At 59.3% G+C, this 57,671-nt stretch carries 52 protein-coding genes (2 of these 52 only partly in view); 19 read left to right on the top strand and 33 right to left on the bottom strand.

Annotated features, from left to right (window positions below; all coding sequences use genetic code 11):
* The 4 genes from ACUNV4_RS08930 to ACUNV4_RS08915 all read right to left on the bottom strand — a co-directional run.
* Positions 1-722 carry the 5' portion of an NAD-dependent epimerase/dehydratase family protein gene (locus ACUNV4_RS08930; RefSeq protein ID WP_430878166.1) on the bottom strand. Its footprint begins 193 nt before the window's first position, so only the first 722 of its 915 coding nucleotides appear in the window; it begins with the start codon at positions 720-722; the stop codon falls past the left edge of the window.
* A 54-nt stretch (positions 723-776) separates the two neighbouring features.
* The gene (locus ACUNV4_RS08925) at positions 777-2,360 is read right to left on the bottom strand and encodes a UxaA family hydrolase (protein ID WP_430878165.1); all 1,584 of its coding nucleotides are present in this window, start codon (positions 2,358-2,360) and stop codon (positions 777-779) included.
* Between the two features lie 91 nt (positions 2,361-2,451).
* On the bottom strand, positions 2,452-3,330 hold the full coding sequence (locus tag ACUNV4_RS08920) for an NAD(P)-dependent oxidoreductase (protein ID WP_430878164.1): 879 nt from the start codon (positions 3,328-3,330) through the stop codon (positions 2,452-2,454).
* Between the two features lie 257 nt (positions 3,331-3,587).
* The gene (locus ACUNV4_RS08915) at positions 3,588-4,325 is read right to left on the bottom strand and encodes an SDR family oxidoreductase (protein WP_430878163.1); all 738 of its coding nucleotides are present in this window, start codon (positions 4,323-4,325) and stop codon (positions 3,588-3,590) included.
* Positions 4,326-4,428: 103 nt separating this feature from the next.
* On the opposite strand from ACUNV4_RS08915, the gene ACUNV4_RS08910 reads away from it, so the two are divergent.
* Positions 4,429-5,211: a DUF3750 domain-containing protein gene (locus tag ACUNV4_RS08910; protein WP_430878162.1), complete on the top strand. Its 783-nt coding sequence runs from the start codon at positions 4,429-4,431 to the stop codon at positions 5,209-5,211.
* A 7-nt stretch (positions 5,212-5,218) separates the two neighbouring features.
* Here ACUNV4_RS08910 and ACUNV4_RS08905 read toward each other — a convergent pair whose 3' ends face one another.
* The gene (locus ACUNV4_RS08905; protein ID WP_430878161.1) at positions 5,219-5,578 is read right to left on the bottom strand and encodes a hypothetical protein; all 360 of its coding nucleotides are present in this window, start codon (positions 5,576-5,578) and stop codon (positions 5,219-5,221) included.
* A gap of 228 nt (positions 5,579-5,806) precedes the next feature.
* Here ACUNV4_RS08905 and ACUNV4_RS08900 point away from each other — a divergent pair, with 228 nt between their 5' ends.
* The gene (locus ACUNV4_RS08900) at positions 5,807-7,966 is read left to right on the top strand and encodes an endo-1,4-beta-xylanase (protein ID WP_430878160.1); all 2,160 of its coding nucleotides are present in this window, start codon (positions 5,807-5,809) and stop codon (positions 7,964-7,966) included.
* 161 nt (positions 7,967-8,127) lie between these two features.
* On the opposite strand, the gene ACUNV4_RS08895 is transcribed toward ACUNV4_RS08900, so the two are convergent.
* Positions 8,128-8,667 (bottom strand): disulfide bond formation protein B, encoded by a 540-nt coding sequence (locus tag ACUNV4_RS08895; protein WP_430878159.1) that lies wholly within the window; start codon positions 8,665-8,667, stop codon positions 8,128-8,130.
* 225 nt (positions 8,668-8,892) lie between these two features.
* Between ACUNV4_RS08895 and ACUNV4_RS08890 the strand changes: the two genes are divergently transcribed.
* Positions 8,893-9,213, top strand: coding sequence for a hypothetical protein (locus tag ACUNV4_RS08890; protein ID WP_430878158.1), 321 nt, complete (start codon positions 8,893-8,895; stop codon positions 9,211-9,213).
* 164 nt (positions 9,214-9,377) lie between these two features.
* Here ACUNV4_RS08890 and ACUNV4_RS08885 read toward each other — a convergent pair whose 3' ends face one another.
* Both ACUNV4_RS08885 and ACUNV4_RS08880 read right to left on the bottom strand, forming a co-directional pair.
* Positions 9,378-9,728 (bottom strand): hypothetical protein, encoded by a 351-nt coding sequence (locus ACUNV4_RS08885; protein WP_430878157.1) that lies wholly within the window; start codon positions 9,726-9,728, stop codon positions 9,378-9,380.
* A gap of 82 nt (positions 9,729-9,810) precedes the next feature.
* Positions 9,811-10,038, bottom strand: a complete 228-nt coding sequence (locus ACUNV4_RS08880) for a hypothetical protein (RefSeq protein WP_430878156.1) — start codon at positions 10,036-10,038, stop codon at positions 9,811-9,813.
* Between the two features lie 437 nt (positions 10,039-10,475).
* Here ACUNV4_RS08880 and ACUNV4_RS08875 point away from each other — a divergent pair, with 437 nt between their 5' ends.
* A complete protein-coding gene (locus tag ACUNV4_RS08875) occupies positions 10,476-12,515 on the top strand; it encodes a putative bifunctional diguanylate cyclase/phosphodiesterase (RefSeq protein WP_430878155.1) in 2,040 nt (679 codons plus the stop codon).
* A 145-nt stretch (positions 12,516-12,660) separates the two neighbouring features.
* A complete protein-coding gene (locus tag ACUNV4_RS08870) occupies positions 12,661-14,355 on the top strand; it encodes a hybrid sensor histidine kinase/response regulator (RefSeq protein ID WP_430878154.1) in 1,695 nt (564 codons plus the stop codon).
* A 16-nt stretch (positions 14,356-14,371) separates the two neighbouring features.
* On the opposite strand, the gene ACUNV4_RS08865 is transcribed toward ACUNV4_RS08870, so the two are convergent.
* The 4 genes from ACUNV4_RS08865 to ACUNV4_RS08850 form a co-directional block, all read right to left on the bottom strand.
* Positions 14,372-15,478, bottom strand: coding sequence for an AI-2E family transporter (locus tag ACUNV4_RS08865; protein ID WP_430878153.1), 1,107 nt, complete (start codon positions 15,476-15,478; stop codon positions 14,372-14,374).
* A 304-nt stretch (positions 15,479-15,782) separates the two neighbouring features.
* Positions 15,783-17,045, bottom strand: coding sequence for a glycolate oxidase subunit GlcF (gene glcF, locus ACUNV4_RS08860; RefSeq protein ID WP_430878152.1), 1,263 nt, complete (start codon positions 17,043-17,045; stop codon positions 15,783-15,785).
* 3 nt (positions 17,046-17,048) lie between these two features.
* Positions 17,049-18,167, bottom strand: coding sequence for a glycolate oxidase subunit GlcE (gene glcE / locus ACUNV4_RS08855; protein ID WP_430878151.1), 1,119 nt, complete (start codon positions 18,165-18,167; stop codon positions 17,049-17,051).
* Between the two features lie 15 nt (positions 18,168-18,182).
* On the bottom strand, positions 18,183-19,748 hold the full coding sequence (locus tag ACUNV4_RS08850; protein ID WP_430878150.1) for an FAD-linked oxidase C-terminal domain-containing protein: 1,566 nt from the start codon (positions 19,746-19,748) through the stop codon (positions 18,183-18,185).
* Positions 19,749-20,216: 468 nt separating this feature from the next.
* Here ACUNV4_RS08850 and pyk point away from each other — a divergent pair, with 468 nt between their 5' ends.
* Both pyk and ACUNV4_RS08840 read left to right on the top strand, forming a co-directional pair.
* Positions 20,217-21,668, top strand: coding sequence for a pyruvate kinase (gene pyk / locus ACUNV4_RS08845; RefSeq protein WP_430878149.1), 1,452 nt, complete (start codon positions 20,217-20,219; stop codon positions 21,666-21,668).
* A 162-nt stretch (positions 21,669-21,830) separates the two neighbouring features.
* Complete coding sequence (locus tag ACUNV4_RS08840) at positions 21,831-23,210, top strand: FecR family protein (RefSeq protein WP_430878148.1); 1,380 nt, start codon at positions 21,831-21,833, stop codon at positions 23,208-23,210.
* A 60-nt stretch (positions 23,211-23,270) separates the two neighbouring features.
* On the opposite strand, the gene ACUNV4_RS08835 is transcribed toward ACUNV4_RS08840, so the two are convergent.
* Genes ACUNV4_RS08835 through zwf form a run of 3 tightly spaced genes read right to left on the bottom strand, consistent with a single transcriptional unit; the run spans position 23,271 to position 26,339 of the window.
* Complete coding sequence (locus ACUNV4_RS08835) at positions 23,271-24,101, bottom strand: MurR/RpiR family transcriptional regulator (protein ID WP_430878147.1); 831 nt, start codon at positions 24,099-24,101, stop codon at positions 23,271-23,273.
* 17 nt (positions 24,102-24,118) lie between these two features.
* Positions 24,119-24,862, bottom strand: coding sequence for a 6-phosphogluconolactonase (gene pgl, locus ACUNV4_RS08830; RefSeq protein ID WP_430878146.1), 744 nt, complete (start codon positions 24,860-24,862; stop codon positions 24,119-24,121).
* 1 nt (position 24,863) lies between these two features.
* Complete coding sequence (zwf, locus tag ACUNV4_RS08825) at positions 24,864-26,339, bottom strand: glucose-6-phosphate dehydrogenase (RefSeq protein WP_430878145.1); 1,476 nt, start codon at positions 26,337-26,339, stop codon at positions 24,864-24,866.
* 146 nt (positions 26,340-26,485) lie between these two features.
* Between zwf and edd the strand changes: the two genes are divergently transcribed.
* Both edd and eda read left to right on the top strand, forming a co-directional pair.
* Positions 26,486-28,312 carry a phosphogluconate dehydratase gene (gene edd, locus ACUNV4_RS08820; protein ID WP_430878144.1) on the top strand — a complete coding sequence of 609 codons (1,827 nt, stop codon included), beginning with the start codon at positions 26,486-26,488 and terminating at the stop codon, positions 28,310-28,312.
* 57 nt (positions 28,313-28,369) lie between these two features.
* Positions 28,370-28,990: a bifunctional 4-hydroxy-2-oxoglutarate aldolase/2-dehydro-3-deoxy-phosphogluconate aldolase gene (eda, locus tag ACUNV4_RS08815; protein WP_430878143.1), complete on the top strand. Its 621-nt coding sequence runs from the start codon at positions 28,370-28,372 to the stop codon at positions 28,988-28,990.
* Between the two features lie 157 nt (positions 28,991-29,147).
* On the opposite strand, the gene ACUNV4_RS08810 is transcribed toward eda, so the two are convergent.
* From ACUNV4_RS08810 to ACUNV4_RS08760, 11 genes are all read right to left on the bottom strand, one after another.
* On the bottom strand, positions 29,148-29,513 hold the full coding sequence (locus tag ACUNV4_RS08810) for a DUF4345 family protein (RefSeq protein ID WP_430878142.1): 366 nt from the start codon (positions 29,511-29,513) through the stop codon (positions 29,148-29,150).
* A gap of 553 nt (positions 29,514-30,066) precedes the next feature.
* Positions 30,067-31,758, bottom strand: a complete 1,692-nt coding sequence (locus tag ACUNV4_RS08805; RefSeq protein ID WP_430878141.1) for a Na(+)/H(+) antiporter subunit D — start codon at positions 31,756-31,758, stop codon at positions 30,067-30,069.
* Positions 31,755-32,225, bottom strand: coding sequence for a hypothetical protein (locus tag ACUNV4_RS08800; protein ID WP_430878140.1), 471 nt, complete (start codon positions 32,223-32,225; stop codon positions 31,755-31,757). The genes ACUNV4_RS08805 and ACUNV4_RS08800 overlap by 4 nt, the downstream gene beginning before the upstream one ends.
* A complete protein-coding gene (locus tag ACUNV4_RS08795) occupies positions 32,216-33,679 on the bottom strand; it encodes a proton-conducting transporter transmembrane domain-containing protein (RefSeq protein WP_430878139.1) in 1,464 nt (487 codons plus the stop codon). The genes ACUNV4_RS08800 and ACUNV4_RS08795 overlap by 10 nt, the downstream gene beginning before the upstream one ends.
* Positions 33,676-35,163 carry a monovalent cation/H+ antiporter subunit D family protein gene (locus ACUNV4_RS08790; RefSeq protein WP_430878138.1) on the bottom strand — a complete coding sequence of 496 codons (1,488 nt, stop codon included), beginning with the start codon at positions 35,161-35,163 and terminating at the stop codon, positions 33,676-33,678. Before ACUNV4_RS08790 ends, ACUNV4_RS08795 begins: the two co-directional genes overlap by 4 nt.
* On the bottom strand, positions 35,163-35,531 hold the full coding sequence (locus ACUNV4_RS08785; protein WP_430878137.1) for a cation:proton antiporter subunit C: 369 nt from the start codon (positions 35,529-35,531) through the stop codon (positions 35,163-35,165). Before ACUNV4_RS08785 ends, ACUNV4_RS08790 begins: the two co-directional genes overlap by 1 nt.
* A complete protein-coding gene (locus ACUNV4_RS08780) occupies positions 35,528-35,956 on the bottom strand; it encodes a Na(+)/H(+) antiporter subunit B (protein WP_430878136.1) in 429 nt (142 codons plus the stop codon). The genes ACUNV4_RS08785 and ACUNV4_RS08780 overlap by 4 nt, the downstream gene beginning before the upstream one ends.
* Positions 35,957-35,991: 35 nt before the next feature.
* Positions 35,992-36,603, bottom strand: coding sequence for a DUF4040 domain-containing protein (locus tag ACUNV4_RS08775; protein ID WP_430878135.1), 612 nt, complete (start codon positions 36,601-36,603; stop codon positions 35,992-35,994).
* Entirely contained in the window at positions 36,603-37,088 is a 486-nt protein-coding gene (gene mnhG / locus ACUNV4_RS08770; protein WP_430878134.1) for a monovalent cation/H(+) antiporter subunit G, read from the bottom strand. The genes ACUNV4_RS08775 and mnhG overlap by 1 nt, the downstream gene beginning before the upstream one ends.
* Complete coding sequence (locus ACUNV4_RS08765; RefSeq protein WP_430878133.1) at positions 37,088-37,369, bottom strand: monovalent cation/H+ antiporter complex subunit F; 282 nt, start codon at positions 37,367-37,369, stop codon at positions 37,088-37,090. Before ACUNV4_RS08765 ends, mnhG begins: the two co-directional genes overlap by 1 nt.
* A gap of 1 nt (position 37,370) precedes the next feature.
* On the bottom strand, positions 37,371-37,871 hold the full coding sequence (locus tag ACUNV4_RS08760) for a Na+/H+ antiporter subunit E (protein ID WP_430878132.1): 501 nt from the start codon (positions 37,869-37,871) through the stop codon (positions 37,371-37,373).
* Between the two features lie 400 nt (positions 37,872-38,271).
* On the opposite strand from ACUNV4_RS08760, the gene ACUNV4_RS08755 reads away from it, so the two are divergent.
* From ACUNV4_RS08755 to ACUNV4_RS08740, 4 genes are all read left to right on the top strand, one after another.
* A complete protein-coding gene (locus tag ACUNV4_RS08755; protein ID WP_430878131.1) occupies positions 38,272-39,726 on the top strand; it encodes a sialate O-acetylesterase in 1,455 nt (484 codons plus the stop codon).
* A gap of 125 nt (positions 39,727-39,851) precedes the next feature.
* Entirely contained in the window at positions 39,852-41,252 is a 1,401-nt protein-coding gene (locus ACUNV4_RS08750; protein WP_430878130.1) for a sialate O-acetylesterase, read from the top strand.
* Between the two features lie 121 nt (positions 41,253-41,373).
* On the top strand, positions 41,374-42,390 hold the full coding sequence (locus ACUNV4_RS08745) for an acyltransferase family protein (RefSeq protein ID WP_430878129.1): 1,017 nt from the start codon (positions 41,374-41,376) through the stop codon (positions 42,388-42,390).
* Positions 42,391-42,456: 66 nt separating this feature from the next.
* Positions 42,457-42,759 carry a hypothetical protein gene (locus ACUNV4_RS08740; protein WP_430878128.1) on the top strand — a complete coding sequence of 101 codons (303 nt, stop codon included), beginning with the start codon at positions 42,457-42,459 and terminating at the stop codon, positions 42,757-42,759.
* Positions 42,760-42,777: 18 nt separating this feature from the next.
* Here the strand turns inward: ACUNV4_RS08740 and recQ are convergent, their stop codons facing one another.
* The 4 genes from recQ to ACUNV4_RS08720 all read right to left on the bottom strand — a co-directional run bounded on the left by recQ (position 42,778) and on the right by ACUNV4_RS08720 (position 47,072).
* Positions 42,778-44,607 (bottom strand): DNA helicase RecQ, encoded by a 1,830-nt coding sequence (gene recQ / locus ACUNV4_RS08735; protein ID WP_430878127.1) that lies wholly within the window; start codon positions 44,605-44,607, stop codon positions 42,778-42,780.
* A 45-nt stretch (positions 44,608-44,652) separates the two neighbouring features.
* Positions 44,653-45,417 (bottom strand): SDR family NAD(P)-dependent oxidoreductase, encoded by a 765-nt coding sequence (locus ACUNV4_RS08730; protein WP_430878126.1) that lies wholly within the window; start codon positions 45,415-45,417, stop codon positions 44,653-44,655.
* Between the two features lie 2 nt (positions 45,418-45,419).
* On the bottom strand, positions 45,420-46,187 hold the full coding sequence (locus ACUNV4_RS08725; RefSeq protein WP_430878125.1) for a DUF3581 family protein: 768 nt from the start codon (positions 46,185-46,187) through the stop codon (positions 45,420-45,422).
* 225 nt (positions 46,188-46,412) lie between these two features.
* Entirely contained in the window at positions 46,413-47,072 is a 660-nt protein-coding gene (locus ACUNV4_RS08720) for a gamma-glutamylcyclotransferase family protein (protein ID WP_430878124.1), read from the bottom strand.
* A gap of 72 nt (positions 47,073-47,144) precedes the next feature.
* On the opposite strand from ACUNV4_RS08720, the gene ACUNV4_RS08715 reads away from it, so the two are divergent.
* The 4 genes from ACUNV4_RS08715 to ACUNV4_RS08700 all read left to right on the top strand — a co-directional run bounded on the left by ACUNV4_RS08715 (position 47,145) and on the right by ACUNV4_RS08700 (position 52,938).
* Positions 47,145-47,888, top strand: coding sequence for a hypothetical protein (locus ACUNV4_RS08715; protein ID WP_430878123.1), 744 nt, complete (start codon positions 47,145-47,147; stop codon positions 47,886-47,888).
* Complete coding sequence (locus ACUNV4_RS08710; RefSeq protein WP_430878122.1) at positions 47,885-49,096, top strand: copper amine oxidase; 1,212 nt, start codon at positions 47,885-47,887, stop codon at positions 49,094-49,096. Before ACUNV4_RS08715 ends, ACUNV4_RS08710 begins: the two co-directional genes overlap by 4 nt.
* A gap of 140 nt (positions 49,097-49,236) precedes the next feature.
* Positions 49,237-50,868: a copper amine oxidase gene (locus tag ACUNV4_RS08705; protein WP_430878121.1), complete on the top strand. Its 1,632-nt coding sequence runs from the start codon at positions 49,237-49,239 to the stop codon at positions 50,866-50,868.
* 171 nt (positions 50,869-51,039) lie between these two features.
* Positions 51,040-52,938 (top strand): hypothetical protein, encoded by a 1,899-nt coding sequence (locus ACUNV4_RS08700; protein WP_430878120.1) that lies wholly within the window; start codon positions 51,040-51,042, stop codon positions 52,936-52,938.
* A gap of 76 nt (positions 52,939-53,014) precedes the next feature.
* Here ACUNV4_RS08700 and greB read toward each other — a convergent pair whose 3' ends face one another.
* The gene (greB, locus tag ACUNV4_RS08695; RefSeq protein WP_430878119.1) at positions 53,015-53,518 is read right to left on the bottom strand and encodes a transcription elongation factor GreB; all 504 of its coding nucleotides are present in this window, start codon (positions 53,516-53,518) and stop codon (positions 53,015-53,017) included.
* Between the two features lie 286 nt (positions 53,519-53,804).
* On the opposite strand from greB, the gene ACUNV4_RS08690 reads away from it, so the two are divergent.
* Complete coding sequence (locus ACUNV4_RS08690; RefSeq protein ID WP_430878118.1) at positions 53,805-54,650, top strand: alpha/beta fold hydrolase; 846 nt, start codon at positions 53,805-53,807, stop codon at positions 54,648-54,650.
* A 212-nt stretch (positions 54,651-54,862) separates the two neighbouring features.
* Here the strand turns inward: ACUNV4_RS08690 and ACUNV4_RS08685 are convergent, their stop codons facing one another.
* On the bottom strand, positions 54,863-55,870 hold the full coding sequence (locus ACUNV4_RS08685) for an ABC transporter permease (RefSeq protein WP_430878117.1): 1,008 nt from the start codon (positions 55,868-55,870) through the stop codon (positions 54,863-54,865).
* A gap of 40 nt (positions 55,871-55,910) precedes the next feature.
* Positions 55,911-56,906: a substrate-binding domain-containing protein gene (locus ACUNV4_RS08680; RefSeq protein WP_430878116.1), complete on the bottom strand. Its 996-nt coding sequence runs from the start codon at positions 56,904-56,906 to the stop codon at positions 55,911-55,913.
* Positions 56,907-57,376: 470 nt separating this feature from the next.
* On the opposite strand from ACUNV4_RS08680, the gene ACUNV4_RS08675 reads away from it, so the two are divergent.
* Positions 57,377-57,671: the 5' portion of a hypothetical protein gene (locus ACUNV4_RS08675; protein ID WP_430878115.1), read on the top strand. Its footprint extends 119 nt past the window's final position; the window shows 295 of its 414 coding nt (coding positions 1-295); the start codon lies at positions 57,377-57,379; its stop codon lies beyond the right edge, outside the window.

Below are 57,671 nucleotides of genomic sequence, written 5' to 3'. Positions count from 1 at the left end.
GGCTTGCCAACCAGTTCATGCGCATGTCGAATGACATCCTGAGGAGCAGCCGGCAGCTCATCCGTGATGTTGAGCACGCCATCGTAACGGTGTTGAGCTGCCAGCAGCGTCGCCCTGGCCAGATCCTCGACATGGATACGATTGAAATACTGTCCGGGCTTGATCAACATGTGAGCACGACCGACAATGGCATCGGCCACCGCATTTCTGCCCGGACCGTAAATGCCCGAAAGACGCAGAATGCTCACAGGTACCTGCCACTCTCTGGCCATTGCCTGCCAGGCCAGCTCGGCTTCCCGTCGTGCCAGGGAACGTGTCTGCGTTGAATTGCAGGCAGTGGTCTCATCCACCCACTCTCCGCCATGATCCCCGTATACACCAATGGTGGACAGATACCCTATCCACTGCAAGGACGAAAATGGCGTGCCGGCAGGCGATGCACGACCGGCCGGAGTCAGGGGACCCAGCAGTTTCAGCATCGGATCATTCAACGGCAGCTCTCGTTGCGGTGCCACGCTGACCACCAGATGCGTCACTCGGGACAGCTCGGCCAGGATCTGATCATTGATCGCATCATTCAGCACACAGCCGGGTATGTTCAGGCTGGCCAGTTCCGCCACACCCTCCCGGGTTCGCCGAGTGCCGCAGACGGTACCGAACCTGGCCGCTTCGACAGCTATCTGGCGACCGCTGTAACCGGCGCCGAGGATCAGGGTATGCATCAGGAATCAGAACCGGTTCAGCCAGGGCAAGCTCGGGACAGGACGGCCAGTGGATTACATCGTCGCACCGATCTGCCAGGGAACGAACTCATGATCACCCAGACCATGGGATTCGCTGAGTGTCTGTGCACCTGAAGCCACCTCCAGCAGACGTCGATAGATGCGTTCTCCGACATCGGCTACCGAATCGCCATCGCTGACGATGGTACCGGCATTGATATCCATGTCATCCGACAGCTGTTGGTACATGTCGGTATTGGTGGCAATCTTCAGGCAAGGTGACGGCTTGCTGCCGAAGGTCGAACCCCGCCCCGTGGTAAAGGCAACCAGGTTGCAACCCGAGGCAATCTGGCCGGTGACCGAGGCCGGATCGTAGCCCGGGGAATCCATGAACACGAACCCATGGGTATCCACTCTCTGGCCATAGCGATAGACGCCATTGAGCATGGTGGTGCCGCCCTTGGCGACCGCCCCCAGGGATTTTTCCAGGATGGTGGTCAGCCCACCCAGCTTGTTGCCCGGCGAAGGGTTGTTGTCCAGCGAACCATTGTTGCGGTCCACATAGTCCTGCCACCAGGCGATGCGACGCAGCAGCTCCTGCGCCACCTCGTCGCTGGCCGCGCGCTGCGTCAGCAGATGTTCGGCACCATAGATTTCAGGCGTTTCGGCGAGCACGGCCGTGCCCCCCTGGCGGGCCAGCAGGTCAGCCGCATGTCCCAGCGCCGGATTGGCGGTGATGCCGGACCAGGCATCCGAACCACCACATTGCAGCGCCAGGGTCAGCTTCGAGACCGGACAGGATTGGCGCTCGATGGCATTGACCTCGTCCAGCATGCTCTCGACGATCTCCACCCCACGGGCTACCGTCTTGACATGCCCGCCGGTGGTCTGGATGTTCATGATTCGCAACAAGGGCCCCTTGGCCAGCTTGTGCGACTCGATGGTACCGGCTATCTGACTGGTCTCGCAGCCCAGCCCTACCAGCAGCACGCCACCGACATTGGGATGCTGTGCATAACCGGCCAGCACGCGCTGCAGGTTCTGAAAGCCTTCGCCCGCCGAATCCATGCCACAACCCGTACCGTGGGTAAAACCGACTACTCCGTCGACATTGGGATACTTGTCCAGCCGGCCATGACCGAAGGCGTCGGCAATGCGGTTGGCCGCCGTCGCCGAACAGTTGACACTGCTGATGACAGCAATGAAGTTGCGTGTGCCGACCCGACCATCAGCGCGAGGATACCCCATGAAGGTATCCGTGCACTGCACTTCTGCCGGCTGCAGACTGGTATCGCGCTCGTGACTGGCATCGGCACTGGTAAAGGACAGATTGTGTGTATGCACATGATCGCCAGCGCGGATATCCTCGGCCGCAATACCGATCAACTGCGCATATTTCTGCACCCGTTCTCCCCTGGCCACATCCGTCAGGGCGATCTTGTGGCCCTTCATGATGCGTGTGGCAACGGTCAGTTCCTGCGGCGCCTGCCCTGCCTGTGTTGCCGGCACCGATAGCTGCTCACCTTCCTTGAGTGTGCGCAAGGCCACCGCAACATTGTCCACAGGTGCCAGACGCAAGAAGGGTTGACTGGCGGATTCCTTGCCATCAAGCCATACAACAGGAGTAGATTCGACCATTTTTCAGCAGCGCACGATAATTGACGACGAAGAGCCGGGCCATGACATCATACTGCCGCGACCCGGAAAACCATAGTGAAACCCGGTGCGCCTACTTCTGTACGAGGCGCATCAGTGCAGGTACGAATTCATCCCCGTGGCCTGCTTCCACCAGTGATTTCAGGCGAGCGGTGGCGGCCGCCGGCAAGCTGGCATCCACACCCACCTCATCGGCCATGGACTGGAAATAGCCCATGTCCTTGAAGCCGTTCTTCAGCGCGAATTCCAGCTTGGTCTCATCGCCTTCGACGGCCGAGGCCATCATCCAGTCGAAGAAATCACTGCGGTTGGGACCGGCTCCCATGACCTGATGCAGCACCTTCAGATCCACATTTCCGGCCCGGGCCGTGGCAACGGCTTCGGCAGCCAGGCAGGCAACAGCCATGGAGTAGCCATTGTTGATCAGCTTGATGCGGTGACCGGCGCTGAGCTCGCCGACATGAAACAGGTTCTCGGACATGGTCTCGAGCAGCGGCTTTGCCCGGTTGAAATCCGCCTCGCTGCCACCGGCCATCATGTTCAGAGTTCCGGCTTCGGCCGCTGCGGCCGAACGCCCCAGAGGCACATCCATCATGGTGCAGCCGGCCTCTGCCAGGCGGGCACCCAACATCAGGGTGGAGTCGGGCCGTGAAGTACCACAGTCGATCAGCATGAACGGGTTGTCCCCCGCAGACAGCAGACCCTCGTCACCCAGCACGATGTTCTCGACCGCATCGGATGTTGTGACGCACAGGATGATGACGTCACAGTGCGCCCGCATCTCGGCCGGGCTGGCGACCTCACGCGCACCCAGTCCGACCAGTCGCTCGACCGGTTCGCGGCGCGTGTGGCCCATGACCGTCAGCGGGTAGCCGGCGGCGATGATATTGGCAGCCATGCCGACGCCCATGGCGCCAAGGCCGATGAAGCCTACTCGTTCCAGATTGCTCATGGTAATACTCTTCCCGAATGCAGAAGTCAGTTGAATCTTGTGGATGACACATGCTGCAGACCGGCAGCACAAGCCCGGTCATCAGCATGGGCAAGGCAGCAGGCCTTGCGCGATTTTAACGTTCAAATTACAGGGTTCAGACAAAAATTGCCAGTCTCGGAAAACCGTCGGCCCGAATCGGTCGACAGGCTTCTGCCGTGATGAACGGCAAGCGAGTGTCGAGTCGCACGTTGGACAACTGCCTGAGCCGAGCGCATTCAGATGGACATGCCGCCATCGACACACAACGTGGTGCCGGACACGAACACGGCGTCATCACTGGCCAGGTACAATGCCGCAGCGGCGATTTCCTCGGCCTTGCCCAGCCTCCCCATGGGCTGTCGTGCAATGAACTGCTTGCGCGCTTCAACCGGATCCTCGAACGCCGATATGCGATCGTCCAGAGACGGTGACTGCACGGTACCCGGCGCCACGGCGTTGCAGCGAATGCCCTGTTTCACGAAATCGGCAGCGATCATCTTGGTCAGTCCGGTCACTGCGGCCTTGGAGGCTCCGTACGCAAAGCGATTGACCAGCCCCTTGTGTGCGGCAATGGATGACACGTTGACAATGGAGCCACCACCGGCCGCGATCATGCCCGGGATCACTGCCTGACTGACGCGAAACATGGATTTGACGTTCAGATCGAAAGCCAGATCCCAGTCTTCATCGGTACAATCGAGGATCGAACCGTTATGCACGGTACCAGCACAGTTGAACAACACATCGAACGCCGCTTCTTCGGCAATCATGGCTTCGATGGCAGACCGGCTCATTACGTCAAGAACGCGAGTCTGAATACCCGGTACCCTGGCAAGCTCGGACAGCTTCTCGCCATTGATATCCGTCGCCACCACGGTGGCACCTGCTTCGGCGAAGGCACGTGCAGTGGCTTCCCCGATTCCCTGTGCAGCGGCGGTCACCAGTGCACGTTTCCCTTCCAGTCGTTTTTTCATGATGCGGAGCGTACCGGAACCTGCACCCGATTGCCAAGTATGATTGACGAACTCATGCGCTCGAATCGACTCCAAAGGGCTGCCGACAGACAACTTTTCCATCATGAAAACCAGACTGCGTAGCACCTTGTTGATCATCCTCCTGCTGTTTTTCCTGCCAGTCGGGGTAATGCTGGCTTCCCACTATTCCGGGGAGCGCGATCACGTCAGAGGCATGAGCCGGCACCAGAGTACCGAGCAGGCTCCCAGTGCCGATTCGGACGAGGCGGTGATCCAGATCTATGCCGCGCGTGCCGCGCGCTGGCGTGGTGCCTTCGGCGTTCACACCTGGATTGCCACCAAACGCACCGGTGAAGATCGATATACCCGCCTGGAAGTCATCGGTTACCGGGTCTACTGGGGCGGTGAGGCAGTGAGGGTGCGCACGGGGGTGCCCGACGCCATGTGGTTCGGCAACCACCCCCTGCTGCTGCGCGATCTACGAGGCGGACAGGAGGTCGACCTCCTGATAGACAGATTGCATCAGGCGGCTGCGGATTATCCCTACAACCACGAGTATCGCGTCTGGCCTGGCCCCAACAGCAATACCTTTACCGCCTTTGTCGCTCGCGCCGTACCCGAACTGCGACTCGAGCTGCCCAGCAATGCCATTGGCAAGGACTTCCTGCCAGACGGCCGGATCGTCGACATGACGCCCAGCGGTACCGGCGTGCAACTGTCACTGGGCGGCTATGCCGGCTTGCTGGCCGGCATCGAAGAGGGTGTGGAAGTCAATATTCTGGGGCTGACCGCTGGCGTCGATCTACTGCCACCGGCGATCAAGCTGCCCGGTGTCGGGCGGCTCGGCTTTCCCGAACTGAGGCGTCTGCAACTACCGGATACCTGAGCACAATTCAGCGACGCTGCCGTTCGGTCTCCAGCTCCGCCACCTGTTTCTGCAGGCTCAGAAAATCCCGGTGAATGCTCATAAGCTGCTGACGTACATCGTTCAGATAGTGCTCCAGCCATTCCTGCACCACCGATTGCACCAGCGTCTTCTGTTCTGCTGTCAGACCATCGATGCGACTCAGATCCAGCACAGGATGACTTGGCATGGGTGGGCTGGCATAGCGACGCAGGGACTCTCCCGCCAGACTCGCCCAGATCCGGGCCACTTCCACGTCCGGATGGGATGCGATGGCCTCATTCACCAGTTGCTCGAGCAATCTGGCGTGTGTGCCGGCTGCCATGGGCAGATGATGCAGACTTCCCATATCAAATCCTGACGAAGATGGTCTTTATTGACAAAACAGTCGCATCATCATCAACTAAAATCCGGTCAGTAACTGTAGGAAGATCACATTCTGACCACAAGCCTGCCAGAGAGGGCACGCCTGTAACCACTTCTGCTGCAGCGGTAACAATCGGAAGTTGCAGGGCACTTTACGCTACGCCCCATCAACGATCCCATTGTCCCGACAACCAACGGACTTGCACACACCATGTTCAATCATCGAACGACCAGCCTCCTGACAACGGGTAACCGTCGTCTGAGAATCGGCCTGCTGAGCATCACGCTGGCTCTGCTCGCTGCCTGCAGCTCATCTGGCACCGATAACGCCGGCCCGGCAGACGATTCTCCACCGTCACAGGGAGGAGGCCAGGACACGGGACAGGACACCGGGGCCACCGACAATGACACGGCGGGACAGGATAACGACGATAGTGGCAATGGGGGTGACAACCCGGATGATGGCGGCAACGGTGGCACCACTGGCACGGAAACCGGTTCGGATACCGGCGCCGATAACGGCAATGACAACAACATCGGCAATGGCACCACGGATTCCGGCGACGGTAACCCGGTATCCTCGGACATCACGGCAGGTCGCGTACTGGGACCACTGCCCAACCCGCCTCTGACGGCCGCCCCGGGCGCCGACAGTGAACCGGTCCGCGCCACCGGCCCAATCACGAACGTCAGCGAATTCTTCGTGGTGCGTAATCCGACGCGTGACCTGGATGATGATTTCGGCGTTCTGACCGATGCCGATTTTGCAGCAGGTCCTCTGCCTGCCGTGCACCATATTCCCGATCATGTGGATATCAGCACGAATGCCCTTCCCTATTTCGACAACCTGACCGATGTCGAGGTCTTCGCCGGTGACGAGCTGACCGTGGTGTTCCGCCCGCTGGATGACGATGGCGGCATCCCCGGACTGTTCCCCAATGCCATACCGGCGGGCGCGCGATATGTCGACAACTTCAATGGCACCCGCTCCCTGATATGGCGCCCACTGCAGCCGCAGGTGGGCATTCAGGAATTCACCATCACCGCCACCGATCCGGTCGAACCTTACTACCGTACCGAGCGCACGATCCGCATCAAGGTGAAGATGCCATCGGACCCCTCCGGCATCATCAACCTGCCGCCGGTCGTCAATGAAATCTGGCCACGTACCGTCAGGGTCAACGACTTCGTCACCCTCTATATCAAGGTCAGCGACCCCAATGGCACCATTCCTTCGCTGGAAATCGCCAACCCGCCCGCCGGTGCCACCATCGTGCCGCATTACAGTGACGAGGACATTTCCATCCTGCGTTTCACGCCACGCAATGCCGAGACCATCGAACTGCAACTGACAGCCCGCGATGCCGAAGATTCCAGTCTCAGCACCTCGCGCACGGTGACGCTGGAAGTACTCGAAGACAGTGACTTCATCCGGCCCGGAACGCGCCTGCGAGAGCTGGCCGCGAGTCGCGATCTGCTGATCGGTTATGCGGCACTGCAAGGCTTCTATGAACAACCCGACGGAGCCTTGTACGCTGACATCGCCGCAGAGGAATTCAATTTCGTCACCACCGAGAACTCCCTGAAGTGGGACCTGGTCAACCCGCTCCCCGGCAAGTACCGCTGGGCACAGGCGGACAACCTGGTGCAACACGCCAAGACACGACGACAGACGGTCCATGGACATACCCTGGTGTGGCACCGGCAGCTGCCCGGCTGGATCCAGCGCTCCCCACTGTCAGAGCGGGAAGGCCACATGCGCGAGTTCATCGACCGCGTGATCACGCGCTATGGCAGTGACATTCCCGTCTGGGATGTCGTGAACGAGGCTCTGGAGGAGGACGGCAGTTTTCGTCAATCCACCTGGTATGAGGCGATGGGAGCCGACTTCATCGATATCGCCTTTCGCCAGGCGCGACTCTCGGCACCCGAGGCCACGCTGCTGTACAACGAGTACGACGTCAGCTTTGCCGGTCCGAAATCCGATGGCCTGATTGCCCTGATGACTGCCCTGACAGATGCCGGCACGCCGGTGGACGGTGTGGGATTCCAGATGCATCTGGACGCCGATTTCGACCGCTACGATGAAGTGGCTGCCACCTTCAACACGATTGCCGCCCTTGATCTGGATATCTACATCACGGAACTGGATGTCTCGATACGCAGTGGCATGACCGAGGAACAACAGGCACAGGTGTACGAAGAGGTTCTGTCACTGTGCCTCGACCAGCCACGCTGCAAGGCCTATCAGGCCTGGGGCTTCACCGACATGTACTCCTGGCGGCGAGAATTCAGTCCCCTGCTGCTGGACAAGCGCTACCAGCCCAAACCTGCGTATTTCGCGATACAGGAGCGCCTGGGCCTCAATTGACCCTGGTGAATGATCTGCCGCAATGACTGCGGCAGATCACCGACCGCATGATGTCAGGCTTGTAGTTCATGCCGGATGCTTCAGGCCATCCGGCATCAGGACAAGACGGTGCGAAGCGTCGAGATTCACACTCCTTGCCAAAACGCGTATCTGACTGGCCGTTACTGACTGGCTGCCTGTTCGGACACGGCAACCCGATTCAGTCTGCTGGTGACGAACAGAACCAGTGCGATCACCAGCAAACCAACGAACCAGGCCAGTGACCACTCTCCCATGCTGAACCCCATGAACCGCCAATGGACTTCGGCACAGTTGCCATCCCCCTTGAACAACAGGGACAGGGTCTGCAACCAGGGCTCGTTCTCCATCCAGTAGGAGAGTCCGGGACCACACTCGGGCACCTTTTCCGGTGGCAGATGCTGCAGCCACACCTGGCGACCAGCCGTGATGATACCGCCCACGGCGCACATGGCCATCAACGCCGCCAGCACTCGCTGCACACCGCGACGAGGGACCGTCAAGAGTCCGATCAGGGCCAGCAAACCGATCAGGATATAAAATAGTCTCTGCGTGATGCACAGCGGGCAAGGGTCCAGATACAGAACCCGTTCAGCATAAATGGCGTAGCTCATCAGGCCGATGACCGAGAACAGACAACCCAACCACATGAGGCGGCGGGCATATACACTAGACAGATTCATGGAAGTGGAAGGTTACGCAAGGTGATTGTGGCGTAAGAGTAGCAAACAGGACGCCACGACGTGCATCGGCATGACACCTGCTCGAACACATGCCCGCGCAGGCAGAGGCTCGCGAATGCTTCAGCGTCGATCGAACCTGCCGCCTGCTCTTGATCAGCTTTCCGCCTTTCGGTTCCCGACTTGCGGTTACACTGCACCTCCACGACAACGAAAAGGACAACGCGCGTGAATTACTGGCAAGAATTCCTGCAGTTCGAATATGCTCACGAAATTCTGATGGCAGTCGGCGGACTGCTGGTCTTTGTGGGCGTTCTGCAGATCGTACGCAGCAGCCTGAAGATGCTGTTCTGGGTCGTCATTGCCGGAATCGGAGGCATCACCGCCAGTTATGGGATGCAACAGGGCTCGATCACGATTCCAGGCATGGAAAAATTGCGTGGCGCCAATCTGGACACGATTGCCTCTAATATCGACACTGACGTACTGGAATTTCTCTGTCAGAAAATCGACACCACGCAGCAATGCCCGGAAACCACCCTGCCCTGAGCATCGATCCATGACGCATGGGGTGTGCTGGGCAACTGCCTTGCGCCGAGCATCGACCACTGTCATTCAGGGAATGCGCAGGTCGCCGCCCTGCCCTGAGTGCTCATGAACGATGCTGCTGATCACAATGAGACATCCGGTCGTGGACTCATGCCTCATCGAGGCTAATGCAACAGGAAGTAGTCCACGAAATACCGACCGCCCTTCAAGGCGATGGTGGTCATGGCCACGATCTGCTCATCGGTTCGTGTGTAGTGTTGCACCCACACCAGGGTGAATGACTTGTGCTTGCGGAAGATCGTCGTCAATTCGCGATTCCCGGGCAGGCCCCAGTCGGATTCACGCTGATCACAGTCGCTCAGAAAGACCTCGGGGGTTATCCGACTCTTCAGATCGACCGAGAAATTCGTACTGTGGAGTTGGTAATCACGTCTGGATACGCCAAGCATGATGTCTTCCATCATGGGCTCGGCGATCTTGACTATCTCGGCATCATTCAGTTCAAGGCAGCTCATGCGCCGGAATATTACACGTGATCACGTCACTTGGCACCAGCCAGGCGACGTGTCATGCAGCTGCGTCAATGATGCAGCGCGATCAGCTCTCTTCCAGCGCCTGCTGCTTGCCTTGACGATAACCCCGATACCATTCGGTTTCGAGCGCCTCATCGGCAAAATAGGAATGATGGCAATTGGAAGGAGTCGTCCCCTTGATACCAGCATCCAGACCGGCCTTGCGGGCCAGGTCGGGAGTGACCTGATGCAGGGGCTTGAACGCTTCAGAGATGACTGTGTTCAAACCGACAAAATCGAACGTACGCTTCATTGGGAGGGCTCCAGACAAGATATGACACCGGGTACCGCCCGGATTTGCAACAGACGTTAGCACTTCACCGCCAAGGCCTATTCCTACTGGTTCTCAGAAGTTCGCAAACAACCTCCCAGACCCATCAGGCAAACCGAAAAGTCAGAACATTGGCGCGTTTTGACCGGTACTGGCTCGCAAGCTGCCCACGCCTCCTGTCGGGAACTCATGCTGCAGTCCGGCCGACATCGGCCGCTACCTGCACTGACTATTTATCACATACCCCGACGATCGACGAAGCGCATGTAACCTGTGAGGTCCCGATGGTGAGAACCCATGCACATTTTCAAGGTTTTACCAGCCAGAAAAGGTTAGCTCGAGCTCGGGCGGATCGACAATGAGCACATTTCGTGAAGTTCACAGCGCAACTGCGAAACTGCCACCGATGCGTTGCCATCTTGACTGACTTCGACTACACCACCCATCCCGGAATTCAGGCACTGAAGCATGTCAGGAATCCCCTGTGCATCTTCGACGTCGACCATTTCAAGGTCCTGTGGGCGAATCAGGCAGGTCTCGCCTTCTGGCATGCCGACTCCATCGAGCACCTGCGAGAGCGGGAAATAGAGCAGCATGTCACCGAGCCGATCGTCAAACGGCTTCAGCAACTACAGACCGACTGCTTTGAACAGGACATCAGCCTGACCGAGCTGTGGACCATCTTTCCGGGAGGTGCCAGCCGAACGGTCGAGCATTCGTTCTCTCCGTTTCCGATCGGTGACGAGACCCGTGCGCTGCTGATCGAGGTCGTCAACGAAATATTCGATGCCAGTTCGGACACCTTGCGCAGCACGGCCGCTCTGCTGCACACCTCGGCAATGATCAGTCTCTACGATGCCGATCATTCGCTGATCTACTGCAACCCTGCTGCCCGTGAGTCACTGCACAGCCGCTGCACGACACTGCCGCAGCGTTTCATCAACGATGCTGACATCTACATCATCGAAGAGGCTCTGGAGCTCGCCGAATGCTATACCACGGAACTGGAAGTCAATACCACGACCGGCCCCCGCTGGCACGAGATGACGCTGCAGAAGAGCGTCGATCCCGTGTCCGGACAACCTTCGATCCTGGTAAGCGCCGTGGATGCCACGGAGCGTCGCCAGGCACAGCAGACCGCCTACAAGCTGGCCTACACCGATTCGCTTACCGGTCTACCCAATCGGGCCGCACTGACCATCTATCTCGATGAGCTGCTGTCCATTGCCGACGAGGAACAGAACGAATTCAGCCTGTTCTTTCTCGATCTGGACCGGTTCAAGATCATCAACGACTCTCTGGGCCACTCCATCGGCGATCAACTGCTGATCGAGGTTGCCCACCGTCTCAAGCAGGCCGTCGGTGGCAACAGCATGGCCAGTCGACTGGGAGGTGACGAATTCGTTCTGATCATGAACCGCGTTACCGATACCGCAGAACTCAAGAACGCCGCAGAGAAGATCCTGAAGGCCATGGCCGAACCGGTCATGCTGGGCAATCAGAAACTGCGTATCCTGCCCAGCATCGGCATTTGCCGCTTTCCTTTCGATGGCGAGACCATCGCCAGCCTGATGGAAAACGCCGACGCCGCCATGTACATGGCCAAGGCGCGTCAATGCGGCTACTGCTTTTTCGACAAGCAGATGACCATCACACTCAGTGCGACCATCAAGGACAAGCTGGGGCTGGAGAATGATCTTGTCTATGCGATTCGCAATCATGAATTCGAGTTGTATTATCAACCGAAGATCTCGTGCCGCACAGGCCATGTCTCCGGCGTGGAGGCGCTGATTCGCTGGAATCATCCGACCCGTGGCCTGGTGCCACCGGACAGCTTCATCACCATTGCCGAAGAAACCGGCCAGATACTGGAACTGGGCAATTGGGTACTTGATCAATCCATGCGGCAGCAGAAGCTGTGGCAGGAAGCCGGACTGCTGGTGCCTGTTTCCATCAATATCTCCGCGCATCAGTTCAACACGGATGACCTGATGATGAACGTGTCCGAATGTCTGGTGCGCAACAGTTGCGATCCGGCCATGATCGAGCTCGAGATCACCGAATCGATGCTGCTGGGAGATGCCGACAGGATCCATCAGACTCTGCAGCAGCTCAGCGCCATGGGTATCCAGCTGACGCTGGACGACTTCGGCACCGGCTACTCCAATCTGGCCTATCTGCAGAAGTACCCTCTGGACATCCTGAAGATCGATCGTGCCTTTCTGGTTGATCAGAAGCGTTCCATGCTCATGGAAACGATCCTGAACATGGGCAAGGTCCTGGGATTGAAGGTGGTTGCCGAAGGCGTCGAGGTTCGTTCACAGGTTGATTGGCTGATCAATCATGGCTGTGATCAGATGCAAGGCTTCTACTTCAGTGAACCCTTGCCGGTACATCAGGTGACGCACTATCTGGAAAAACATTGCGGTGGCGCTGCCCCGGCCATCAAGGCTGCCTGAACAGATTCGGCGGTTGTCGAGTCAGCCCGTCCCGCCTTGCACGGTATCGGTGCATTTCGCAAGCGAAATTGCTGGTAAGCTGTCACTGCTTTAGAACCGGGCAGGTACGCTGCCGGTAGCTGCCAGGGCCAACCAGATACACACGATGAAGGCAGGACCGCATCCTCAGGAAGATGACAGACTTGCCGCGTTGCATGGCCTGCAGATTCTGGATACCTCCAGCGAGGAGGAATTCGATGAACTGGTTGAAATGGCGTCCAGCATCTGCAATACCCCCATCTCGCTGATCAGCCTCGTTGATGCCGACCGCCAGTGGTTCAAGGCCCGTACCGGCTTGCAGGCCGCACAGACCAGCCTGCATGAGTCGGTCTGTGCCCATGCCATCCTCGACGACCAGCCACTGATCATCAGCGACACCTTGCTGGATTCGCGTACCCGCGACAACCCGCTGGTACACAATGAGATCAACATGCGCTTCTACGCAGGCGTACCCTTGAAGACCGAAGAAGATCTGCCCATCGGCACCTTGTGCGTTCTCGATACCGTCCCCCGCAACCTGAGTGCGGAACAGCTGCGTGCATTGCAGGTGCTGGGGCGCCAGGTCATGACCCGTATGACCCTGCGTACGGCCTTGCAACGCGAAACCGAACTCAAGCTGCAACTCGAACAACAGCGCGACAAGCTGCTGTGCATGAACACCAAGCTCAGGAACGCCGATGAAAGCAAGAACCTGTTCCTGGCGATGCTTTCGCATGAACTGCGCAATCCGCTCAGCGCCTTGAGCAACGGTCTGAGCCTGCTCGATGATTCGGAGACCGCTACACAGACACGGCAAACCGTGCAGATGATGCACAGGCAGTGCTCGCAACTGACCCGCTTGCTGGATGACCTGCTGGATGTGTCGCGCATCAGTCGTGGCAAGATCTCCCTGCAACAGCACACCATCGCACTGGCGCCGGTGTTACAGGATGCCTGCGGTAGTATGGCCGGGGATGCTGCCGCCAAACAGATCGGGCTGGAGCTGAACAGCATTCCCACCGATGTCCATGTCCATGCCGACGCCGTCAGGCTGCAGCAAGTCATTGTCAATCTGCTGCACAACGCCATTCGCTATACCCCTTCCGGAGGCCGGATTCGCGTCGATACCGAGGTGAACGCTTCCGAAGTGCTGATTCGCGTCCACGATACCGGCCAGGGCATCTGCAAGGAAGACCTGGAAAAGGTCTTTGATTTGTTCGTGCAGCTGGAGAACACCGGCCTGCCCGCCAATCACGGACTGGGATTGGGTCTGGCGCTGGTCAGTGAACTGGTCAGTCTGCACGGAGGCCAGGTCAGCGTCGAGAGCGATGGCCCCGGCTGTGGCAGTACCTTCTGTGTGGCGCTGCCACTGGCCAGCGGCCCCGTGGAGCAGGATCCGACCCGCTCAGCAGACACTGTCGCCACGAATGCCGCAGCACTGGACGTGCTGGTCACCGACGACAATCTGGACAGCATCAGTGCTTTGGGCCGCCTGCTGGAACGACGCCAACATCAGGTGAGACTGGCAGGATCCGGTACCGAGGCCTTGCAGGCTGCACGGGAAAAAACACCGGATGTAGTGCTGCTGGACATCGGCCTGCCGGACATCTCCGGTCACGAGGTGGCACGTCAGCTCAGAAGCCTGTATCCCGCCCGGGATATCCTGTTGATTGCCACCACCGGCTACGGCCAACCCGAAGATCAGGAACGCAGTCATCAGGCAGGATTCGACCACCATCTGACCAAACCGATAGAGCTGAACGAGCTGAACCGGCTCATGAACGCGTTTCGCAACCGCCGCTCGGCCGGAGACACCGACTGAGGCAGTTGGGGATAGATCAGGACTCCGGTTCGGACGCCTCCGCAGCAGGCGGGACTCGCCCCGACAGGAATTCACCGAGAACCTGCCAGGATTCGATATGGTCACACAGGATCTTGACCACAAGCAGAATGGGCACGGCCATCAGTGCCCCGCCGATTCCCCACAACCAGCCCCAGACCACGACTGCGGTGAATACCGCCACGATATTGAGCTGCAAACGGTGGCCGACGATGGCCGGCGTGATGAAATTGCCCTCTATCGTGGTGCAGGCGTAATAGATCGCCGGTGGCAGCAGCGCCGCGGGCACGGTCTCATAGGTTCCCAGCGAGACGATGGCAAGCAAGCCCACACCCAGCAGAGCACCGGCAAACGGCAGGAAGTTCAGCACCGCTGCCACCACACCCCACAGCACCGGATTGGGCACACCAGCCAGTGACAGCAAGGACATGATCACGATACCCAGCGCACCGTTGATCAGAGTCACCGTCAGCAGGTAGCGCGACACACTGCTCTCCACCTGGTAGGCCACCGTCAGTGCGCGTTTCTTGTCCTGCAACCTCGGCATCACGGCGATCAGCTTTTCCTGGAACAGAGTGCCGGAGGCGAGCATGAACAGCGACAGCACGAAGGCCAGCATGATCGTGGTCAGGCCATTGGCCACCGTGGAGGCTGCCGATGAAATGAGACCCGGCTGCTCCAGCACTACCTTGGTCGGCTCATCACTGCCGGATGCCATCTTCTCGACCTGCTCGCCCGCCTTGCTGATTGCATCCACCGACTGCTTGTAGGGGCTGATCTTCTGCTCCAGTGTCTGTCCGATATTCGGGATGGAGTCGAACAGTTCGGTCATCGGGGTGGACATCATGTAGCCGAAGGAGGTGATGAAACCGCCGACGCTGATGACCAGTAACACCGCCGATACCGGCGCCGGCACATGATGACGAGACAGCGCTCTGACGACCGGCGACAGGGTCAGGGCAATCAGCAGACCCAGTGCCAGAGGCATCAGCAGATCCTTGGCAAAGTAGCAGATGGTCCCCAGCACCAGAATCAGATGCACCGTCAGGATGCGGCGAATCGAAATCAGGACCCTGTCACGCTTCTGCCACTCGCTATCACTCATCGCGCCACCCCGGTCAACGGCTGAGACTTCCACGACAGATGGCTTAGCCCATCGAGCAGCCGAAAGTCATCTGTTGAGCAAAACCACACAGGGACGAACCGGCTGACAGCCGGTCTGCCCTGGTCGACCAGCGAGACACTCCGATGTTCAACGACGTCGAATGCCACAGAGCCAGCCCACCTGTGGCAGCTGGCAGATACGTGCGGGTCGGAGTGACGCATGGCAGAGCGTTTTCGTCGGAGTATCCCGGAATGTTAGCGCCGTTGAGGTTCAAACGGCATGTCCGGCACTTGCCAGCCCGTTCTTACACGGTTTGCCTGTCTTGCTGCACCGCTTGCGATACCAGTCTGTCCACCAGCTCGACCCAGTGCAGCACCTGCCGGCCACTACCACCTTGCAGGTGCAGCTGACAGCCGATATTGGCGGTGGCGATGATATCGGGCTCCTCGGCCAGCAGATGGCCGAGCTTGTTGTCGCGAAGCTGCTGGCTCAGTTCCGGCTGGAAGATCGAATAGGTACCGGCCGACCCACAGCAGGTATGCGACTCATCGACCGCTGTCAGAACAAAGCCGAAACGACCCAGCAACGTTTCGGTCACCAGCGGCAGCTTCTGACCGTGTTGCAGCGTACAGGGCGAATGAAAGGCGATCTTGCCCATGGCCGCAGCCTGACTCCGGAAGCGCTGCAGATCTTCCTGCTGCAGCACCTCGATGAGAACTTCAACGATATCCTTGCTCAGCTGGCTGATCTGCCGGGCCTTGTCGGCATACCGATCGTCATCGGCCAGTACGTGTGCGTAATCCTTGAGCATGACGCCACAGCCACTGGCTGTCGAGATGATGGCCTCGCAACCGGCCTCGATGGAAGGCCACCAGGCGTCGATGTTCTGCCGCATCAGTGCCTTGGCCTTTTCCTGCTCATTGAGGTGGAAGTGTACGGCGCCACAGCAACCGGCCTGTGTGGCAGATTGCAGAGTGATTCCGAAGGCATCCAGTACGCGAGCGGCACTGGCATTGGTGGCAGGTGTCATGGACGGCTGAACGCAGCCTTCGAGGACCAGCATGCGACGCTCATGAGTCGCTCCCGGCCAGCTGCCCGGTTCTTGCGCAGGCGGCACCCGGGCAGCCAGTGTTGCCGGCAACAACGGTCGCAGGGTCTGCCCTATCCGAACCATGGGAGCCATGCGTTTCGAATACGGCAGCACGCTCAGAATGGCCTGTCGCTTCCAGTAATCAAGACCGCGGCGAGGCACCTGCTCCTCGACCAGATCCCGTCCCAGATCGACCAGATGACCGTATTCGACACCTGATGGGCAGGTTGTTTCACAGTTGCGGCAGGTCAGACAACGATCCAGATGCGTGCGTGTACTGGCTGTGGGCGTGTGGCCTTCCACCACTTGCTTGATCAGATAGATACGACCCCGTGGGCTGTCCTGCTCGTCGCCCAGCAGATTGTAGGTGGGACAGGTTGCCAGGCAGAATCCGCAATGCACACATTTTCGCAGGAGCTCTTCAGCGGCAGTGGCGCGTGGATCATTGACCAGCCCGAGGGCGATGGTTGTCTGCATGGTTCAAGCCTCCGTGGCCGTCTGGGAGCCGGAAAGTGAATCGAGCTCCGGATGAAAGCGACCACGATTGAACAGGCGCTGAGCATCGAAACTGTCTCTGACCCGGGCCTGCAACCGCCGCATGACACCTTCCAGTGGCTGCAAGGCTGGTTCTTCGACGGGCCCGGATGCATAACGAACGGCATGTCCACCGCAAGCCCTGGCTGCCCGGTGGATATCATCGGCGGTCGCTGCCGACTGCAGCCAGCGCTGCGCGCCTGCCCAGTCATGCAGCCAGTCACCCGGCACTGCCAGCGCATCGGCGTGATCCGCCACGGATACTCGCCACAGGCGCCTGTCACCCAGACTGTCCCCGAAGAAATCATGCTCATGATCTCTCACCTGTTGCCAGATAGTGGATTCTGCGGCAGCCAGTGTCTCTCCCCCCAGCATGCGTGCAGCGGCAGAGACCGCCGCCTCACTGCCACTGAGTCGCAGATAGCGCCGGTCATCGATCAACATCGCACCCGACAAGGGCAGCGGCCGACGCAACAGCGCTGCAAAGGCTTGCGTGTCGTTCGAAGTGGCCTCTTGCACCAGCGTCAGCTCTGCCTCCGGTCGGGGCAGCACCTTCATGGAGATATCCAGCAACACGCCCAGAGTGCCGTAGGCACCGATCTGCAGTCGGGAGACATCATAACCGGCAACGTTCTTCATCACCTCTCCGCCGAATGACAAGTCCTGCCCCTGGCCATTGATCACGCGCGTACCCAGCACATGATCACGCGCCGAACCGGCGAAGGGCCTGGCAGGTCCGGACAGACCGCAGGCCAGCACACCGCCGATGGTGCTTCCCGGCAACACCGGCGGCTCGAAAGGCAGCATCTGTCCGGCCTCGGCCAGTATCCGGTTCAGTTCGATCAGTGGCGTACCAGCCCTGACACTGACCACCAGCTCCGTCGGCTCGTAATTGATGATGCCCCTGTGCGTGAGCATGGACAGCGCGTCGGCACGCTGATCCAGTGGACGATGATTGCCCAGCATGTGCTTGCTGTTGCCGCCTACGATGTTCAGTGGTGTCGCGGCTGCAGCTGCCTGTCGTACGCGCTCCAGCAGAGCCGCGCTGTCGTCGTTGTCAATCACGGATGGACCGTCCTGTCAGAATCGTTCGAGTTCGGGAAACGGCAGTTCGCCGTGATGAATATGCATGGCACCGAATTCGGCGCAGCGTTGCAGTGTGGGTACCGCCTTGCCGGGATTGAGCAGGCCCTGTGGATCAAAGGCGGCCTTGACCGCATGAAACTGGGTGATCGTATCGGCATCGAACTGAACACACATCTCGTTGATCTTCTCCAGGCCAACGCCATGCTCACCGGTCACGGTCCCACCCACCTCGACACACAGTTGCAGTATCTGACTACCCAGTTGCTCGGTACGGTGCAACTCACCGGGCTTGCCGGCGTCGAACATGATCAGCGGGTGCAGATTGCCATCGCCGGCATGAAACACATTGGCAATGGGCAGTCCGTATTCGGCCGACAGCTCGTCCATGCGTTGCAGGACATGGGACAACTGTCTTCGCGGGATGGTGCCGTCAATACAGTAGTAGTCCGGAGCCAGTCGACCGACAGCGGGAAAGGCCGACTTGCGCCCTTTCCACAGAAGCAAGCGTTCCGCCTCACTGGCCGCGATGTGCAGACTGCTCACCGATGATTCCCTGAAGACCTCGGACACCCGTTCGATCTGCGAGACCACCTCCTCGGCCGTGCCATCGAGTTCGCACAGCAGCAAGGCCGCCGCATCGGTCGGATAACCACACTTGGCAAATGCTTCAGCGGCAATGATGGCCGGTTTGTCCATCAGCTCCAGACCGGCAGGAATGATGCCGGCGGCAATGACCCGGCCTACGGCGTCACCGGCTGCCTCCACACTGTCGAAGGCAGCCATGACAAGCCTGGCCTCCGGAGGGACGGGAAGCAGTTTGACCGTGACTTCCACGACCACCGCCAGCATGCCCTCCGAACCGGTCATCAGCGCCAGCAGATCGTAACCGGCACTGTCCAGACTGCCACCACCGAGAGTCAGCAGCTCACCGTCTATCGTGACAATGGTCACCGACAGCACGTTGTGAACGGTCAGACCGTATTTGAGGCAATGCACACCACCGGAATTCTCGGCAATATTGCCACCGATGGTACAGGCGATCTGCGATGAAGGGTCCGGGGCGTAATACAGGCCATGGGGTCGAGCCGCATCGGAAATGGCCAGATTGCGCACCCCCGGCTGGACTCGCGCGTAGCCCAGCTCACGGTTCAGTTCGAGAATGCGATTGAACCGGGCCAGCCCCAGCAATATCCCGTCTTCGTGCGGCAAGGCACCACCTGACAGACCGGTACCCGCGCCGCGTGCCACCACCGGTACCGCATTGGCACTGGCCCAGCAAAGCACCGCCTGAACCTGCTCGATGGTGTCGGGCAGCACGACCAGCAAGGGCGTGGCCTTCAGGGCGGTCAGACCATCGGACTCATAGGGACGCAACTGTTCCTCGCTGGACAGAATCGACTCCGCTGGCAGCAGTTGCGCCAGTTCCCGTGCAAAACGCTGGCGGCGTGAGTGGCGGTCGCGGCGTTGCGCGTCGGTGGCTGCCGGCGACGCCGCCCCTGTTCCGCCAGGGGGTTGCGGCGGCACGGGGGCGGCAGACTGATCAGCAGGTTCAGCAGACATCTTGATACTCCGACACGTGACTGGGTGACTGGAATCGGGAGATTCCACGGCAATCACACACAATATCAAACTGGCAAGCTTTCCTGCACTTGATCGCACACGACTTGTGCTTGCCGGGTACCCGGTATCGATCGGTCATCAGACGATGGTTCGCCCGTCTCGACGACACCATCATCCTTGCTAACCTCATCCGTTTTACCTTGACACGGTAGTAGTACAGACTCACAGCACCGGACACGTGACCGCAAGAGGCGATACCGAATGCCCCGGCAAGGTAGTTTGACTACACGATGACAAGACAGTTACCCATCGCCAGGGCGCGATTCAACGTTCCCGGACACAAGTATCTGATCCCCGGGTGCGGTAAACTTGTCGCATCGGGTAGCCGCCAGCCTGACAGCCGGCGGTAATACATCATTTGTAGATTAACTACAACTCTATCAACCAACCATACAGTGGCAGGAATCGATGAGACGCAGACGCGACGCTAAAATCATAGGCACACTGGGCCCCTCGAGTAACGATCGCGAGACGATCCTGAAATTGTTCGACGCCGGAATCGACGTCTTTCGCCTGAACTTCAGCCATGGCAGCCACGAGGATCACGCCAAGACCCATGGCATCATTCGCAGTGTGGAAGAGGAACGCGGTCGCCCCATCGGCATTCTGGCCGACCTGCAAGGACCCAAATTGCGAGTTGGCAAGTTTGCCAACGGCAAGGAGATGCTGGTACCGGGTGAGCAGTTCGTTCTCGATCAGGACCCGACACCCGGTGATGGCAAGCGTGCACCGCTGCTGCACCCGGAGATCTTCGCCGCCCTGAGTGTCGGCTCCAACCTGCTGGTCAACGACGGCAAGATTCGCCTGAAGGTGCTGGAGTTCACCGAACAGCGTGCGGTTACCGAAGTGCTGGTCGGGGGCGAAATCAGCAGCAACAAGGGGGTCAATGTACCTGACCTGGTTCTGCCCATCTCCCCACTGACTGCCAAGGACCGACGTGATCTGGACTACGCCCTGGAACTGGGAGTGGACTGGGTGGCCATGTCCTTCGTGCAACGCGGAGAGGACATGGCCGAACTGCGCTCCCTGGTCGGCAACAAGGCCGCCATCATGGCCAAGCTGGAGAAGCCCAGCGCCATCGATGACCTGAACAACATCGTGCATCTCAGTGATGCCGTGATGGTTGCCCGCGGCGACCTGGGTGTCGAGATGCCCCAGGAAATCGTGCCAGTGGTACAGAAAAAGATCCTGCGATGCGCCCGTCAGGAAGGCAAGCCGGTCGTGGTCGCCACGCAGATGCTCGAATCCATGATCAATTCACCGGTACCGACCCGCGCGGAAAGCTCCGACGTTGCCACGGCGGTCTACGATGGTGCCGATGCCGTCATGCTCTCGGCGGAAACGGCAGCCGGCAGCTTCCCGATCGAGGCGGCCACGGCCATGAACCGCATCATCATCGAGGTCGAGCGTGATCCCTACTATCGCAAATCGATCAACGCCGCCATGCCGACACCAGGTGATACGGTTGCCGATGCCATCAGCTCCTCGCTGCACCATGTTGCCACCGTCATTCCACTGGCGGCGACCTTCACCTATACCGAATCGGGCTTCTCCAGTTTCCGGGCTGCGCGCGAACGCCCCGAGGCGCCGGTCATCGGCTGCACCCCCAATGTCGAAACTGCACGCCGTCTGGCACTGGTCTGGGGGGTTCATGCGGTTATCTATCAGGTAATGAACAGCATCGAGGACATGGTCTCGCACGCCATCAACATCACGCTTGCGGAAGGGTTCGGCGAGATGGGTGAGATCATTGCCATCACGGCCGGCATGCCCTTCGGCCGAACCGGTACCACCAACATGATGCGATTGACACGCCTCAAGGAGCTGCCGAATACCGATCAGCTTCCATCTCGTGACTGAGCACACATTCCCGGTCGGGGCCGGGAATGAAACCTGCAGGTAACACTCCCATCTGCCATGCGTCAAACAATGTGCCAGCTCCGCTGTGAGCTGGCGCACCGTATCCGAGTCGGCTATGCTCCAGACTCGGCCAATACCAGAAACCCCGAGCGTACTCCCGGTTTGAACAACAGACTTACACAGGCCAGCGCGGCGATCATTCTGATGGCCTGCATGAGCTTCGGTAGCCCACTACTGGCCCAGTCCGGCTCGGCCGACGCATCATCGGCCCCCGTCACAGCGACGATCATCGCGCGTGAAGTCACCGTGGTCGACGGTGACACCCTCGCCGCCATTTCAGCCCGCGAGCTGGGCAAGGCCGGCTATGCCGCACAACTGGCCGAGTTCAACCAACTGGTCGTCGATGCACCACTGACTCCCGGCGACATCATACGCATCCCCATCCTGGTGGCCGGCGAGGCTGAATCCGCGCAGGTGGTTTTCGTCAAGGGAACGGTCATCATCACCCGACCCGGTGCCGCGGCGGCCAGCACAGCCGACACCGGTGACGATGCGGCCGACGCCACCGTGTTCGATCTCGAACGGGACTTCGATGTCTATCCCGGTGACACGATTCTCACCAGCTCCGACGGCTATGTCAGCATCGAATTCTCCTCAGGCTCCGTCATCAATCTGCAACCGGACACGGAAGCCACCCTGTCGTTGCTTGCCTGCCTGCCGGAGAACGACGATTGCATCATCGAGATAACGACCTACAAGGGAAAGATCACGTCGGATGTCAACAAGCGTGACGAGCAGGATGTCGATTTCCGGATCAGCACGCCGTACGCCTCAGCCGCCGTCCGTGGAACGATGTTCGATGTCGAGGCCAGCGAGGTTCTGCGTGTGGGCGTCACCGAAGGCAGTGTCGATCTCAACGCACAGCAACAGAGTGTCGACCTGGAAAGCGGTTTCGGTTCCGTGGTCGAAGAGGGCCAGCCACCGGCAGCACCGGTACCACTGCTGCCCGCACCGGTCTTCAAGCGCGTGCCGACACGCATGGCGCCCGGTGATAACGTCGCCTGGTGGCCATTCACGGATGCCGATGCCTACATTGCCCGCCTGGCCAACGACGAAGCCGGCGTGGAAACCCTGGCCAGTTACGACACCCTCATCGACCAGCTGGAAGTGACGGGGGTGGAGGCAGGTGATTATTATCTGCTGCTGCGCGCAGTCGACGGCAACGGTCTTCGCGGCTTCACTTCCAACACGCGCCTGACCATCGCCGACATCGACAACAGCATCGCTCCTGTCAATACGCTCATCACACGTCAGGGACAGGAATTCCTGGTGGAAGTGCAGAACCCGGCCACCAATGCCATCGGCTACGAAATCCAGATTGCCAGCACGCTGGACTTCGATGACCCCTTGAGCGTGGATGTCAACGCTACCGGAACCGCCGTCTTCCGGGTCGATGATGACCAGGTCTTTTCGCGGGCCAGGGCGCTGCTCGACCCGTACACCGTCTCGGCATTCGGTGATATCAGCGGCAGCGACGACTAGACAACGACGCCACACCACGATCGCCGGGCTGCCCGAACCGGCCAGCCCGGCAAAGAGGTGTCAGACAAACTTGAAATCGATGGCTCGACGGGCTCGGGACAATTGTTCCAGCATGTGTTCACCACCGCGCACGGCCACACCCACGGCCAGGACATCCAGCACCACCATCTGCCCCAGGCGCGACTTGACCGGCGAGAAGATATCGCTGTCTTCATTGACATCGACCGTCAGGGCCACATCGGCACGCTGGGCAAGTGGCGAACGGGTCGCCGTGACCGCAATCACCCGGGCTTGCGCTTCGCGCGCAATATCGACCGTTTTCAGAATGTCACTGCTGCGACCGGAGTGCGAGATGGCAATGACCAGAGCATCCTTGTCCAGCAGAGCCGCCGCTGCGGCCTGAATATGCGGATCGGAATAGGCGATGGCCGGCTTGCCAAGGCGAAAGAACTTGAGCTGGGCATCTTCTGCCACCACTGCCGAACCACCCGAACCGTAGAGCTCCACACGCTTGCAGTTCTCGTACATCTCGATGGCTTCATCCAGCGCCGTCTCGTTGATCTGATTGCGAATCTGGACCAGTGAGGCGATGGCGCCATCGAGCAGCTTGTTGGCCAGCTCCTTGCTCGAATCGCTGGTAGTGACATCCTGATAGAAGAAGGTTCCGCGACGAGCCAGATCCTGCGCCAGCTTGATCTTGAACTGCTGAAAGCCGACGCAATCAAGTGCCCGACAGAAGCGGATGACCGTGGGCTCACTGACCGATGCACGAGTGGCAATGGCCTGGATGGAGGATTGCACACTCTCCTCCGGATCGGCAATCACGACATCTGCCACCTTCTGCTCGGATTTACGCAAGGTATCCCGGGCAGCCTTGATACGCGCCAGCATTCAGTATTGCTCCAAGCCTATGGACTCCAGAAGACCGAGGCTCTGGCAGGTTGCTCGGTCAGCAGACCCAGTACCGGTGCATGCCCTGCCTGCCAGTCCCCGCCTTCACAGGAATCGAGCGCTGCGGCCAGTACATCGCACTTGGCATCACCAGTGATATGCAGAAAACGATTCTCGGCATGCAACAGGCAGGCCCGCGTCAGCGAGATACGGGCCTGTGATACCGAGGGCGGATGCAGGAAAGCCACGACATCCTCATTATCCAGTGCCATTGCCGGCAGCAATTCCTCGGCAGCCGCATCCGGAAACAGGGACGCCGTATGACCGTCTCCCCCCATGCCCAGCATGACGACCGTGAATGGCTGATGCATGGCCGAGATATCGGCTGCGACAACCGGCAAGGCATCACTTTCCGACAAACCCTCACGGTACAGCGGCACAAAGCGGGCCGTCGCGGCCTTGTCCTGCAGCAGCGTTTCCCGCACCAGTGATTCATTGCTGTCCGGATGACCCGGTGGCACCCAGCGCTCATCCGCCAGCGTGACACTCACCCGGGACCAATCCAGATCGACGCCGGACAGATAGCGCAACACCGGTGCCGGCGTACTGCCGCCCGACACGACCAGAGAGGCCTCTCCGTGTTGCTCCAGAGCACTCCGCAGGCACTGCGCCACGGTATTGCCCAGACGCTCTGCCAGCTGTTGTGCATCGGCCGCTTCCTGCCACTGCAGGCCAGCGCCTTCCACTCGTTGTCGTGCCATTTCAATCCTCATGCCAGCGCAACCCGTCCTTGCTGATCAGAGCATTGGCAGCCCCGGGTCCCCAGGTGCCTGCCGTATAGCTCTTCGGTGAATACTGATACTGTTCCCAGGCCTCCTGGATCGGATCTATCCAGGCCCAGGCGGCTGCCACCTCGTCGCGTCGCATGAACAAGGTAGGGTTGCCTCTTATGATATCCAGAAGCAGGCGCTCATAGGCAATCATCTTGCGCTTCTGGAAGACATCATTGAAATCCAGATTCAGATGAACCGGCTGCAACTCGATGTCATCCCCCCAGGCCTTGACGTAGATACGCATGCGAATGCTCTCTTCCGGCTGCAGACGGATGATCAGCTGATTGGGAATGCTGAAACCATCGGCAGTGGGGAATATCGAATGCGGAATCTTCTTGAAATTGATGACGATCTCGGTGGTCTTGCTCTCCAGACGCTTGCCCGTGCGCAGAAAGAACGGGACCCCTGCCCAGCGCCAGGAGGCGATCTCTGCCCGCAGTGCCACGAAGGTCTCGGTCGTGCTGTCGTCGGGAATATCGGCATTGTCCAGATAGCCGGGCACGGGGCCATCCTTGTAGGCTCCAGCCTTGTATTGCCCGCGCACCGAGTTCTCGATGGCGTCGATACCGGTCAGGGGTTTCAACGCCCGCAACACCTTGATCTTCTCATCACGAACCGCATCCGGATCCATGCTGACAGGGGGCTCCATGGCCAGGATGACCAGCAGCTGCAACAGGTGATTCTGTACCATGTCGCGCAGCGCACCGGTCTGGTCATAGAAGGCTCCGCGACTGTCGACTCCCAGGGATTCGGCAATGGTGATCTGCACATCGCTGATGTGTTCGGCGCGCCACAGGGGTTCGAAAAACGCATTACCGAATCGCAAGGCCAGCAGATTCTGTACGGTCTCCTTGCCCAGGTAATGATCGATTCGATAGATCTGTTCTTCACTGAAGACATCCGACAGTCGATCATTGATCTCCTCGGCCGACTTCTCGTCACGCCCCAACGGCTTTTCCAGCGCCACACGACTGTTGGCGGTGATCAGCCCGGCTTCGTGAACCCCATTGGTGATCTGAGTGAACAGACTGGGGGCAACCGACAGATAAAAGACGCGGACGTGATCCTCGCGACCTTTCAGTGCATCCACCAGAGGCTGGTAGGCTGCGACATCGTTGACATCGACGGCATAGTACTGGATTCGCTCCAGAAAGGCCTGCCAGGCCTCTTCCTCGAAATCCTGCTCACTGATGTGCTCGCGCACTTCCACATCGAGCTTGGCCCGAAACTCTGCGGTATCCATCGCTGTACGACCGCTGGCGATGATGCGACCATCATCAGGCAGCTGCTTCTCGCAGTGTCTGAAATAAAGTGCCGGAATAAGCTTGCGGATGGAGAGATCGCCGGTGCCGCCAAACAATATGAAGTCGAATGGCTGCAGGGATTCATTGCTGATTAGATTCATTTTGTAATTTTACTACCAAATGATAGTTAACTGTTTAACTAGGAGTGTTACAAGATATTTCGAATTCTAACCACATTTTGTCATAGCAACATAACTTTCGTGTGACATAATCGTGTAGTTAACCTACAAGCTGGATGGAGAGATCTATGCCCTCGCTCAATACCGCCGTCGACGACGTCACTCAACGCATCATCGAACGCAGCCGGGAGACCCGTGCCGCCTATCTGGCCCGCATCAATGCGCTGGCGGACGCGCCGCCCAACCGCGGCATGATGGGCTGCACCAATCTGGCGCATGCCTTTGCCGCTGCCCCCGAGCGGGACAAGATCGTGCTGCATGCCGAACGGGCCCCCAACCTGGCCATCGTCACCTCCTACAACGACATGCTCTCGGCGCACCAGCCGTATGAGAATGCCCCGGAGAAGATCCGCGAGGCCGCCCGCGCCGTGGGTGCGACCGCCCAGGTAGCCGGCGGCACACCCGCCATGTGCGATGGCGTGACCCAGGGCCAGCTGGGCATGGAGCTGTCGCTCTTCAGTCGCGACGTCATCGCCATGTCGACAGCCATCGCCCTGTCCCACAATGTCTTCGACGCCGGCGTGTTCCTCGGCGTGTGTGACAAGATCGTACCGGGACTGCTGATGGGTGCCCTGTCCTTCGGTCATCTGCCAGCCGTGTTCATCCCCGCCGGCCCGATGACCACCGGCATCCCCAACAAGGAGAAGGCCCGTACCCGACAATTGTTTGCCGAAGGCAAGGCCACCCGTGAAGACCTGCTGGCCTCGGAAAGCGCCTCGTATCACGGCCCCGGCACCTGCACCTTCTACGGTACGGCCAACAGCAACCAGATGATGATGGAAATCATGGGTCTGCACTTGCCGGGTGCCGCTTTCATCAACCCCGGCACCGAACTGCGTTCGGCGCTGACCACGGCTGCAGCCCAACGCGCACTGGCTCTGACGGCACGCGGTAACGAGTTCACGCCGCTGGGTCGCATGATCGACGAGAAGGCCATCGTCAATGCCATCATCGGCCTGCTGGCCACCGGCGGATCAACCAATCACACCCTGCATCTGGTCGCCATCGCCCGTACGGCCGGCATCAGCATCAACTGGGATGATTTCGACACTCTCAGCCATGCCATTCCGCTGCTGACTCATGTCTATCCCAGTGGCCAGGCCGACGTCAATCAGTTCCATGCCGCCGGCGGCATGGCGCTCGTCATCCGGGAGCTGCTCGATGCCGGCCTGCTGCATGATGACGTTCAGACAGTAGCCGGTGCCAGCGGCCTCTACCAGTACACTCAGGAACCCTGGCTCGACAACGGCACACTGGCCTGGCGCGATGGCCTGAAGCAATCGGTCGACGACTCCATCATCAGCACCGCCAAGGCGCCCTTCCAGGCCGACGGGGGTCTGCGACTGATGTCCGGCAATCTGGGTCGCGCCGTCATAAAGACCTCTGCCGTCAAGCAGGAACACCGCATCATCGAAGCACCCGCCGTCGTCTTTCATTCGCAGGACGCCCTTCGGGTAGCCTTCGACAACGGTGAGCTGGAACACGACTTCATCGCCGTCATCGCCTATCAGGGACCACGCGCCAACGGCATGCCCGAACTGCACAAGCTCACCCCCATCCTGGGTGTGTTGCTGGACCGCGGATTCAAGGTGGGTCTGGTCACCGACGGACGCATGTCCGGCGCTTCAGGCAAGGTCCCGGCAGCCATTCACGTCTCCCCCGAGTGCGTGCTGGATGGCCCGCTGGCGAAAGTCAGAACCGGCGACATCATCCGCATGGATGCCGAATCCGGCACATTGCAGGCCCTGGTGGATGAAGCCGAGTGGGATGCACGCGAAGTCAGCGTCCCCGATCTCAGCCGCAAGACCGTCAACATGGGACGCGAATTATTCTCCGCTTTCCGGCATCATGTCTGTAGTGCCGAGCTTGGCGCCGTCAGCCTGTTCGAGGAGTGATCGAGCCGTGCCACAGACCTACCAACGCAACCTTCGCTACAGGAGCCCCACAGCATCATGAAAGTTCGTGAACTCATGCAAGTCGCACCGGTCATTCCGGTTCTCGTCATCGATGACGTCGCCAAGGCCCGCCCTCTGGCAGAAGCACTGGTGGCCGGTGGCCTGCGCGTACTGGAAGTGACCTTGCGCACCCCCGTCGCCCTGGAAGCCATGAAGGCAATGGCTGATGTACCCGGTGCCATTGTCGGAGTGGGCACGGCGCTGGACGGTGATGACCTGAAGCGGGCACAGGATCACGGCGCTACATTCGCCGTGAGCCCGGGTTTCACCATCGAGCTGGGCAAGGCGGCGAACGCCATCAACATGCCGCTGCTGCCGGGCATCATGACACCGGCCGATATCATGCGGGCTCGTGACGGCGGTTTTACCGAGCTGAAATTCTTCCCGGCGTCTCAAGCCGGTGGGCCCCAACTGCTCAAGGCCTTCAGCGGCCCCTTCGGCGAGATCTCCTTCTGCCCCACGGGCGGCGTGACGGCGGATACTGCCAAGGACTATCTGGCATTGCCCAGCGTTCTGTGCGTGGGCGGTTCCTGGGTTGCTCCGGCAGCCATGGTCGAGGCTGGTGACTGGGAAGGGATTACCAAGCTGTCCAGCGCCTGCGAATCACTGCGTTCATGATCGCCGTACAACGCTAGTCGACAGCTCGAACCCTCTGCCTGCTCAGCCTCATCTTCGTTCGAGGCTGAGCAGGCATCAGGGAGAGTTCCTGCACATCATCGATGTCCTGACACGTCATCTGAACCAGACGGCCTTCGACATCACCGCACACCTTGGATCACGATCGGACACGCAGGTACCACCATACCAACGGCACCAGCATGACAAGCTCGATGCCCACGTTGATCCATTGTTTCAACACCGAGCCGTCCAGCATGATTCCGATCAGCCTGGCGACCAGCAAGCCGAAGAGCAGTGCAGAGGCAGTAGCCGCGATGGTGGCCATCCACGGCTGCAAATCGTGATGAAACAGCAGCAGGGTGCCGAACCCGATGATCAGGCCCCACCATATTCGTCTCTCGGTGGCGGCGAATGTATTCTCCGGGACTGCCTGCTTGCTGACCAGCTCAGGGTTCCAGACCAGCACAATGCCGACGATGAGCAGCAGAATGCCGATCACTCTGAGAACAAGGCTGTAATCCATGGTTGAGCTCCGCCGTCTGACATGACCAGGTATGGCCGCTTGCCGGTGTTTGTGGGGACTGTCTTGCAGTGAGAGCATGATAATCCCGCCAAGACCGCGGAGAAAGACTGAATAGTCTTGAATACTTGCCTGATTGTATCGGCCTTTCAGATACGCCCTTCAGCCACGCCCTTCAGCCACGCCCTTCAGCCACGCACTTCAGCCACGCACTTCAGATACGCCCTTCAGCCACGCACTTCAGATACGCCCTTCAGCCACGCACTTCAGATACGCCCTTCAGCCACGCCCTTCAGATACGCACTTCAGATACGCACTTCAGATACGCACTTCGGATACGCACTTCGGATACGCTCTTCAGATGCGCTCTTCAAGCACGCCCTTCAAGCACGCCCTTCAAGCACGCCCTTCAGACAAGCACTTCAACCCGTTATTTCTCCAGCCCCGAACCGGGTGGCCCTGAAACGGGCCACCCCATGAAACAGGGTTCGAGCTGCTCATCAATCGCCGAATCCACATGATGTGCTGACGCAGCGCTGACCGCCCCTCGCCGCCGCTACAGCAGATTCAGCACCAGCACGGCACACATCAGCACGATCACCACGAACATCATGCTTGCCACGCTCCAGCCTCGCGCCAGAGGTGCGCCAGGGCGTGTCAGTCGCTCGATGACACCATAGCCATTGCCCAGCAAACCTAGCGCACCCTGACGGGCACTGGCATTGAGATCCGCCACCCGACGTGCCACCAGCGGTAGACGTGCCGGTATCCACTTGCGGTAGATGACATCCACATCAAGCATGGTCGAAGCTACCGTTCGCGGGTAGAGTCCGATCTTCTTCAGCACCACGAACGCCAGCGCCGCGAAGAGCAAGAGCTGAAACTGCACCAGCACGTGATCAAAGGTGTAGGGATGATAGTCGACGCTGAACGGCAGCAGGCTGTACAGAAGACCCGGAAACACACCGATGATCACGCAAAGAGACGCGGCAATGATCATTGCCAGGCGCATGTGCACAGGCGCCTCTGCCGGTCTCTTGCCACTGTCGCGCGAGAAAAACAAGGTGAAGGGAACCTTGATACTGGTATGCACCACGGTACCCACGGACGCTGCCAGCAGGGCCAGCCACACCAGATAGTTGCCGTTGTAACCGGATGCATCCAGAATCAGCGACTTCGATACAAAGCCACTGAACAGTGGCACCGCCGAGATCGACGCCGCTCCGACCAGGCAACACAGCATGGTCACGGGCATGGTCCGGTACAGGCCACCGAGTCGGGATGCTCTGGAGGTGCCGGTCCGGTAGACGACCGCACCAACACTCATGAACAACAGTCCCTGATACAGCACACTGCAGAAGGCATGTGCGGCCGAACCGCTGATGGACATTTCCGAACCGATACCGACACCCACCACCATGAAGCCCAGCTGGCTGTTCAGACTGTAGGCCAGTACGCGTTGCAGGTCGTCCTCGACCACCGCCAGAATGATCGGAAACAGCGCCATTACGGCGCCGATGTAGATCAGCACCTCGGTACCGGCATATCCACGCGCCAGCGCATAGACGGCCATCTTGGTGGTGAACGCAGACAGTATCACGGTACCTGTGATGGTCGCTGCCGGATAGGCATCGGCCAGCCAGTTGTGCAACAAGGGGAATGCGCACTTGATACCGAAGGAGAGAAAGATCAGGAAGGTACCGGTGCTGACCAGACCGAGGTGTTCGAATGCAATGGAGCCGGTATCGTGATAATGCACCAGCAGGCCTGCCAGCAGTAGCACTCCGGAGAGCACCTGGATGAGCAGATAACGCATGCCTGTCGCGGTTGCTGCCGGCGTACGGCGCGCCCAGATCAGAAAGACCGATGCGACCGCGGTGCCTTCCCACCACAGGAAGAGACTGATCAGATCACCGGCGAACACACCGCCTATGGCGGCGCCGGCATAGGCCAGGGTTGCCACCTGCTGCACCGTGTCCCGCACATGCCAGGCATAGAGCCCTGACAGTAGCGCCGCAATCGAGAAGATGATGCCGAAGATGGTCGAGAGTTTGTCAACGCGCATGAAGGTGAGATCGAAACCCACCACCGACCATACGACATGCTCACCGGCAGGATACGCCAGCATGACCATCAGAGCAAAAACCGGAATGCCGAGCAGCAACAATGCACGCCAGCGCGACGGCAGAAACGGACAGATCAGTGCTGCTATCAGATAGAGAAACGGTGGAGCCATCAGATTCATCATGAGGAGGCTCCCTCGCGTTCGCTACCGCTGTTCCTGCGACCCAGCATCTGTCTGCCCAGGCTGCTCAGGGTATCGTTCGGGCGCTGTACATGGTTCAGTTGCTCGGTGGCGGACTCGGGGTATTCTTCGGCGTCCACACAATCAGGCGCGTAATAGTCGGCGCCACGCTCGGTGAACAGTCGCAGAAAGCGTGAGGCAATGACGAACAGACTGAAGAAAACAAAGCCGATGATGGCGTAGAACCCCCACAGGCCCTCCCCCGGCACCTTGGTATAGCGGGGCCAGACAATATCGATCAGGAACAGCACCACGCAGACATAGCTCAGAATGCGGATGAAGCGATCAACACTCGCCGGATTGTCCGTCCACTGAAAATAGCGGGCCAGCGGTGCCATGGACTCAGGCCCCGTACTGTCTGCACCGGCACCCATTCCCGAATCTGCTTGCTTGTCTGAATTCATCGCCATTGGATCAGTCCGATCAGTTCGGTCAGCGGACGCGGAAAAAGAAACAGCAGGACGCAGCCGGTGGCCGTGAGCGCAATCGCCCACAGACAGGCATACGGCGCTTCCTGCCAGGTTGCCGTTTCACCGGGTTTCAGGTCCGGATCCGGCTTGAGAAAGGCTCGAAGTGGTATGGGCAGCAGGTAGGCAATGTTCAGCAGGGTACTGAGCATCAGCACCGACACCCACAGGATCGTGCCACTGTCCAGCGAGCCACCGGCAATCAGCAACTTGCTCCAGGAACCGCCCGTCGGCGGCAGGCCGATGATACTGATCGCGCCGATGAAGAACGCGCCCATGGTCACGGGCATGCGCCGGCCGATGCCATTCATCTTCGAGATTTCCGACTTGTGCAGCGCCACCATGATGGCCCCGGCGCAGAAGAACAGGGTGATCTTGCCGAAGGCGTGCATGACGATATGCAGCACCCCACCGCTGACCGACATGACCGTGGCCAGCAGGGCTGCCAGCAGGATGTAGGACAGCTGGCTGATCGTCGAATAGGCCAGCCGCGCCTTCAGATTGTCCTTGGTGAACGCCACGATGGAGGCGGCCAGAACCGTGAAGGCAGCAACGGGCAACAACCATTGCGCAGCCCCTGCCACGGTCACGGTGTCGATACCGAATGTGTAGGTGACGATCTTCAGTACGCTGAACACACCGGTCTTGACCACCGCCACCGCATGCAGTAGCGCACTGACCGGCGTCGGTGCCACCATCGCCGCAGGCAGCCAGCGATGAAACGGCATGATACCGGCCTTGGCGATACCAAACAGGAACAGCGCCAACAACACAGCCATGGCCCCTTTGCCGATTCCGGCATCGGCCAGCACCCCACCGGGCACGAAATCCAGTGTGCCGGCAGCTGCTGCCACCCAGATGATGGCAGGCAGCAGAAAACCGATGGAGGTGCCCATCAGCATGCCCAGGTAGATACGCCCTGCCTTGCGCGCACCATCACCACCGGCATGGGTAACCAGCGGATAGGTGGAGATGGTGATGACCTCGTAGGCCACGAACAGGGTCAGCAGATTGTCCGCGTAAGCCGCGCCCATGACCGCTGCCAGCGCGATGGCAAAGCAGACATAGAAACGCGTCTGATTGATTTCGTGATGACCACGCATGTAACCGATACTGTAGACGGTGGTAACCACCCACAGGAAGCTGGCCAGCAGCCCGAACACGACGCCCATCGGTTCGGCCGAGAGTTTCAGTGAAAAATCCGCCAGCAGCGCCAGTTCGCCGCTTTGCACCGGCACACCGGCGACTACATCACTGTAGATGCCGTTGTTGATCAGCAGCAGTATCAGACCGGCGATGATGATCGAGCCTTCGCGCAGGTTCTTGCGCCTTTCACCGAAGAACAGGATGAATGGAATGACCGCCAGCGGCGGAACCAGAGTCCAGAGCGGGTTCATCGCATACCACCAAGCAGGTAAGTGGCAGCTTGACCGGCCACCTCGAGTGTGGCACTGCCGTTGATACCGAAATACAGGCTCACCCCGATCAGCACGTACAAGGGAACGAGCATGCTCAGCGGTGCTTCACACATGCCACTGGACTCGGGCCCGGTTTCGCGTGAACGGCGAAAGACCATGATCTCGATGACCCGTCCCACATAGATGATGGCCATCAGCGAGCTCAATAGCACCAATGCTGCAATGGCCCACCAGCCCTTCTCCAGCGACGCCTCGATAAGGGTGAACTTGCTGACGAAACCGACCGTCAGCGGCACCCCGATCAGGCCCATGCCGGAGATGATGAAAGCCACACAGGTAAACGGCATGCGTTTGAGCAGATTGTCCAGCGAGGGGGTATGGACATGACCGACGCGATACAGGATGCAACCCACGGCCATGAACAGACAGGCCTTGACCATGCCGTGATTGACCACGTGCACGATACCGGCCGTCAGACCGGACTGGGTGGCGAGACTGAAACCTGCCACGATGTATCCCACCTGCGCCACACTCGAGTAGGCGAGCATGCGCCGCAGATCGTTCTGGAATATGGACACCAGCGACATCAGAACAAAGCCTGCGACAGCCGCCGGCAACAACACACCGTTGAGCAGGTGCTGCCCGAAGCTGTAATCCTTGCCGAAGACACTGAAGAAGAAACGCAGCAACACATACAGGGATACCTTGGTCGCTGTTCCCGCCAGAAACGCGGTCACGGCAATCGGGGCAAAGGTATAGGCATTCGGCAACCAGGCGTGCAGCGGAAAGACTGCCGACTTGATCAGCACACCCATGGTGAGGAAACTGAAGGCAACCAGCACCGCGCGCTGCGATTCGCTCTCCGGAATGCGCACAGCCAGATCGCTCATGTTCAACGTACCGGTTGCGGCATACAGAAAGCCGATACCCAGCAGGATGAACGAGGCGCCGACACTGCCAAGCACCAGATACCGGAAACTGGCTGTCAGCGCCCGTCGATCCTGTCCGAAGGAAATCAGCGTGTACATGGACAGCGAGCTGATTTCCAGGAACACGAAGACATTGAAGGCGTCTCCGGTAATCACGATTCCCAGCAGACCGGTCACACACATCAGCCAGGCGGTATAGAACAGATAGTGCTTCTCGGCCGGTACCGACTTGGCAACACTGCGATAGGCATACAGCAGCACCACGGCGCTGATACCGGATACCAGCACCAGCACGGCGGCATTCATCGCATCGATGTAGTACTCGATGCCACTCGGAGCGGCCCAGCCACCCACGGCATAGCGAATGACGCCATCGGCCAGTACTTTTTCCAGCAACACCAGGGACACCAGGAAGGCGATGGTGTTGGCTGCCATGGCGCAGACCCAGGACCACCTGGGATTGCGAATCATCACGCAGATCGGCGCGGCAACCAGGGTTACCATGATCTGCAAGGCGGGAAACTGATCGATCATCAGGCGTCAGGCTCCGCAGCTTCGATGGATTTCAGTTCGTCTTCCTCAATGGTTCCGTAGCTTTCGTAGATACGCACGATCAGCGCCAGGGCGACCGCACTGGTTGCCACCCCCACGACGATCGCGGTCAGGATCAGTACATGAGGCAGTGGATTGGAATACACATAGTCCGCATCTTCCACCAGAATCGGTGCGGTACCGCCCTCGATCTTGCTCATCGTGATGTACAGGTAGAAGATCGATGTCTGGAACAGGCTCAAGCCGATGATCTTCTTCACCAGGTTGTAGCGCGCGATCATGATGTACAGGCCCGCCATCATCAGCACGATGACAACCCAGTAGCTGTAGAGTCCGATTAACTGACTCATCGTTTGCTGGCAAATCCGTAGAAGAGCGTGATCATCACGCCGGTCACGGTAATACCCACGCCCAGTTCCACCGCGAAGATTCCCCAGTGCTGTCCGTGCGTCGCTTCATGAGCCAGCACACTGTAGTTGAGCAGTTCCCCGCCGAACAGCATGGTCACCAATCCGGTCCCGGCATACAGAAGTACGCCCGAGGCCATCATGAAACGCAGCACCGTCGGTGAGAGCACATCCCGCGTGCGCTTGAGACCGAAGATCAGCCCGTGCAGGATGAAGGCACTGGCGAAGATGACACCGGCCTGGAAGCCACCACCGGGACCGTAGTCTCCGTGGAACTGCACATAGAGACCGAACATGAGCACGAAGGGTATGACCAGCTTGGTCACCACCTGCAGCACACGATGGCGTTGACGTGGATAGAGTTTCACAAGCAGTTACTCAGAAAATTGTCCGTTGACGGTGATCAGACGTTGCGGCGATGGTGGTCCTGCGGGTCTGCAGCCGGAATGTCACCGGGTGCATCCTCCGGGGCTTCGTCTTCGGGGCGACGACGACGCAGTCCCAGCAGACTCAGTACGGCCACACCCGCAGCGAACACCACGACCGTCTCGCCCAGGGTGTCATAGCCGCGATAGCTGGCCAGTACGGAGGTGACGATGTTGGGTGGGCCAACTTCCGTGCCCGATTCCTGCACATAACGTACTGCCAGTTCCGGGTGGGTTTGCGAGGGTGAGTCGGGGCTGCCGTAATGCGGCATGTCCAGCGTGCCGTAGATCAGCAGACCGCCGGTGACGACCACGAATATCAGGGCCACCCAGCTGTCATGCCCGCGCGGCTTCTGTTCATGCTTGGTGAACGACAGTGCCCCCAGAAACAGGATGGTGGAAATGCCCGCTCCCACAGCGGCCTCGGTAAAGGCCACATCCACTGCATCCATCACCACGAAGGCACCGGCCGCCGTCAGACTGTAGAGGCCCAGCAGGATGACGGCGCCCAGCAGATCACGCAGGACAATGATGCCGATGGCGGTGATCGCCAGAAAGGTCAGCAGTACCAGAACGATGAGCGTATCCATCAGTCTTCATCTCCATGACTGTTCTGATCCTGGCCCTGAGCCCGAGCCCGCTTGTGCCGCCGTGTCTCTTCGAGTATCTCGACCGCATCCTGCCCCGACTGGTAATCGACCGAACGGGAACGTGCCAGCAGGGTGGCTTCCTCCGGCGAATCCAGAATCGGCTTGCCGTCGACACCCAGCGGCACCTGCCCGCACAGCAGGGCAGTCTTGGCCAGAGCATGGGATGCCGTTGGTGCCGTGAACAGAGTGAAGAACATGATCAGCAGCACCTTGATGGCCGCCATGGCACTACCGAAGACGAACACCGATTGCAGTATCAGCGCCAGAGAAATGAATATCGCCCCCCCGGTGTCGGTGACACTGGCGGCATGCAGACGCGTGTACAGATCGGGCATGCGGATCATGCCGATGGCACCTGTCACCACAAAGGTGCAACCGATCAGCAACAGAATCCAGCTTGTACCCCAAACCAGCCAGTCCAACATCAGAAATCATCCTCTTGATAAGCGCCACTGCCCAGGTCGTCGTACTCGAAGAACTTGAGCACCGCGATGGTGCCGATGAAGTTGATCAGCGAGTAGACCAGGGCAATATCGAGAAAATCGGGTCGGCCGGTCATGAACCCGTGTACGGCAATGAGCAATACCGTCTTGGTACCGAAGGAGTTGACCGCCAGCAGGCGATCGAACAGGGTCGGCCCCATCAAGGCCCGGGCAAGCGTCAGCGCCATGGTGATGAGCAGCGCAATGGTGACGGCTATGAACATGTCAGCGGTCTCGTCGGAAATGCAGATGGGGTTCGACGTCGCGAACATGGGCAGCCATCTCGCCCCGTTCCAGTTCCGTCAGCGTGTCCTCATGCAGCGCGTGCACCAGGATCTCGTCACTGGGCGTGAAGTTGATCGTCGTGGTACCCGGCGTCAGCGTGATCGAATTGGCGTAGATCACCCGCCCCAGTTCGGTATCGGGGGTTGCAGTGACCCGCCGCAAGGTGGGCTTGATATCCAGTTCACGCGACCAGACTCGACGGGTTACATCCACGTTGCTCAGGAAGATCTGGCGCAGCAACCAGCCCCAGTACTCGAGGATGTGCAGAAACCGGAAGAACACCGGTTGCCCCCGGTGCTCGAGCACCCGCATGCGATTGGCAAGCCAGACCACCAGTGCCACCGACAGGGCCCCGAGTATCAGTAATTGCGCCTTGAACAGTCCCGACAACAGTAGCCAGAGGCATACCATCGTGGCTGTCAGTCTGAAGAGTTGTGTCATGAGACTTGTTAACGGTTGAATCGGGTCATTAATGAAGTGGCGACTAACACCGACTTTATCATGACACCGAGGCAAAGCTGCAATTCGATACGTGCTCTAAAGACACGTTCACTTGACCGCATTAACGTAATAATCTGTTGCATTGCAGATAGTTGGGTAACAGGACCGCTGGTTTCACCCCTCTCTCTGCTAGACTCCGGCGCATTCCGAAGCAGCACCTGTCTGCACAGGCAATACGCGATTGTCCGGAAATCGGCAATCGTGAAAAACCTTTGCTGGAATTGACAGTCTAGTAGCTTGGTTCACTTTCATGAGGTTCATCGTCATCTGGTCTTACACTGCAGGTCGACGGGCATTGTCCCTTGACCCGATAATCGGGACGCTGCGCACAGTTTCCACTGTGGCTCCCCTGGCGTCGATCAGGCTTTTTCGAGCCCGTCATCTGGTAAGAGTGCTGACGGTTGCCGGATTGCTGACGGTTCTGGCTGCCTGTGACAGTGACCTGCGCACCGATATCGACAACGGCAACGACACTCCAGTAGACCTTGGCAATCTGCCGCTTTCAGGCGCCAATGGCAGCGCCTCCAATGAACAGCTGTCGCTGCAGGTCGGCAACGGTGCCGGCATCACACTGCAGGAAGGCGCGAGCAACCCCATCCGTGTACCGATCAGCATCGAACGCAAGTCTGGTGCCCCGGCCAGCATCCAGCTGTCGGCGGTGATTCAGGAAGCGGACAAGCGCAAGTACACTGCGCTGACATTCTCCGATGCCACGCTCGGTGCCAGCGAGACGTCCAGCACGCTGAGCCTGCAGCTTGCCATTGCTGCGCGACCCATTCAGCCGCAGAGCCGAACGTTGATCGTGACGGCCAGCGATGGCGCCACGCCGCTGCTCAGTACTGCCATCGACATCAGTGTCAGCCCCACGGAGCTGCCCGATGTCTACCTGTTGGTCGGCCAGAGCAACATGGTGGGCTTCAGTGAAGACAACAGCAAGCGCGCCGCCGCAGGCGAGCCGGATGCCCCCGATGATCGCATCCTGCAGCTGAACGTGACCGGCAACGATCGCAGCCACTATGCCACGGCGGCTGATTTCACCGACCCGGCCAGCAACCACGTGACGGGCATGCCATTGACACCGGCACTGGACCCACTGCACGACGGCTTCGACACGACCCTGGGCGGAAAGTCGGGCCAGCGCATCGGTCCCGGCCTGTCCTTTGCCAAACTGGCCCTGAACGACACCAGCGCCGACATCTATCTGGTACCGGCCGCCTGGGCCGATACCGGATTCTGCAAGCGCGATTCCAATCCACTGCCAGGCCTCGGCTGGAATGCAACACCCAAGAACAACAGCGCACTGAGTGGCACCCTGCTGTATGACCGGGCCGTGCAACGTGCCAATATTGCGTTGACCGAAACCGGTGGTGTATTGCGAGGTATCCTGTGGCATCAGGGTGAGGCCGATTCCGACGACCTTGCCTGTGCGCAGGCCTATGCCGACAATCTGTCAGAGCTGGCCAGTGCACTTCGCACCAACATTCAACCGGATGCCCGCGGTACGACAGCCCGCGGCGCCAGTGCCGATGTGCCCTTCATCGTGGGAACCCTGTCCCGCGGCTCGGATGTACGCGGTGACTTGTTGCCTTTCGGCGAAGCCAAGCAACTGGTTGACGATACCCTGCGGGACGTGGCCAGCCTGATACCACTGTCGGATGTCGTGATCAACGACGATCTGGTTCCGCCGGGCTATGCCTGCGGGGAAGGTTCCTGCATTCACTTCGGTGCGCTGGCCTACCGCGAAATGGGCAGACGGTATTACCAGGCGATCACCGGTCTGTTACCTGAAAATTGAAGGCATCGCTCACAAACTCTACTAAGCTCTCGTTTCATCTGGCTTTTTTATTGCTCACAGACTGAAACGAATCGAATCTACCAAAGCTCGCCAGGCACAGGCCCGGCACTTGCTTAACCTACCCGATGAAAAGTGTGATTACCCTCCCGATCAAGATGACCCAGCTGATGCGCCTTGCGCTGCTGTCAGCCGCCGTACTGCTGGCCAGCTGCAGTGACGAGCTGTCGCCCGACAATGTCGGTGACAACAAGGTGCCTACCGGCGATTTCGAACTGCGCGCAAGCGTCGACGACCTGCAATTGACAGAAGGCAGCGAAAGCGGTGTGCGCATCCCGTTGACACTGGTACGCAGCAATGGCCATTCGGCAAGCGTCCAGCTCAGTGTCAGCGGCGCTTCCAGCGCCGATTCGGCCTTCATCAACAGCAACTTCACTCAGACTACCCTGAGCGCCGGCAACAATGCCAGCGAATTGCAGCTGCAACTGGACATCGCGGACCTGCCGATACTGCCTCAAGAGCGTGAGTTCATCATTCTGGCCACCGACGGTACCGACAGCCACTCGGTCGAGGTGCAAGTCAATGTCACGCCGGTCGACGCTCCCGATGTCTATCTGCTGGTCGGCCAGAGCAACATGGTGGGATTCAGTGGCGACGGCACCCGACAGGCCTTCCCGGGCGGTGCTGACGAAACCAACCCCCGAATCAAGCAGCTGAACGTCAGCAAGAACGATCGACAGGATATCTTTCTGACACAGGCGGATTTCGTTTCGGCCTCGAAGAACGTGGTAGCGCCCGGCATCACCACGGCAGAAGACCCCTTGCATGTACCACTGGATCCATCCAACACAACCGGCAAGGACCTCGAATACATCGGATTGGGCCTGAGCTTCGCCAAGGAAGCACTGAACGAGACAAGCCGTGACATCGTGCTGGTTCCCGCAGCCTGGTCCGGTTCATCATTCTGCAAGGTCGAAGACGGTCAGGATGGCCCCAATGGCCAATGGAACGCCCAACCGACCACTGATCCTGAACTGGGCAATACCTGGCTGTTCGATCGTGCCGTGGCCCGTGCCAACCTGGCTCTGGCAGAGACCGGCGGTATCCTGCGTGGCATTCTGTGGCATCAGGGCGAATCCGATTCGAACGAGCGCTGCGCCGAGAGCTATGAGCAGAACCTGGAGCGGCTGATCTTCCAGATGCGCATGAGCATCGACGCCGATCTGCGTGGCGGTGATCTGCGACGGGCTGACAGCAATATTCCCTTCGTGATCGGCACCATGTCACGCGGCAGTGATGAGCGCGGCGATCTCTCCGACTTTCCGTTGAGCAAGCAGCTGGTGGATAATGCACATCGCGAACTGCCCGGCCGTATTCCCTTCACGGCCCTGTCCGACCACGAAGATCTGATCCCCGCCAACGGCTATCCCTGTGGCAATACCACCTGCATCCATTTCGGTGCGGCGGCCTTGCGGGAAATGGGTGTGCGCTATCATGATGCCCTGCTGCGGGCAGCTGCAGGCTCCTGATCGCTTCCAGGCGCAGGCAGGTTGCATGGCTGACATACCCGATGGTAACTGGCCTGCCTGCCAACTCGGCCGGCCAGCTGCTATAACTCCACTATAGCCAACCCTTGCCGATAACTGTCTGATGAGACTGCATGCCCTCCAATACCTGCGCGCTGTTGCGGCGCTGGCCGTGGTGTACAGCCACACGGTCATTCAGGTGGCGGACTACGAACAGTATCTGACAGAGGCCGGCAGTTTCGGGGTGGATATCTTCTTCGTGATATCCGGCTTCATCATGATCTTCATCTCGAAGCCCGGCGACCGCCCTGTCGGATTTCTGAAGAACCGCATTCGCCGGGTTGTTCCGCTGTACTGGTTCTTCACGTTCATGATGGCAGCCATTCTGCTGCTGATGCCTTCCGTATTCAAGGCGACGGTCTTCGATCTGCAGGCCCTGCTGCTCAGTCTCGGCTTCATCCCTTTCTGGAGCCTGGCACATCCCTACGAAGCCTGGCCCATTCTGGCGCCTGGCTGGTCTCTGAACTTCGAGATGTACTTCTATCTGATATTTGCCATCTCCCTGTTGCTGACCGAGCGCTATCGCATTGCCTTCATCACACTGGTCATCACCGGTGTTTTCCTGCTTGCCTCGTATTTCAACGATGGTGAATCCGCCCTGGCATTCTTCTTCAGCAAATCACTGGTGTTCGAGTTCATTCTCGGCATGCTGCTGGCGGTTGCCTGGAAACGCGGATTCCGCCTGCCGCCATCGACCGCTGCCTGGCTGTTGCTGGTGTCGATCTGCGTACTGCTGATCAAGCTGCCCCTGCCGCGCATCTTCGAATACGGTCTGCCATCGTTCTTCATTGTCATGGCTTGCCTGTATGTGCGCATCGGTGAGCATCGTTGGGGTGTTCTGCTGGGAGACGCCTCCTATGCACTGTATCTGAGCCATATCTTCACGCTCGGCATCCTGCGCAAGTTTCTGGCCCCACTACTGGGCGAGGGGCAAACAGCTGCCTGGTTGTTCGTCGTGATCTCGCTGATCGTCTGCGTGCTGGTCAGCATCGTGATACACAAGTACATCGACAACTGGCTGCTGCGCCATGAACGCCTGCAATGGGGCAACAAGACGGCGGCCGTTGTCAGCAAGGCATGACGGCGGCGGGCCCCGACAACCACCTGCTCGACGTCAAGACGACCTTTCCAGGGTCGGCAACAAGTCATGACGAGTGAGGAGGACACCAAGGCCAGATTCAGAACGCTGCTGGACTTGCCGACGGAACACAGTCTGACCGTGTCCGGTAGCCGCAGGGAAACTCGCAACGGCAGCGAATACGAATCACACTGGTTCGAAGAGCATGACGCGCAGGCGCAGCTGATCGCACGCTTTCGTACCTGGACACGACAATCCCTGCGCCCCCCTTACCGCAAGCAGATTGGCTGGGAGCGCTATTCACTCAAGGGGGAACTGCTGGATCGCGAAGTACGCTATTCACGACGCCCGGATACGCAGTATCTGCACTGAGGGTCCGGGCAGATCGCGTCAGGCGTGCTCGCGAATGACCTCCAGAAATTCATCGCCGTACTGTTCCAGCTTGTGCTGACCGACACCTGACACACTGGCCATCTCGGTCCGATCACGTGGCTTGATGGCGATCATGTCGGCCAGAGTACTGTCATTGAACACGATATAGGCGGGTACCCCGGCCACATCGCTCAGCTGCTTGCGCAATCCTCGTAATGCGTTCCATAGTGGCTGATCGTGCTCTGCAATCTCGGCCATCGCCCGCTTGCGCCGACCCGCAGAGCCTTGTCGCTTGCCAGTGGCAACAGTCAGCTCTCGCAGATGCAGGGTCTCGATGCCCTTCAGAACCGGTCGCGCCGCTTCGGTCAGCATGACCGAGCCATGACCATCGACATCGACTGCCAGCAGACCCCGGGCAATCAGCTGCCGGAACAGATTGCGCCACTCCAGCGCCGAATGTTCCTTGCCAATGCCGTAGGTTGACAGGCGTTCATGCCCGAAGCGCTGGATGCGTTCCGAATCCTTGCCCAGCAAGACATCCACCACATAGCTGACCCCGAAACGCTGACCGGTACGATAGACACAGGACAGCGCCTTGCGGGCCGATTCGGTCGCATCCCAGGTATGCGGCGGATGCAGACAGTTGTCACAGTTGCCACAGGGTTCCTCCAGCGTATCACCGAAGTAACTGAGCAAGGCTTGCCGTCTGCAGGTCGTCAGCTCGGCCAGACCCAGCATGGTCTCCAGCTTGTGATTCTCCAGACGCTTGTGCTGCTCATCGGCATCGGACTGCGCCATCATCGAGCGCAGATTGATGACATCCTGCAGGCCATAGGCCATCCAGGCATTCGAGGGCAATCCGTCGCGACCGGCTCGCCCGGTCTCCTGGTAATAGGCCTCGACACTCTTGGGCAGATTCAGATGCACCACGAATCGAACATCGGGCTTGTCGATTCCCATGCCGAAGGCGATGGTTGCGACGACGATCAGCCCATCCTCACGCAGAAACCGCGTCTGATTATGTTGTCGCTCTTCGGCCGACAGACCGGCATGATACGCCAGTGCGGTTCTGCCCTGCTTGTTCAGCCATTCCGCCGTCTGCTCCACTTTCTTGCGTGACAGGCAATAGACAATGCCGGCATCACCCTCATGATGCGTATCCAGAAACTGCAGCATGGCCTCGCGAGCGTTGTCCGGCTCGCCGATGGCGTATCGGATATTGGGACGATCGAAGCTGCTGACGAAACTGGCTGCTTCGGTCAATTGCAGATTACCGGCAATCTCCTGCCGGCTGCGTTCATCCGCCGTTGCCGTCAATGCAATGCGTGGCACATCGGGATAGCGTTCGGAGAGAATCGACAGGCCCAGATACTCGCGCCGGAAATCGTGACCCCACTGGGACACACAGTGGGCCTCATCGATGGCAAACAAGGCAATCTGACAGCGATCGATCAGCGAGAGCATCTGCGGCATCAGCAGACGCTCCGGTGCCACGTACAGCATGTCGATTTCGCCCGCCAACAAGGCATTTTCGGTCTGCGCCACGCTTTGCGCATCCATCGAGGAGTTGATGAAGGCAGCGTTCAGGTCAAGCGCCTTGAGCGCATCCACCTGATCCTGCATCAGTGCAATCAATGGCGAGATGATGATGCCGGTACCGGGTCTGGCCAGCGCGGGAATCTGATAGCACAGGGACTTGCCGCCCCCGGTCGGCATCAGAACCAGCGCATCTCCACCGGCGATGACCGTATCGACAATGGCTTGTTGCTGACCTCGAAACTCATCGAAGCCATAGATGGTCTGAAGTATTTCCAGTGCGGCAGTGGACGTCATTTTCTGTGTCTGCATTTCGCCTCCATGCGAAGTGGAACGTGTGGACCAGGTTTGTCGAGACTATCTGGCACCCATGCGTATGGCACCATCGAGTCGGATGACCTCTCCATTGAGCATCGTGTTCTCGATGATGTGCTGGACCAGTGTCGCATAATCCGACGGCTTGCCCAGACGTTTGGGAAACGGCACCTGAGCGGCCAGACTCTGCTGCACCTCATCCGGCATGCCGGTAACCATCGGCGTTTCGAAGATTCCCGGGGCAATGGCACAGACCCGCACGCCCAGCGATGCCAGATCTCGTGCCATGGGCAAGGTCATGCCGACGATACCGGCCTTGGACGCCGAATAGGCGCACTGACCGACCTGTCCGTCAAAGGCTGCTACCGAAGCGGTATTGATGATGACACCACGCTCCTGATCCTCGCCCGGTTCGTTGCCGACCATATGCGCTGCGAATCGCGAGGCAACCAGGAAGGAACCGGTCAGGTTGACGCTGATGACTCGGGCAAACAGATCGGCATCGTGCGCCCCGTCGCGGCTGACACTGCGAGCCGCCGGGGCGATACCGGCGCAATTGACCACGACCCGGGGTACACCCTGGCTGGCAATCACCTGTTCGATGGCGGCATCCACCGCCTCTACCTGCGTGATGTCACAGGCAACGAAACCGATACCATCACTGGCCAGTTCGGCCGCCGCGGCCTCATTGGGCAGATCGAGGACGGCAACCCGGCATCCCAGTGAAGACAGATGGGACGCGGTACCACGCCCCAGGCCTGAGGCACCGCCCGTGATGACGACGGAGACTTCGGATTCACAACGCATGTTCAAACTCCCTGATAGGCGTGGCGACGCTGGTTGTATTCATCGACAACAACCTGCATGGCCGCCTCGTCGTACTCTCGCAAGCCACTGAGTACGAGGTTCTTCTCACCGGTACCGATGGTCCGGCCTGCCACTTCGATATCGAACTTCAATTGCACCTGCCCCTTGCGCCCATCGACACTGATATCGGAATCAGCCAGCTCCAGCGTCAGCTGGCCATCGATGGTATCGCGCAGCCGCGCCAACTGTCCATCGGCCGAATCGACGAACAAGGCCACTGCCGAGTCTTCAAGATCGATGGACATGTTCCTGTAGATCACCATGGGTCGGGCCGGGTTGATCATCGTCTCTGCACTGCGCATCAAAGGGACCAGCACATCGGGGAAGGTCTGTCCCGAGAAGCGCACGTACTGCTCACACAACTGAGCAATGAAGCTCTGGTCGGTAAATCGTTCTCCGTCCAGTGACAGGCTCAGCAGCGCACGATCGCGCGCATCGGTAATGTCGGCCTGTCCATCCACGGCGGGCGGCAGCAGCATGCGGGTCTTGCCATCGAGCATGCCGGAGAACTGCACACGGGTATGTCTTGCCGCGCCATAGCGATGCAGCAGCACCGAGAACAGCAAGTCACCAGGCACGCAGAAACGCTTGCTCTGCGGGTCATGAATCGGGTTGAAATCGCCAGCCACACCCTTGGCAAAGGCACTGGCCTGTGTTTCTTCGAAGGATACAGCCCCATCACTCTCCGTGATGAATCTTGATATGTCCATGCATGGCCTCGTCAATCAGCCGCCCATGATCGCAAACACCACCCGGTGTCGCAAGTGATTGATGGGACAACTTGCGCATGAGACTTGTGATGAATTCGAGGTGCCTGCCGGGGCCGTCAGAACCCTGTACCGATGCAGGCTGCTGCCAGCAACCGCTCAGGGGTTGTGGCATGCATTATTCAGCCGATTGTCGTGCCATTGCGACATCGACGATCGCAGGACGAGTCAGGCCAGATGGCTGCGTTGCTGCAGATCCAGCTGCGCCATGATCAGGGAGTCGAAGTATTGTCGGCTACTGTCATCGACATCGACCCAGCGCGGGTAGAAGGGATCGCGGCGATCGTCGAACAACGGGCATTCCCAGCCACGCGTACTGTTGACCATGTCCTGCACCCCCTGTTCACCGAAGCGCTGCAGGTAACCGGCCATGACGCAATCCACATAGCTTTGCAATACCGGATTGCCCTGATCGGCCAGCAGGCGATTCTCTGTCTGGCTGCGGTAGACCATGATGCTCTCCACCCCTTCCTCGAACATCTGCTGGCGCAGCTCGTCCGACAGTTCGAAGTCACTCAGCGGCAGGCTCAGGCGGTCGTAGCCGGCTTCCCGGGCATCAAGCTGTGGCAGGTGCGCCAGTGGCAATCGCACCACGACGCCATCGATTCCCGCGGGAACCACTTCCTGCCCGGGCTGCACCACCACGCCGGAAGTAGGTTCGATACTCAGCGATGTGCATCGCTTCTCCCGGGCAGGATCGGTCACTCGATGGTCCCAGACACGCTGCCAACCATTGAGCCGCGCCGAATGCGCAATCTCGTCGGCCGGTCGTGTTTCCCGGTTCACCAGGGAACCATAGCCAAAATAGTGGATCCAGTCAGTGTTCATTCACTCAAAAAGGTCAGGTTGCGATCGAGATACCGGCGAACAGCCCGCAAGCATCGTATGATTGACAATAGCATGACGAAATCATTCCCATTCCGCCCCCCGGTACTTCTGCTGCTGCGGCTTTCTCGCCTGTACACCGTGCTGGCGCGCCAGGCCGCCGTTTCTACCCGCAAGGGGCAGCATTGTATCCGGCAGCTGACTCGGTCGCCGGCAAGGCTCCTGCTGCTACTGGTACTGCTGATCTGGCAAACTTCGGGCCACGCCCGAGGCCTGCTGGCAGAAGAGCAACATGTGGCCGCTTCCCTGGCTGCACAAGTCCCCTGGTCGGACGCTGCCGGCAAACACCAGTCTCACCCGCTCGGGGTGCAGACCCTGTTCATCGAGAAGCAGGAAAGCAAGAATGCCGGCCAGGTGCGCCATGCCAGAGTCTACCAGTATGATTACACGACTCAATCCGCCAGAATGCTGGTCATCGATCTCGAGAATCGAACCCTGACACGGCAGCAACGCATCGAGTCCGTGCATCTGCCACTGAGCGAGCAGGAAATCGCCTTTGCCAGAAGCCTGCTGGAACGCGATGCCAGCCTGCTGGCAGCATTGCAGGCGGAACACGCCCTGCGCAATGCGACACCGTTCACGACGCTGGACGAACTGGACGTCAAGGCCAGTATCCACGAACCACTGGACAGTGGAGATCCCTGTCTGGTATCGCGTTGTGCGCTGCTGTCACTGTTTGATGCCAGCCATACCGTCTTCACGACCGAACCTCTCATTCATCTGAACACACAACAAGTCGGCGAGTTGCGGCGTCGATGAGCAAGCTGAGCCGGATTCGCCTGCCTGCGGCATTGCTGTCACTGCTGCTCCTGCGACTGATTGCCCCGGTGCACGCCCAACAGACCGATTGCGGAGCGCAGCTGGCGGTGGATCATGCCTTCAGCTCCGGTGCCACCTGGTCCATGTGCATTGCCGTCGAGGAATCTCACGGCCTGACCGTGCGCTCGGTTCGCTACCGCGCACCTGGAGACAGTCTGCGCCCGGTCATTGCCGAAGCCCACCTGGGTCAGCTGCTGCTGCACTACCACGACAGTCGCGCTCCCATTGCCCAGATACAGCCGTCGCTGCAGCCTCCTCGCAGCGCCGAGGCCACCGATATCATCAGCATGAATGACAACAGCTGTGACGGCACCCGCCTGAACGTCTCCGGTCATGCTGCGGCCGTCTGTTCGCGCGTCAGCGACAATCGCATACTCGCCAAGTACGCCCAGCGTCCCGCCATTCAGAGTCAGAAGCTGGAACTCAGCAGCGCCTTCCAGCGAGAAACCCTGAGCTGGACCAGCAGTTTCACCTTCACCGAGGATGGTCAGATTCGCCCTGGCCTGAGCCTCTCCGGTCGCGCAGCGCTTACCAATCAGGACCCTGAGCATGCGCAGGCCATTCCGGCAGATACCGAAGCGCTGACGCGCGCTACCTTGCTGGCCAACTGGCGCATGGTATTCGAACTGGATACACCCACCGCAGATCGTGTGGAACAATTCGATTTTCCGCTCGATACCACTGCTGGCAACCGACGCCCGATGCAGGTCAGAACGCTGACCAGCGAAACGCTGCTGCAGGTGGAACGCGAGAATTTTCGCGGCTGGCGCATCGTGGATGCCAGTGGCGCCGGTTACTACCTGGACCCTGCCAACAGTGGCTTCAGTTTCTCCAACACCGGCATGGAGTGGGCACAGTCCGACGGCGCCGTTACCGTGTTCCAGGCCTGCGAACGGCACGCCTGGCTGAACAGCGGCGAAACCGAGCCGGGCAACAGCGCGTCCCGAACAACCGGCTGCGGAGAGTCGCTCGATGATTTCATCGACGGTGACCCCTTGCAAGGCAACCAGCCAGTGCTTTGGTACAGCCTTTCGCGCACGCTGGATCCGAGCATCGAGGACTGGCCAGTCCTGCGTGATGTGTCCCTGCAGTTCGACCTGACCCCTTTCGACTGGACGGCGGCCTCACCCTTCGAGGTGAATGACTAGTGCGAGGGCAATGGTGGCAGACACCGGCAAACAGGCAGTCGGACTTTTCAGCGCAGGGCTGCAGCAAATGCCAGGGCTGGTTCCTGAGCAGACACCTGTACAGAGGCCGGCAATGGCGCCTGCACCGGGATCCGAACACGATGATGGCGACAAAACTGGACACTCTACTGCGCAGAGCCTTGAACGATACCCTGCCCCGAACTGCTCGCCGGCTGGCCCTGATCACCCTGCTTTCGGTCAGTTGTCTACTCACGCTTCACGTCGATGATGAGCAGTCGGCCGGCATTGGCCTGGGCTTCAGGCAGGCACAAGCGGCGGAACCGGCCTGTGATGCCGACTCGCGCATCACCGAGACCTTCTCCAACGGCGCTGTCTGGGATCTGTGCTGGGAGTCGCGCATCCGCGAAAACCTGGTACTGACGGATGTGCAGTACACCCCTCCCGATGGCGAGCCGCTGCCGGTGCTCAGCTCTGCCAGACTGAGCCAGCTGCACGTGGCCTACGATGACAGTGACGTCACCTACAACGATGTCACCCAATACGGTCTCGGTGGCGGCTATCTGCTGACACTTACCGAGGCTGACTGCCCTCAGGGAGAGCTGCTCGATGTGCAGACTCGCCCGGCCATCTGCCGCTGGCGCGGCCAGAGCGACAATGGCTACCGTACGGCAAACCGTTCGGTGAAGGCCGAAAGCCTGAACCTGTTTTCCGTATCGCAAGTCGGTGCCTACGCCTACATCATCAGCTGGAGCTTCTACGATGACGGTGCCATGGAACCGGGCGTCGGGGCTACCGGTGCCTTGCAACGCAGCTCGGCCCAAATCGATCTGCCCTACGGACGTGTCCTGCAGAACGACCCCGACACCCTGTGGCTGTCACACACCCACAACTACTACTGGCGCCTGGATTTCGATCTCGGGGAATCGGCCACCGATGATCGCTTCTCCGAAACACGCTATGTGTTGCAGAGTGATGGCCGCCGTATTCGTCAAAGCGAGACCTTCGACACCGAACAGGCGCGACAGATCGATCCCGACACCCAGCAGAGCTGGCAGATCAGCGCCAGCGAGGCCATCGACAGCCCGGCCTACACGATCGAACCGCTACGCCTCGGACATCGCTTCGTGCGTGAGGAAGTGGAACCCTATTCAGCCTACGATCTGTTTGTCACGGTCGCCAACGATTGTGAACGATTCGCCAGCCAGAATGCCCGCTTCAACCCCGACTGCCTCAACCACGTATTGCAGTATGTCGATGGTCAGTCCATCGCAGGACAGGATATCGTGCTGTGGCATCGGGTCGGCTTTCATCATGTGCCTCGCAGTGAAGATCAGCGCAATATGCACACCCACTGGGACGGTTTCGTCATGCAGCCCCGGAATCTGCTGACGGGTACCAGCTCACTGGCCTCACTGCCCAACAGTCCACCGAGTTTCGTCGACCTGGTCAATCTGGAGAACGATCCCGGGGACCTGATACACGGTCACCTGTCGGCCGAAGACCCCGACAACGACGTCCTGAGCTTTACCGCCTCCGGCCTGCCACCCGGGGTGCGCATGAACACGCGTGGGCACCTGCAGGGATCCACCCGGCAGGCTGGCAATTACACCGTGTCGGTCGCCGTGCGGGACGATCACTACCAGACCAGCAGCAGCTTCGACTGGAAAGTGGGCGATGTGTCGGTACCCAGACGCTCGAGCGGGTCGGTCAGCCCCTGGTGGCTGACCATGCTGTGCCTGCTGCTTGCCGGACGATGGAGACGGTCTGGCTGAGACCGCCAGCGTGGCTGTAGCTACATGGTGCTTTTCCCCGTAATACCCCGGCTGCCACGCTCGAGAGTACGATATCGGCAAGCGGAAACCGCTGCACAGGCCGACAGGGCTCGCAACGACTCGGCTCGTCTGGTCATGGATATCGATGACGCTCAACGAGGAAACACCATCATGAATCACCGTGTACTGGCACTGCAGGGCTGCCTGTTGCTGATGTCAACCACCGGCAAGGTTCTGGCTGCAGATCGTTTTCAGGTAAGGGTGGAAGGCAATACCCTGAGCTGGGGCAACGCTACCCATGGCTATCTGCAAGTCCAGAGTGCCAGCGACTGGACCACCATGTGTGAATACCAGGTGTACACCCTGGGGGATACCCCCTCGGGCAATCGCGACGGGACAGCCTGCGAGGTGAGTGATGGCAGCTACCATGTCATCAATCACTCCACACGACAGCGTATCCAGGGCATTGTTGTCGGCGACATCGATGCCGTCTATACCGCGCCACCGGTGGAAACGATCGACAACGTCTGGGTCGTGCACGATCCCTATCTGGGCATCAATGCCGCCGATGTCATGAGCCAGCTGAATGCGATACCCGCCCCGCAGGATCTCCATGCACAGGTCTATTCGCCAACGGCCGCCGAGCTGTTCTGGACCCGGGCGGCAATTCCCGGCTTGCAATACGACATCTACCTTGGCGAGCAGAGACTCGGCAGCAGCGCCGGCACCAGCCTGTATCTGGACGGCCTGACGCCAGGCACCAGCCTGCAACTGAGGGTGCGTGCCCGTGACAGCTCGGGCGCAGTATCCAGAGACTCGCAGCTCAGCCTGACCACACTTGATGACGCCAGCGGATCTGCGGGCGGCACTGAGCAAGGACGGCAGACGCCAGAGAACCTGACAGTCGCCATCTACTCCGATTCCGTTCTGGAACTGTTCTGGGCGCGTCAGCGCCCGGGCCAGATGTTCCAGATCAGTCGCAATGCAGAAGTACTGGGCGTTACCGACGGTACCAGCTACCTTGACGGCGATTCCCCCGCCGCCAGCGACAGGACCTATGCAATAGTCGCCATTGACGAACAAGGCAGGCAGTCAAGCGCCGCCAGCATCCAGGTGCCGGCAACCACAGGCACAGTGACTCCACCGGTATCAGCGGCCATCACCCTGGCAAATGCCGAACAGGTGCTGCGTGAAATCATCGCCATTGCCAATCGCAAGCCCTTTGAAGTTGTTGAAGCGGCCATGCAGCGTCCACATGAGGCACTCAAGGAGCTCTTCATCAACTATCGTAGCGCGGGTGTAACCACGGCCAATGGCCTGACTCTGGTGCCTGGTAGCACCGAGATTCCAGGTGGTTCTGCCGGTGGCGACTACAGCTGTGACGCCGGAGGCAGTGCCTCCTTGCCGATCATTCTAGGTGGTGGTGATGGCCAGGGATATGTGTCGACTTATTCCGACTGTTCTCTGCCAACGGGCATCTACAGTGGGCAGGTGCAGTTGTACCCGGCCTCACGCGGCCCGGAGAGTTACTACAAGTACGAGGGCATCGAGGTGCAAACCTTCGCAGAGGACCAACAGTACTTCTACGACTCCGAGCAGACTCGAACCATGCCCTATCGTGACGGAGTCCGGATCAACGACAGCTGGACCGTGGAGCACTACGAAAACATCGCAGCCGATGGCAGTATCACGCTTGCCGTTCATGACTTCACGGCCGAGATGGGCAGGCGTGTCGGCCTGTCCTTTGCCGAACCGATCACCACCTTGCAACCGACGGTCATGTACCGCGATTCCAGCAGTGACATCAGCTTCGATGCCGACATTCCTGCCGTGTCCGATCAACGCCTGAGCGTCAACATCTCATTGCGCTACGAAGGCGATACGGAAGCAGAAGAACCGCTGGACCAATGGACCGAAGGCAGCATCAGCGTGACCGCGGCCGATGGCAGTTCGGTAATTGCAACACCCGTACCGGACGATACCGGCACGATTCGCATGTTGATCGGCGATGATGTGGTTGATGTGCCTGTTGATGATGAGCTGCAGGTGGAGGTATTCGTGAGCCGTTGACATCCAGATGTCGAACGACCTCGAACTCTCTGCTTGCCCCGACGGCCCTGAACACCGCTCCCCATGATCCTCGGCATCAGCTATCGCCTTGCGGATAGCTGATGCCGAGCACGGCATAGACCAGCTTCTGCTCCTCCACCTCGATGGTGACTTCATCATCCACCTGCTTTTTCAGCAAAGCCCTGGCCAGCGGTGAATCCACACTGATGAATCGCCTGGCCGGATCGATCTCGTCCGCACCGACGATACGTACCGTCATGGTCGAGCCGCTGTCGGTCTCCAGTTCGACCTCGGCGCCAAAGAATATCGCATCGCCTCCGGCACGCCGGTCGATGACTTTCAGGTCCGGAATGCGTTTCTGCAGGTAGCGCACGCGCCGATCGATTTCGCGCAGTTCCTTCTTCCGGTAGATGTATTCTGCGTTCTCTGACCGATCGCCTTCGGCGGCGGCGGCACTCAGTGCGGCAGTGACATCCTTGCGTCTTGCCCACAGCGCCTTTTCCTCGGATTTCAGGCGGTCATAACCTTCACGGGTGATATACGGTGAAGAGCGAGGACTTGGGGGGCGGTAGCGGCTCATGAAACTCGTGGCTTCGGTGCAATCGAATGAGCAGTATTGTAGCCCCAACCCGGCTCGATGATCACCCACATGGCAAGATGACAGACACCCGTGTCGGACCCTGGCGCCAAGGGCACATTGGATGCGCAGACCATGCGGACACCCTGCCTGCCTTTCCGAACGGCACCCGAATCGATCAGCACTCTGCCCTTTTCGAGTATTTCCCTACGACGTGGAAACAGGTTAAGGTATTGACAAGGGTCCTCTACCGAGCAGCAGACTCGATACATCAGGGCAGGTGATCATCATGCCGCGACATCACGCAGATGGACTGGGTATTCACTACGAACTCCATGCCTCGTCGTCGGATGCATCCGTTTCGACGGTTCTTCTCCTTCATGGCCTGGGTTCCAGCCTCCGCGATTGGTCAGATCAGGTCCCGGCATTGACTGCCAATCATCAATTGCTGCTGATCGACCTGCGTGGTCACGGCGACAGTGACAAGCCCACCCAGCCTTACTCCATTCGGGATATGGCGAATGATGTCGCCTCGCTGATCAACAGTCTGAAACTGACTGGTGTTCATGCTGTGGGCCTGTCCATGGGCGCACAGATTGCGCTGCAGCTTGCTCTGGACCACCCCGACCTTGTAGCAACCATCACGGCGGTCAACTCCCCGGCGGACATGAAACCTCGACGTCTGCGTGACAGGTTCACCGTCATGCAACGCAAGTTGCTGGTCAGACTGCTCGGGATGCGACGTCTTGGTCGAATCATTGCCGAGCGATTACTACCAGGTGATGAGTTCATCGACCGGCGGCGGCTGTTTGCCGATCGCTGGTCAGAGAACGATCCTGCCGCCTATCAGGCAGCACTCGATGCCATCCTGAGCTGGGACATCACACCTGAGCTGTCACGCATCGAACAGGCCATCCTGGTGATCTGCGCCAGTGAAGACTACACCCCGCGAGCCTGGAAACAGCGCATTGTCGAGCTGGCCCCGAATGCCAGAATGGTCATCATTCCGGACAGCCGCCATGCCGTTCCGGTTGAACGTCCTGCGGCCTTCAATGCCGTGTTGCTCGATTTTCTGCAAGAACAGCAAGAGTCATCCGACCGAAGCGTTTCACGCGATCTTCACCGTCAGAGGTAGCGACTCTCCGACGGTAATCGACTCTCACGACCAGGCTTGGTATCACTGCCTTTCGCCATTGCCGTGTGCGAAAAACAAAGGCTGATCATTGCAGAGCTGCTGTTCATTCTTGCATTGATCAACAGAATCATCTGCCATTCGGATGGCGCTTCAAGCCGTACATCGGGCATTCAGGGCTTACAACCGCAATAGAACGTCCGTGTGTTGGCCGACTATTGCCGCTTCTCCGCCGCAAACTGATCAAATGCAACCGCTGCTACCAGAATGACGCCGATGACGATCTGCTGAATGAAGGAAGAGACATTCAACAGCACCAGACCATTGGTCAATACACCGATCAGGCAGGCGCCAACCACAGTGCCGAATATGCTCCCCACACCGCCAAACAGACTGGTACCACCGATAACGACAGCAGCAATGACAGTCAATTCCACCCCCAGACCTGCCACCGCTTCAGCGGAGTTCAAGCGAGCTGACAGCAGGAATCCGGCCAGTCCGCAGAAGAAGCCAACCACCACATACACCGAAAATATCACTCGACGCGTCGGTACGCCGTTGAGTGCAGCAGCGCGGCTGTTGCCTCCAGTGGCATACACATGCTGGCCGTACTGAAAGTACCGCAGCACCAGATGAGCCAGAATAGCGCAACCGAGAAAGATGATCACGGGAACCGGTACCGGCCCGATCCTACCCTGGCCCCACCAGGTGTAATCTGCTGCAAAACCGCTGATCGGACCACCGCCTGAAAACAGCAGGGCTGCCCCCCTGAACGCGGTCAATCCACCGAGTGTCACGACGAAGGGTGGTACCTTGAGTCGCGTTATGGCCATGCCCTGCAGGGCGCCTCCCAGCATGCCGACCAGCAGACCGGCGGCCAGTGCCAGAATCGCAGGATTCCCTGCATCCAGATTCGCACCGATCGCAAACCGGTCAGCCAATCCCCCTTTTGCAACATAGGCACTGACCAGCCCTGCGAGAGCCATCAGTGAACCCACCGACAGATCGATACCGGCCGTGAGTATGACGAAGGTCATGCCGATGGCGATCAGTCCCGAGATCGACACCTGCCGGAGGATATTGAACAGGTTCAGTGGATGCAGGAAACGCGGTTCAAGCAATGCAAACACCGCGATCAGCAATAACAGAAACAATGGCGCCGCAAAACGCGCTGAAAACTCCAGCGCGTTGAACGGCACCTTGTTGATTTCTCTACTCGACATGATTACCGAGGCTCTGCAAGCTGGCTGTCTTATGCTCTGTCTATTGGACTTCTCCGAGCCTCTCACCCTCTTCGATGTTGCTCTGGGTGATTGCAATCGGCGTCAGCAATACCTGCTCATCAGGTGCAGTGCCGTCACGCAGATAGCTCACCATGGCTTGCATGGCGGTACGACTCTGCCCACCCGGGAATTGTTCGATCGTGGCGGTGAGACCGCCATCACGCACGCTGCCCAGAGCTTCAGGCAGCGCATCGAAACCAATGATGACGATGTCGAGGTTCTGCTCCTGAGCCACCTGCAGAGCTCCGAGAGCCATGTCATCATTGGCAGCGACAATGACATCCGGTGGCGTATCGAGACCGGCAAGGATGGATTCAGTGACCGATGCACCTTCCTCACGCGCAAAGTTTGCCGTCTGTTCTGCTACAAATGTGTACTTGTCAGACAGTGGGTCCAGTACGTCATGTACACCTCGATTGCGATCGATGGCAGGGCTGGCTCCTGGCTGCCCCTGAAGATTGACGACCGTGGCGCCATCGGGGAACAGGCTCACGATCAGATTGGCCTGAGCCTGGCCACCGAGAACATTGTCAGCTCCAACGTGAGAGAGGATGCCTTCCACACCCTGGACTGCCCGGTCAATGGTGATCACGGGTATCTCTGCATCCACCGCCTGTTGCAGGGCAGGCGCCATTGCCACTGCGTCGATGGGCGAGATGACGATACCGTCAACGCCCTTGATGATGGCTGATTCAACGTCTGCCGTTTGCTTGGTAGTCTGATTCTGGCCGTCGGACTCCATCAGAGTTATCCCACCCAGCGAGTCAGCTTCGGCCGACAACTCCTTTTGCATGTGCACGAAGAAGGGAAAGCCGAGACTGGGAACAGAGGTGAAGATTTCCAGGTCCTGCGCCAGAGAATGACCGGAGATGGCCAGTGTAGTTGCGAGTAGTCCGGCCTTGATCGCCGCTCCGATGCTGCGGCGATGCCGGCTGGATGGAGTAGCTGTCTGTCTGATGGTTGTACCGTGGTGCATGGTTTTTCTCTCCAGTGTCGCAGCCTGCTGGCTGCAGATATTGCGTTGACAGATGGAAGGCGCTTGTACGCTCAGACACATCCATTCGCACTCTCGAAACCGATTGAACGTCAGCCGTTGTCCGTGCATGACGGGCGGGAACCTTCTGACGGGTTCCGTCGCAGTCATGAGAATTTGCTCTTCGGCAGCATCGCGCTGCATGGCGGTAGTTCGGCATGCGCTGACTGATCACGTTGGTGGTGTGATTGGATTTCATTGAATCACGGTCAAAGCTGTTTGTAAATATCCTGCAGAAGCGAAGCGTCGCGATGCGGCGGATATCCGCCCCACCGTCGCTGCAGGCGTACGCCAAGGCGGCGTAGAGAGCCGGCACTCGGAAACAGGGCATCCGACGTGGAGCCGGCGCCCCCCGATTTTTCAATCTGATTTCTGCCTGCACAGGCGCTTTGCAGCACTGAGTGGACGTTCAAATGTCTGCAGGGAGCGCCCGAGGCTCTGCAGCAACGCTGGAAAATACCGAATTACTTGAAGGCCACTACGAGAGTGACAATACGAATACAGCAGCCAGCTCGAGCAGCAACTCAACCATAAACAGCGACAATGGCTTCAACTACAACAAGCGGCTTGCAGTTTCCGGCCGCGGCCACACGTTCCATCTCGGCGAACTCGGACTGCGCTGCCACCCCCACCGCACCATGGCTATCGCCTGCATGGGTCAACACGCCACGCAGCTCAGCACCGTCTTCATCAAGAATTCGCCCGACT

Source organism: Granulosicoccus sp. 3-233 (assembly GCF_052681095.1).
This window is presented reverse-complemented; position numbering and strand designations above follow the sequence as displayed.

Excerpts from the sequence above, each read along its gene's own strand:
- ACUNV4_RS08925 (WP_430878165.1), bottom strand. The coding sequence starts at position 2,360 with ATGGTCGAATCTACTCCTGTTGTATGGCTTGATGGCAAGGAATCCGCC.
- ACUNV4_RS08920 (WP_430878164.1), bottom strand. The coding sequence starts at position 3,330 with ATGAGCAATCTGGAACGAGTAGGCTTCATCGGCCTTGGCGCCATGGGC.
- ACUNV4_RS08915 (WP_430878163.1), bottom strand. The coding sequence starts at position 4,325 with ATGAAAAAACGACTGGAAGGGAAACGTGCACTGGTGACCGCCGCTGCA.
- ACUNV4_RS08910 (WP_430878162.1), top strand. The coding sequence starts at position 4,429 with ATGAAAACCAGACTGCGTAGCACCTTGTTGATCATCCTCCTGCTGTTT.
- ACUNV4_RS08905 (WP_430878161.1), bottom strand. The coding sequence starts at position 5,578 with ATGGGAAGTCTGCATCATCTGCCCATGGCAGCCGGCACACACGCCAGA.
- ACUNV4_RS08900 (WP_430878160.1), top strand. The coding sequence starts at position 5,807 with ATGTTCAATCATCGAACGACCAGCCTCCTGACAACGGGTAACCGTCGT.
- ACUNV4_RS08895 (WP_430878159.1), bottom strand. The coding sequence starts at position 8,667 with ATGAATCTGTCTAGTGTATATGCCCGCCGCCTCATGTGGTTGGGTTGT.
- ACUNV4_RS08885 (WP_430878157.1), bottom strand. The coding sequence starts at position 9,728 with ATGAGCTGCCTTGAACTGAATGATGCCGAGATAGTCAAGATCGCCGAG.
- ACUNV4_RS08880 (WP_430878156.1), bottom strand. The coding sequence starts at position 10,038 with ATGAAGCGTACGTTCGATTTTGTCGGTTTGAACACAGTCATCTCTGAA.
- ACUNV4_RS08870 (WP_430878154.1), top strand. The coding sequence starts at position 12,661 with ATGAAGGCAGGACCGCATCCTCAGGAAGATGACAGACTTGCCGCGTTG.
- ACUNV4_RS08865 (WP_430878153.1), bottom strand. The coding sequence starts at position 15,478 with ATGAGTGATAGCGAGTGGCAGAAGCGTGACAGGGTCCTGATTTCGATT.
- glcF (WP_430878152.1), bottom strand. The coding sequence starts at position 17,045 with ATGCAGACAACCATCGCCCTCGGGCTGGTCAATGATCCACGCGCCACT.
- ACUNV4_RS08850 (WP_430878150.1), bottom strand. The coding sequence starts at position 19,748 with ATGTCTGCTGAACCTGCTGATCAGTCTGCCGCCCCCGTGCCGCCGCAA.
- pyk (WP_430878149.1), top strand. The coding sequence starts at position 20,217 with ATGAGACGCAGACGCGACGCTAAAATCATAGGCACACTGGGCCCCTCG.
- ACUNV4_RS08835 (WP_430878147.1), bottom strand. The coding sequence starts at position 24,101 with ATGCTGGCGCGTATCAAGGCTGCCCGGGATACCTTGCGTAAATCCGAG.
- pgl (WP_430878146.1), bottom strand. The coding sequence starts at position 24,862 with ATGGCACGACAACGAGTGGAAGGCGCTGGCCTGCAGTGGCAGGAAGCG.
- zwf (WP_430878145.1), bottom strand. The coding sequence starts at position 26,339 with ATGAATCTAATCAGCAATGAATCCCTGCAGCCATTCGACTTCATATTG.
- edd (WP_430878144.1), top strand. The coding sequence starts at position 26,486 with ATGCCCTCGCTCAATACCGCCGTCGACGACGTCACTCAACGCATCATC.
- eda (WP_430878143.1), top strand. The coding sequence starts at position 28,370 with ATGAAAGTTCGTGAACTCATGCAAGTCGCACCGGTCATTCCGGTTCTC.
- ACUNV4_RS08810 (WP_430878142.1), bottom strand. The coding sequence starts at position 29,513 with ATGGATTACAGCCTTGTTCTCAGAGTGATCGGCATTCTGCTGCTCATC.
- ACUNV4_RS08805 (WP_430878141.1), bottom strand. The coding sequence starts at position 31,758 with ATGATGAATCTGATGGCTCCACCGTTTCTCTATCTGATAGCAGCACTG.
- ACUNV4_RS08800 (WP_430878140.1), bottom strand. The coding sequence starts at position 32,225 with ATGGCGATGAATTCAGACAAGCAAGCAGATTCGGGAATGGGTGCCGGT.
- ACUNV4_RS08795 (WP_430878139.1), bottom strand. The coding sequence starts at position 33,679 with ATGAACCCGCTCTGGACTCTGGTTCCGCCGCTGGCGGTCATTCCATTC.
- ACUNV4_RS08790 (WP_430878138.1), bottom strand. The coding sequence starts at position 35,163 with ATGATCGATCAGTTTCCCGCCTTGCAGATCATGGTAACCCTGGTTGCC.
- ACUNV4_RS08785 (WP_430878137.1), bottom strand. The coding sequence starts at position 35,531 with ATGAGTCAGTTAATCGGACTCTACAGCTACTGGGTTGTCATCGTGCTG.
- ACUNV4_RS08775 (WP_430878135.1), bottom strand. The coding sequence starts at position 36,603 with ATGGATACGCTCATCGTTCTGGTACTGCTGACCTTTCTGGCGATCACC.
- mnhG (WP_430878134.1), bottom strand. The coding sequence starts at position 37,088 with ATGTTGGACTGGCTGGTTTGGGGTACAAGCTGGATTCTGTTGCTGATC.
- ACUNV4_RS08765 (WP_430878133.1), bottom strand. The coding sequence starts at position 37,369 with ATGTTCATAGCCGTCACCATTGCGCTGCTCATCACCATGGCGCTGACG.
- ACUNV4_RS08760 (WP_430878132.1), bottom strand. The coding sequence starts at position 37,871 with ATGACACAACTCTTCAGACTGACAGCCACGATGGTATGCCTCTGGCTA.
- ACUNV4_RS08750 (WP_430878130.1), top strand. The coding sequence starts at position 39,852 with ATGAAAAGTGTGATTACCCTCCCGATCAAGATGACCCAGCTGATGCGC.
- ACUNV4_RS08745 (WP_430878129.1), top strand. The coding sequence starts at position 41,374 with ATGAGACTGCATGCCCTCCAATACCTGCGCGCTGTTGCGGCGCTGGCC.
- ACUNV4_RS08740 (WP_430878128.1), top strand. The coding sequence starts at position 42,457 with ATGACGAGTGAGGAGGACACCAAGGCCAGATTCAGAACGCTGCTGGAC.
- recQ (WP_430878127.1), bottom strand. The coding sequence starts at position 44,607 with ATGCAGACACAGAAAATGACGTCCACTGCCGCACTGGAAATACTTCAG.
- ACUNV4_RS08730 (WP_430878126.1), bottom strand. The coding sequence starts at position 45,417 with ATGCGTTGTGAATCCGAAGTCTCCGTCGTCATCACGGGCGGTGCCTCA.
- ACUNV4_RS08725 (WP_430878125.1), bottom strand. The coding sequence starts at position 46,187 with ATGGACATATCAAGATTCATCACGGAGAGTGATGGGGCTGTATCCTTC.
- ACUNV4_RS08720 (WP_430878124.1), bottom strand. The coding sequence starts at position 47,072 with ATGAACACTGACTGGATCCACTATTTTGGCTATGGTTCCCTGGTGAAC.
- ACUNV4_RS08715 (WP_430878123.1), top strand. The coding sequence starts at position 47,145 with ATGACGAAATCATTCCCATTCCGCCCCCCGGTACTTCTGCTGCTGCGG.
- ACUNV4_RS08710 (WP_430878122.1), top strand. The coding sequence starts at position 47,885 with ATGAGCAAGCTGAGCCGGATTCGCCTGCCTGCGGCATTGCTGTCACTG.
- ACUNV4_RS08705 (WP_430878121.1), top strand. The coding sequence starts at position 49,237 with ATGATGGCGACAAAACTGGACACTCTACTGCGCAGAGCCTTGAACGAT.
- ACUNV4_RS08700 (WP_430878120.1), top strand. The coding sequence starts at position 51,040 with ATGAATCACCGTGTACTGGCACTGCAGGGCTGCCTGTTGCTGATGTCA.
- greB (WP_430878119.1), bottom strand. The coding sequence starts at position 53,518 with ATGAGCCGCTACCGCCCCCCAAGTCCTCGCTCTTCACCGTATATCACC.
- ACUNV4_RS08690 (WP_430878118.1), top strand. The coding sequence starts at position 53,805 with ATGCCGCGACATCACGCAGATGGACTGGGTATTCACTACGAACTCCAT.
- ACUNV4_RS08685 (WP_430878117.1), bottom strand. The coding sequence starts at position 55,870 with ATGTCGAGTAGAGAAATCAACAAGGTGCCGTTCAACGCGCTGGAGTTT.
- ACUNV4_RS08680 (WP_430878116.1), bottom strand. The coding sequence starts at position 56,906 with ATGCACCACGGTACAACCATCAGACAGACAGCTACTCCATCCAGCCGG.